The organism is Salinivirga sp. (assembly GCF_055145285.1).
In genome coordinates, this window is sequence record NZ_JBSRDC010000001.1 from 1 (window position 1) to 43,162 (window position 43,162).

General features: G+C 38.7%; 32 protein-coding genes. 6 read left to right on the top strand and 26 right to left on the bottom strand.

The features are described 5' to 3' along the window. From ACTB0Y_RS00005 to pyrE, 5 genes are all read right to left on the bottom strand, one after another. On the bottom strand, positions 1-2,362 hold a 2,362-nt coding region (locus ACTB0Y_RS00005), incomplete at its 3' end, for a C1 family peptidase (protein WP_463204722.1). A gap of 2 nt (positions 2,363-2,364) precedes the next feature. After that, entirely contained in the window at positions 2,365-3,288 is a 924-nt protein-coding gene (locus tag ACTB0Y_RS00010; protein WP_463204723.1) for a T9SS type A sorting domain-containing protein, read from the bottom strand. A 1,817-nt stretch (positions 3,289-5,105) separates the two neighbouring features. Continuing rightward, positions 5,106-5,897, bottom strand: coding sequence for a PhzF family phenazine biosynthesis protein (locus tag ACTB0Y_RS00015; protein WP_463204724.1), 792 nt, complete (start codon positions 5,895-5,897; stop codon positions 5,106-5,108). A 38-nt stretch (positions 5,898-5,935) separates the two neighbouring features. After that, a complete protein-coding gene (locus ACTB0Y_RS00020) occupies positions 5,936-6,343 on the bottom strand; it encodes an SRPBCC family protein (protein ID WP_463204725.1) in 408 nt (135 codons plus the stop codon). A 16-nt stretch (positions 6,344-6,359) separates the two neighbouring features. Continuing rightward, positions 6,360-6,995, bottom strand: a complete 636-nt coding sequence (gene pyrE, locus ACTB0Y_RS00025; RefSeq protein WP_463204726.1) for an orotate phosphoribosyltransferase — start codon at positions 6,993-6,995, stop codon at positions 6,360-6,362. Here pyrE and ACTB0Y_RS00030 point away from each other — a divergent pair. Then, positions 6,994-7,614 (top strand): NUDIX hydrolase, encoded by a 621-nt coding sequence (locus ACTB0Y_RS00030; protein ID WP_463204727.1) that lies wholly within the window; start codon positions 6,994-6,996, stop codon positions 7,612-7,614. The two genes, pyrE and ACTB0Y_RS00030, sit on opposite strands and share 2 nt — an antisense overlap. On the opposite strand, the gene ACTB0Y_RS00035 is transcribed toward ACTB0Y_RS00030, so the two are convergent. The 7 genes from ACTB0Y_RS00035 to ACTB0Y_RS00065 form a co-directional block, all read right to left on the bottom strand. Further along, on the bottom strand, positions 7,611-9,071 hold the full coding sequence (locus ACTB0Y_RS00035) for a TlpA family protein disulfide reductase (RefSeq protein WP_463204728.1): 1,461 nt from the start codon (positions 9,069-9,071) through the stop codon (positions 7,611-7,613). The genes ACTB0Y_RS00030 and ACTB0Y_RS00035 overlap by 4 nt on opposite strands. Beyond that, the gene (gene coaD, locus ACTB0Y_RS00040; protein WP_463204729.1) at positions 9,019-9,483 is read right to left on the bottom strand and encodes a pantetheine-phosphate adenylyltransferase; all 465 of its coding nucleotides are present in this window, start codon (positions 9,481-9,483) and stop codon (positions 9,019-9,021) included. The genes ACTB0Y_RS00035 and coaD overlap by 53 nt, the downstream gene beginning before the upstream one ends. A gap of 60 nt (positions 9,484-9,543) precedes the next feature. After that, complete coding sequence (locus ACTB0Y_RS00045) at positions 9,544-11,766, bottom strand: APC family permease (protein WP_463204730.1); 2,223 nt, start codon at positions 11,764-11,766, stop codon at positions 9,544-9,546. Between the two features lie 66 nt (positions 11,767-11,832). Further along, positions 11,833-12,309 carry a DUF4494 domain-containing protein gene (locus tag ACTB0Y_RS00050; RefSeq protein ID WP_463204731.1) on the bottom strand — a complete coding sequence of 159 codons (477 nt, stop codon included), beginning with the start codon at positions 12,307-12,309 and terminating at the stop codon, positions 11,833-11,835. Positions 12,310-12,385: 76 nt separating this feature from the next. After that, positions 12,386-13,390: a type I glyceraldehyde-3-phosphate dehydrogenase gene (gene gap / locus ACTB0Y_RS00055; RefSeq protein WP_463204732.1), complete on the bottom strand. Its 1,005-nt coding sequence runs from the start codon at positions 13,388-13,390 to the stop codon at positions 12,386-12,388. Between the two features lie 94 nt (positions 13,391-13,484). Then, positions 13,485-16,508 carry a T9SS type A sorting domain-containing protein gene (locus ACTB0Y_RS00060; protein ID WP_463204733.1) on the bottom strand — a complete coding sequence of 1,008 codons (3,024 nt, stop codon included), beginning with the start codon at positions 16,506-16,508 and terminating at the stop codon, positions 13,485-13,487. Positions 16,509-16,599: 91 nt separating this feature from the next. Beyond that, a complete protein-coding gene (locus ACTB0Y_RS00065; protein WP_463204734.1) occupies positions 16,600-17,391 on the bottom strand; it encodes a hypothetical protein in 792 nt (263 codons plus the stop codon). A gap of 151 nt (positions 17,392-17,542) precedes the next feature. On the opposite strand from ACTB0Y_RS00065, the gene ACTB0Y_RS00070 reads away from it, so the two are divergent. Then, positions 17,543-19,207 carry a POTRA domain-containing protein gene (locus ACTB0Y_RS00070; protein WP_463204735.1) on the top strand — a complete coding sequence of 555 codons (1,665 nt, stop codon included), beginning with the start codon at positions 17,543-17,545 and terminating at the stop codon, positions 19,205-19,207. A gap of 246 nt (positions 19,208-19,453) precedes the next feature. On the opposite strand, the gene fumC is transcribed toward ACTB0Y_RS00070, so the two are convergent. From fumC to prmC, 8 genes are all read right to left on the bottom strand, one after another. After that, complete coding sequence (gene fumC / locus ACTB0Y_RS00075) at positions 19,454-20,845, bottom strand: class II fumarate hydratase (RefSeq protein ID WP_463204736.1); 1,392 nt, start codon at positions 20,843-20,845, stop codon at positions 19,454-19,456. 49 nt (positions 20,846-20,894) lie between these two features. Further along, the gene (locus ACTB0Y_RS00080) at positions 20,895-21,362 is read right to left on the bottom strand and encodes a CAP domain-containing protein (protein ID WP_463204737.1); all 468 of its coding nucleotides are present in this window, start codon (positions 21,360-21,362) and stop codon (positions 20,895-20,897) included. After that, positions 21,341-22,120: an enoyl-CoA hydratase/isomerase family protein gene (locus tag ACTB0Y_RS00085; protein WP_463204738.1), complete on the bottom strand. Its 780-nt coding sequence runs from the start codon at positions 22,118-22,120 to the stop codon at positions 21,341-21,343. The genes ACTB0Y_RS00080 and ACTB0Y_RS00085 overlap by 22 nt, the downstream gene beginning before the upstream one ends. A gap of 2 nt (positions 22,121-22,122) precedes the next feature. Beyond that, positions 22,123-22,464, bottom strand: coding sequence for an arsenate reductase (glutaredoxin) (gene arsC / locus ACTB0Y_RS00090; RefSeq protein ID WP_463204739.1), 342 nt, complete (start codon positions 22,462-22,464; stop codon positions 22,123-22,125). Between the two features lie 11 nt (positions 22,465-22,475). Beyond that, positions 22,476-22,916: a hypothetical protein gene (locus ACTB0Y_RS00095; protein ID WP_463204740.1), complete on the bottom strand. Its 441-nt coding sequence runs from the start codon at positions 22,914-22,916 to the stop codon at positions 22,476-22,478. A gap of 32 nt (positions 22,917-22,948) precedes the next feature. Then, a protein-coding gene (gene prfB / locus ACTB0Y_RS00100; RefSeq protein ID WP_463204741.1) for a peptide chain release factor 2 occupies positions 22,949-24,041 on the bottom strand; the annotation gives its coding sequence in 2 pieces (ribosomal slippage) (positions 22,949-23,977 and positions 23,979-24,041; 1,092 coding nt in all). Between the two features lie 89 nt (positions 24,042-24,130). Next, positions 24,131-24,592, bottom strand: a complete 462-nt coding sequence (locus ACTB0Y_RS00105) for a regulatory protein RecX (RefSeq protein WP_463204742.1) — start codon at positions 24,590-24,592, stop codon at positions 24,131-24,133. Between the two features lie 80 nt (positions 24,593-24,672). Next, on the bottom strand, positions 24,673-25,521 hold the full coding sequence (gene prmC / locus ACTB0Y_RS00110; protein ID WP_463204743.1) for a peptide chain release factor N(5)-glutamine methyltransferase: 849 nt from the start codon (positions 25,519-25,521) through the stop codon (positions 24,673-24,675). Between the two features lie 99 nt (positions 25,522-25,620). Between prmC and ribD the strand changes: the two genes are divergently transcribed. Next, positions 25,621-26,703, top strand: coding sequence for a bifunctional diaminohydroxyphosphoribosylaminopyrimidine deaminase/5-amino-6-(5-phosphoribosylamino)uracil reductase RibD (gene ribD, locus ACTB0Y_RS00115; protein WP_463204744.1), 1,083 nt, complete (start codon positions 25,621-25,623; stop codon positions 26,701-26,703). Here ribD and lpxK read toward each other — a convergent pair. From lpxK to ACTB0Y_RS00140, 5 genes are all read right to left on the bottom strand, one after another. Then, the gene (gene lpxK / locus ACTB0Y_RS00120; protein ID WP_463204745.1) at positions 26,686-27,777 is read right to left on the bottom strand and encodes a tetraacyldisaccharide 4'-kinase; all 1,092 of its coding nucleotides are present in this window, start codon (positions 27,775-27,777) and stop codon (positions 26,686-26,688) included. The genes ribD and lpxK overlap by 18 nt on opposite strands. Positions 27,778-27,914: 137 nt before the next feature. Continuing rightward, positions 27,915-29,834 carry a molecular chaperone DnaK gene (dnaK, locus tag ACTB0Y_RS00125; protein WP_463204746.1) on the bottom strand — a complete coding sequence of 640 codons (1,920 nt, stop codon included), beginning with the start codon at positions 29,832-29,834 and terminating at the stop codon, positions 27,915-27,917. Positions 29,835-29,980: 146 nt separating this feature from the next. Further along, on the bottom strand, positions 29,981-33,352 hold the full coding sequence (locus tag ACTB0Y_RS00130; RefSeq protein WP_463204747.1) for a SpoIIE family protein phosphatase: 3,372 nt from the start codon (positions 33,350-33,352) through the stop codon (positions 29,981-29,983). Between the two features lie 163 nt (positions 33,353-33,515). Next, entirely contained in the window at positions 33,516-38,273 is a 4,758-nt protein-coding gene (locus tag ACTB0Y_RS00135) for a beta strand repeat-containing protein (protein WP_463204748.1), read from the bottom strand. An 8-nt stretch (positions 38,274-38,281) separates the two neighbouring features. Further along, positions 38,282-40,540 carry an autotransporter outer membrane beta-barrel domain-containing protein gene (locus tag ACTB0Y_RS00140; protein ID WP_463204749.1) on the bottom strand — a complete coding sequence of 753 codons (2,259 nt, stop codon included), beginning with the start codon at positions 40,538-40,540 and terminating at the stop codon, positions 38,282-38,284. A 416-nt stretch (positions 40,541-40,956) separates the two neighbouring features. On the opposite strand from ACTB0Y_RS00140, the gene xseB reads away from it, so the two are divergent. Further along, the gene (gene xseB, locus ACTB0Y_RS00145; RefSeq protein ID WP_463204750.1) at positions 40,957-41,160 is read left to right on the top strand and encodes an exodeoxyribonuclease VII small subunit; all 204 of its coding nucleotides are present in this window, start codon (positions 40,957-40,959) and stop codon (positions 41,158-41,160) included. On the opposite strand, the gene ACTB0Y_RS00150 is transcribed toward xseB, so the two are convergent. Next, entirely contained in the window at positions 41,157-41,948 is a 792-nt protein-coding gene (locus tag ACTB0Y_RS00150) for a hypothetical protein (protein ID WP_463204751.1), read from the bottom strand. The genes xseB and ACTB0Y_RS00150 overlap by 4 nt on opposite strands. Positions 41,949-42,103: 155 nt before the next feature. Here ACTB0Y_RS00150 and ACTB0Y_RS00155 point away from each other — a divergent pair, with 155 nt between their 5' ends. Together ACTB0Y_RS00155 and ACTB0Y_RS00160 are read left to right on the top strand one after the other, a co-directional pair. Then, positions 42,104-42,751 (top strand): AlbA family DNA-binding domain-containing protein, encoded by a 648-nt coding sequence (locus ACTB0Y_RS00155; RefSeq protein ID WP_463204752.1) that lies wholly within the window; start codon positions 42,104-42,106, stop codon positions 42,749-42,751. Continuing rightward, entirely contained in the window at positions 42,744-42,872 is a 129-nt protein-coding gene (locus ACTB0Y_RS00160) for a hypothetical protein (protein WP_463204753.1), read from the top strand. Before ACTB0Y_RS00155 ends, ACTB0Y_RS00160 begins: the two co-directional genes overlap by 8 nt. Positions 42,873-43,162 lie beyond the last annotated feature (290 nt).

Below are 43,162 nucleotides of genomic sequence, written 5' to 3' on the forward strand. Positions count from 1 at the left end.
AATGTAGTGAGGACCCTGTAAAAGAGCTGTTTCGAATCTCTGCCGGTGCATTCCTTGATTTAATGTGGGTATGGGTATTGATGAAATTCACGTTATCGAAGGTAACCATCTGGCCATTATATATTTCTAAACCGCCCTGATTATTGTGGGTTAGGTTACTGAAGGTCACGTTTTCTAAGTTATTGAGGTTGCCGCGTATGGTGAGGGTGTTGGGGTTCGGACTACCTTCAATATGAACTCCCTGAGCTATTTTTAAAGTATGGAATGCTAAGTCACCATCAATGGATAAATTTTTGTTTAACTGAACCGGAATGTCAAATATGCCATCTTTTAGGGTAATATGATTTCCCATGAATACAATTTCGCCAGAACCTGTAAAATTAAAGTTTTTAACTGTTGCGGAATCCTCAATAATTAATTTAGCATTATCATGTAATACTATTTGCCCGATATCGAAATTAACTAATGAATTTGATCTGATTACTAATTCTGAGTTGTCATAGAAATGCATTGTTCCTTTAATAACAGCATCTCCAATAATATGTAGGTTGCCATTTATTATAATTTCTCCGCCAGTAATTAATTCTCCATTTTGAATTGCTAGCACTGCATCGGAATTAATTGTTAAAGAAGAATTATTTGCGATAAACGATTTGTCTTTAATGAAAAGAGTATCACTCAGTATAGCTGTATTATGTCTTATATATTCATTATACCAGTATGTGTTTTGAGAGTAAGATTCTGTTGTGTTATCTGAATTGAAATTATTCCAATTGACTGTTTTATAATAATTTTCATCAAAAGGCCCAAAAGCTGCATCTGAATCATCACTGTCCGGTTCATCAGGGCATGGGGGACAATTGGCTGGTTTTGGACCAATACCCCAATTATAATAACCATCTCCGTCTGCGTCAAGTATTTGAGGCGTTAAATTTGGGTTAAGTAGGTCTTCGACTAATCCAGGAAAGTATCTAATTCTTTTCATGTTGCCATACTCACTCGATGAGATTAAATAAACATAACCATTATGATTATCTGCTGCTGTTCTTGTGTTTTTAAGAATCCAATAAGTTTCTTCGATATATGGATTGCCTGGTTCAACAACAAATGGAGCATAACCATTGCCGGCATCAATAGTCATCCCTTCTCTAATTATACCATACCCTATTAAACTCATTGCATGGGTTCCAAATACAACACTCATTGGGCCATGAGTAATTAATGTATCTTTTACCCCTTCTTCATCATAAGAGTAGGATTGATAATCTGCTATTTTTACTCTTGATTCAGGAGAGGTGCATTTAACGGAGCAACTACATGTGTCATTAATATAAGGGAAGCAACTTTCATTTACAACTCCAAAGTCTCTAATATATTCTGCTGTATTTGTAGTATAACCACCAGTGTAACATGTATTGTCTGCATATGGAGAACATTCCATTATTTCTTGTTCAGAAAGGTTATAGTCTAAATGTTGATTGTAGTACAAATTCATTTTAGCTTCAACACTGTTGGTTACACTAAATAAAAAGCAACCCTTAAAGCATCTATTCCATGGTGCTCCATAATTGCCTCTCTGACAATGTATTTTTGTCATCCAACCATTTCCTTGATCACAAGTAACCACACCAACGCCATTTTCCCAGTATGTATCAAAATTATTGTCGAAGTATGGTGAACTTTCATTCATCGCACCATGTTGATATCTCCAATCAAACTCAGGTACATTGGTGCTTGTATATGTCTTGTTCTCATAGAAAGCCGGTGGATAAGCTGCAAATATCCCTTTATCATAATAACCAAATCCATAACTTAGTATATCGTCTGTTGGCATTTGATTTCTATCGCTATAATAATAGTTATTTTCGTTAATATTGGCACGCCAGAAATACCCCAGATTTGACAAATTAACATTTAGTTGATTTATTTTGTTCTGGATAACAGTATTTTCAGAAGGAATATTAAAACCTGATGAAGATGCTGCATCTGGAAAAAACTGGACATAATTTAAATGCACAGAAGCATCAACCAAAACAATCTTTAAATCACGTAAACTGACTCCATTTATTTTTGACAGTTCTTCAATGTTATAGACATCGTAATTACCAGGAAGATAAAGTGGGTAAAATAATTCAGTAGCAAGGATCTCATTGTCATATTCGTCAACAAATAAAATGCGCGCTAAGCTGTTCTTTCCATTTAATGTAATTTGTGCCTCCATAGCGGCTGTATATATATTACCAATGTTTTTGTTAGCGAGGTCAATTATCTCTGTACTTGTGAATGTTTGATTTATGACTATCTTTTGACTATATGTATTAATAGTTACAAAAAGAAGCAAAATATGAAATATTTTTCTCATAGCTAATTTGTTATAAATAGTTTAATTGTTTTTGATGTTAAATCAGAAGTTTGTATACTTAAAAGGTATATACCGGTGTTCAGATTATTGTATTGTATTCTACCATCAGCATTAATATTACCCGTTAAGATGGTTTGGCCAAACGCATTTATTATACGATATCTGTTATTGCCAATTGTAGGCAACCCATCTACCTGAATGGCATTGTTTTTAGTTTGATATGCGTTTATTTGTACAAAATTATTTTCATTTATGGAGGTTGTATTAATGTAACAACTCGAAAAGTCACTATTCATATATAAAAGCTCATCATTTTTATAATAGCATACCAACGTCCTTATAACTCCTAACATGCAATAATTTTTTGGTTCAAAAATACCAGATTTGCTGCCAACACCTTCTATATGATATACAGGTTCCGAAAGATTGTCATAATCATCTAGTTCTTGTAAAAATCGATACTTTCCTGCAAACTCTATTGTGTCTGTCTCAGTGACAGTTATTGTGCATATATCTTCAATGGTAAATAAAGTATCGTTAATAGTTAAATTAAAATCATATAATAAAATATGTTCAGAATTGTATGAGTCTTTATAATACACTTTTTTGTCTTTTTCGCATACATATCCAACTTGTTCCCAATTACTGTATAATGAATCTCTGCTTTGCCAGGTTTTATACCATGTAACGGTATCTTCAATTACCTTTTCTTTAATTTTATAAGCATAGGTTTCGCCTATTCCGGGTGGATTAATTGTGGAGTGATAGAAAACCACCCACATTTTTGTGGTATCTACAATAGGCTCATATTCTTGTCCATAAATGAAGTTAGTCGCTAATAATAAACCTAGAAGGGAGACTAAACTTCTAAGTCTTCCAAATTTCGGTTTTTTTTGTACTGCACTTCGTGTTTTTAAATTTTTCATGTTTTTGTAATTTTGATATTAATGGTCATAACTTGTCCCGCCAAATATGGCAGGATAGTCTCCCCCGCTGCAAGCGAGGGAGCTCGCCATGTTAAGTCCTACGTACACCACAGACTGTTTGTAGTTTCGTTACAATTATGCTCGTGCCTTGCTTCGCCGATGCTATGCAAAGGCGCAGCCTTGCTCCGCCATCCGCGTTCGCTGAAGCTATAGCAGAAGCGAAAACTACGCGAAGGCGCAGTGTGTCTTATTTTTAGTCATGGCTTGTTTCATATTTTTAATTTTTTTTGTGGGAATTTTTGATTTGTTCCCGGATCTTTATTGCACATAAGTTTTAACTTTGTGGATTGTACCGGGATGAAAGGGAGGAGCCTGCCGCCTGGCCAGGAAGCTTGCAGGCAGTGCTCTTCCCCCGTCCGGTACTCTCCGGTTCTACTTTTAGTTTATAGCAATAGCTATTATTAAATTTGCCATTCTAATATTTGGGTATTTTCTATTTTCATTTAAAACTTTGCTTTGAAATAATACACATTAAGCAAAAAAAGCATGATATTACGTTTGTGTTTGGTATTAAATTTTGTATTTTACTATAAATTTCCGAATACATTTAAACAAAAACAATTTTTTCAAAGAGTATTTTTCAACAAATTTAGCATCTTTTGTTTGCAAAAATATAGCATTGCACAACAGTGTGTTATAAGTTAAACTATTGTTCTTGTGTTCGACATAATCGAAACCAAAATAAACAATGTTATCGAAGGTTATTTTTTACAAATCATCAAACCTACAAAACATAATAAAAGAGAATTTGAATGAACGGATTTCATTATCTGGATTAAAAATATCTCATGCAGATAAGTCACCGGGTGAATTGTGCATTGCCAATTATACATAGCCATCTTTCCCGAACGGTTATAAGGTATTCACCAGGTGACTTTCAGGCTTTTGGGCTGAGTCACGGTGCGAGGCTTTATTCCGGCCTCACGCATTAATTTTCTTTCACGAGCACTGATCAGGAAACCCGCACCGGGTCACGATATTGGCGGCAAGTCATCTGGTGAATTAGCCAATACCTACTGACCGATTCAAGCTGTTTCGAGAAGGTACAACAAAAGCATTCACCAGATGACTATAACTCCAGCGCAAGGCTTTTTTCCAGCTTCCCGCATTAATTTTCTGTCACGAGCACAGATCAGGAAACCCGCACTGAGTTAGGCGATTTGCGGCAAGTCACCGGGTGAATTGTGCATTGCCATTTATACACAGCCATCTTGCCCGAACGGGTATAAAGAATTCACCCGGTGACTTTCAAGCTTTTGGGCGTGTGAGGGCTTCGCTAAGAGTGAAACCCTCCCTGTTTGGGGGGGGTGTCTGTCGTATGCCGGCAAGGAGCTGGCCTCCAAGTATTTAGATTATTCGCAACAGCCAGCGCTGAAAAATATCTCAGGTACTGCAGACAAGTCACCGGGTGAACTGTGCATTGCCATTTATACACAGCCAACTTGCCCGAACGGTTATAAAGTATTCACCAGGTGACTTTCAGGCTTTTGGGCGTGTGAGGGCTTCGCTAAGATTGAAACCCTCCCTGTTCGGGAAGTGTCTATCGTATGCCGGCAAGGAGTCGGGATTCGATTATTTATTTTCCGTTCCGGCCTGCGCTTAGTCACGGCGCGAGGAATCTGGCTATGTTTTCAAAATCATTTTCTTCCCAAGCAGAGAACCTGGTACTCGCACTGTGACTAGCCTGACACAGGTATGTGCACCCCTGAACTTTACCAATTGGAGGCCGACCACGGGATTCGATTAATTAAAAGAGGCTAAACAAAAACCTCGCCCTTAAGGTAGAGTGTGGCTTTACCGGCGACCTCTGTTCGGTTGCCGAGGTCTTTGCAATACAGCACTCCGCCCCTCGCTGAGAGTTGGTGGGAAACCAGCGATGTTTTGTTCAGTTTTTGGCTCCAGTAAGGCACCAACGAGGTATGGGCAGAACCTGTTACAGGGTCTTCGTCCACACCAATGGCCGGAGCGAAAAACCGGGTTACAAAATCGCTTTCATTACCAGGCGCAGTCACAATTAACCCGCGTGCATCTAGCTGAGCAAGTGCCCCCATGTCGGGTTTCATCTCCTTCAAAACTTGCTGATCATCGAAAACAGCCATCAGATCTGTGCGGCCATGGAACAATTCTGCTGGTTTGTGTCCTAAAATATTGGCCACAGCATCGAATTGGGCTTTTTCGGGCTTGAGTTGGTCGGCGGGTAAGTTTAAAGCATAAAGGTCGTTTTTCAATTCCACTGTAAGCGTACCACTGAGTAAAGTTTCAAATGTAAACTGTCTGGCGTGTTTTTGCACAAACTCTGCCAACACAAAGGCTGAGGCGAGGGTAGCATGCCCACACAAAGCAACTTCTGTTAGGGGTGTAAAATACCTGATTGATGCAAAACCCATCTGCGGAAATACAAATGCGGTCTCGGCAAGATTATTTTCAGCCGCTATTTGCTGCATTAAAGATTCGTCTATTTCCGATTCCAAAATGCAAACCGCAGCCGGGTTACCACCAAAAAGCTTTTCGCTGAATGCATCGACCTGGTATATTGCTATTGACTCCATAGTGCAGCGTGTTTGGGTTATAGTAAAAAGCGCATGACTTAGTTAAAAGATGCCTCAAGTTTATCGACCAATTGATCTACAAATTGTGTAAGCGGTTTTTTGGCCACCATTTTCAGCATAGGGTTCAAATCGGCGTGTAGGGTAACCCGCACGCGTGTATCAGCTTCGTCAACCTCTTTTAATTGAATCCACAGGTAAAATGTAAAAGGTACAGACTCATCGCTGGCAATTTTCACCATATCGTTCTCCGTACGCTCAACAATGCGCATACCAAACTCACCGTTGCTCCCCATAGCAAACTTGCATGAATCAGCATCAGCGTGCACGACCTTCATTTTATCGTCGGGTGGTGTAATATTTTCGAGTCGCGAAAAATCTGATATAGTATGATAAACCCTTGCTGCGGGGGCATTTAACTTGCCTATTCTACTTTCGTGTTTTAACATAAGTTTTTCTCAATTTTTAGTTCGACCAATTTTCAGGATCTTCCTGCCATTCTGCCAAAACAGACATCTCTGTACGGGGCAGCAGTTCTTCCTCCACGGCCATATCAATTAAAGTATTATAATCGGTAAGAACAGACCATTCGCAATTTGCAGCACTAAATGTATCAAATGCCTTTTGGAAACCGTAGGTAAAAATGGCAATCAAACCCTGTACTTTCATACCCTGATCTCTCAGTGCCTCAACAGCTTTTACACTGCTACCGCCGGTGGAAACGAGATCTTCAATTACAACCACTTTTTTGCCCGGTACAACATCGCCTTCTACGAGGTTTTGCATGCCGTGCCCTTTGGTTTTCGATCTCACATACAAGAAAGGCAGGTTAAGCGCATCAGCCACCAACGCACCATGCGCAATTGCTCCTGTAGCCACACCGGCTATATAATCCACATCGGCATAATCGGCCTTAATTTTTTCTACAAAAGCATCGCGTACTATTTTTCTAACCTTCGGATACGATAGAATTTTGCGGTTATCGCAGTATATGGGCGACTTCAGGCCCGATGCCCATACAAATGGATTTGAAGTTTCCAGCTGAATTGCGTTAATTTGCAATAAAGATTGAGCTATTTTTTCATTAATTGGTTGACTCATGAATCAGATTTATAAAATATTTTACGATAAGGTAACCTTACATATTATTCCGGAAACTGAATTCCAGCGCTACAAAAATAGTGGTTTTTATGAATTTAAAGATGTTAAGGGTCATCTTGATAAACTTTTAGAACATAATTTTGCTCAAAGCGAAAAACAATATTTCATAACTGCTAAAGATACTGACGATACTTTTGAAGCATTAAAAAAGCATTTCATTTTTATTGAAGCAGCAGGTGGTTTAGTAAGAAATGAATTTAATGAAATATTGACGATGGTGCGCAGGGGGTTGAACGACTTACCTAAAGGGAAATGCGAAAAAGATGAGCCTATAGAACAAACCGCTTTAAGAGAAGTTGAGGAAGAATGCGGAGTAAAAAAATTAACGATTAATGGCTTTCTAACAGCAACTTACCACATATACCCATACAAAGGGAGTTATGCTTTAAAAAAAACATGGTGGTACAACATGCAAGCGCCAAAACAGGAGTTGTATCCACAAGTTGAAGAAGATATCACCGAAGTAAAGTGGTTGTCTGTTACCAAAATCAATGCGTTTACATCCAATACATTTCCAACCCTGCTCGAAGTACTTCAAAAAGCGAACCTGATACCTTAACGATTGTTTCTATATCGTTCCCGCTCACGGTGTTTGAGTATTTTGAAAAAATAATACTCAAAATTGCCATTAGGTCCGGGGGTAGGATTCATGGCCAGGTTACCTTCAGGGTTTAGTAAAAAATAGGTGGGATATGCCTTAACATTGTACTCCTTCAATATTTCTGTGTTCGTATTACCGTTAAGCAAGCGCCAGTTGTACTGGTGCATGTCGAAATATTTTTTTGCCTTTTTAAATCTACTACCGACGTTGATACTTACGATCTTCAGCACTTCTTCTTGCTTATCGCTAAGTTGCTTAAGCTGCGGAAGGATTTTTTGCACAGCAAAGCTCTCAACGTTAATAAAATTCAGCAATATAAACTTGTCACCTTTTTGCGGAAAAGAGAATGCAAGCGTGTCGCCCATTGTAATACGAAAAGCTGGTGGCGGAAAGCCTTTTTGAAGTTTTTTGCTCTTTTCAATAATGCGTTGCACAATTTTACGATGACGTGGAATTTTAGTTTGTAACCTGACCGAATCGAGTGTTTGATAAAGGCTGCTTTTGGGGAAAGTGTTTTTATACAATGCATCGTTTAGCCCCTTTATGAATACCAGTTCCCGCAATGTATCGTTTCTCAGTGCCAAATTATTGGCCAGCGTGCGCATACTACGCTGATAACTTTTAGCTCTGACAACATTGTATGCGATATCTTCGCCATCGGCTGTTGTAGCATAATACTCAATATAGTTATCAAACATTTTATTGAATAGCTCAAAGTAGGCGGGGTTAGTATACAAAATGGGTTGGTCGAGATAGTAATCGCGTACCACGTAATTGTAATCATTCAAGTAGGCAATATGCAACAGCTCAGCTATTTTGTATTTTTTATATCCCTTAAAAAACCGATTTTGTTCTCCTTTTTTAAACAAGGAGTCCAGAAAAACTACCATTGAATCCACGTCACTGCCTTGACGCTTGCGGCGTATTTGTCTAAAATTATTAACCAGGTAATCGTTGTAAATAAGGTCAAATTCAGTAATAAGATGATTCAACTCAGTTGGATGGCTATTTTCCAATCCAAAAAAGAATTTACTTGGTTGAAAAAATGGGTTTAAACTATCGACCTTGGTCATTTGCCTGTACCCGGGCAGTTTAAGCTGATATGTTTTGCCGGGCATCACAAAAAGGCTGCCTTCCAGGGCACCTGATTCCACATAAATTTGCCTGGGTTCTTTAATGACTATAGGGACATTCAGCTTGCCACTATCGCCAAGTATTACATCTGCTACTTCATGTTTAACGGTAGATATATAATCTGCATAATACCAAACGCGGACAGGTTTATTGGCCCAATCGGTCCTTTGACCAATGAGTCTTGTAGTATCCTGTGCATTTGCAAACCCGGGCAGAATAAACCATAAACTAAAAATCGCCGTGAATAGCTTCCGGAATAAAAGATTTGATATCTCCTCCATGTTTATAAATATCTCTTAGAATAGTTGATGAAATAGGTGTCAATTCTGGGGTAGTGAGAATAAAAACAGTTTCAATTTCGTTCATGAGCGCCTTATTCATTTGCGCTATACTGCGTTCATACTCAAAATCAGCTCCTGTTCTTATACCCCTCAATAAAAATTTAGCGCCTATTTCACGACAAAAATCTATTGTTAACCCTTCAAAACTCTGAACTTCAATGCTTTCGTACTGCTTAAAAGTTCTTTTTATCCAGTCTATGCGTTTTTCTAACGGAAAAAAGCCTGGTTTATTGGCATTGGTTCCTACGGCCACAATAATTTTATCGAACAAATCAATTGATCTTTTTACAACAGATTCGTGTCCACGGGTTATTGGGTCAAAAGACCCCGGGAAAACTGCAACTTTTTCCATATTTTATTTAATCAATGTGTCAAAATTATAAAATATAAGCTTGGCAACAAGCAGAATTTATCAGGAAATAGCTTTCTGAGAATTTGAGCTCACAAATAATATGTTACCGAGATTTTCATATCCCTGGAAAACGTCAAATTCCCCAACCTGATCGGCCAATTCATGGTTATTGAATCCGATAATGGTTAAATCTGCGTCTGCCGAATAATGACTTATAATCTCTTTTCGGTTGGTTTCTTCATTTTCATTGACCAACTCAATATTTTTTAATGAAATAGGTAAACGACCGGTTTTTACACGGTTAGCCAATTCAGTCCAGCGTTTTTGTCGATTCTCCGGGTCGGTTAATACAAAAATACGAATTACGCCCCGCTTCCAATCCGGATGCCCGAGAATTACATACGCCATTAATATCATCAGATTAGCATTGGCATAATCCTCTGTTTTGATCCAGAGATGAATCTCACGATGATCGCCAAAACCTTTGTAGGTTGTATTGAGCACACACACGTCAAATCCGGTTGTATTCAAAAGCTTGTAATTACTCATGGTATCGGTAAGCCGCTCCGGGTCGGTACGCGAAAACTCAAATATAATCATGTTGTTATGCTTACCGGAAACGGTTCTTAACTGAATTACCTGTGCTATTGCAGATGTAAATGAAGGGCTAATGATGGTATCGAGATAGATACGGTTTTTATTTCCGGAAGCCAGTTTAATTAGCCGCTCCATGACCTTATCGGCCTGTTTACTGGTATTGTCGTTTAAGTATCCCTTAATAAAATGAATGTAGGTGCCGAAACCATATTTATGAGAAATCCATCTCATCAGGTCAAAGGCACTTCTACGATCAAATGTATCTTTTGAAATAGATACAGCGAAGGGTCGCCAGCTATTATCATCCTCTTCTCTGTTGGCACGTTGTGCAAAAATTTGCAAGTTACGACTTAACTGGAATACGACCCCTTTAAAAAGCTTTGCCAGGCCGCGTTTGTCAGGATTTCCGCGGGTAATTATTACATAAATACCGGCCATTAAGACTAATGAAAGAGCTGCATAAGGCAGGTTCATTCTAAACATAAGCCAGATAGACATCAGAGCACCAATAAAGGATAAATACCAGCGGGAACGGAATGTTGGTCTGTAGGATGGGTCTGCCGCAAAATGCTCCAAAAATGAAATTAAACAAATAGCGCCATAAGTAACCATAAAAAACATGGAGATGATTTCCGCTACAAAATTCACATCTCCAATAAATACGAAAAAGAATGCAATAAATATAGTTATTAGAGAGCCATTGAAAGGTTCGTTATCTTTAACTTTCCCTCTGGCCAGCCAGCGACTAATGCCTTTTCCAGGAAATATATCGTCTAATCCTATAGCTTGCAATGTGCGTGGAGCCACCATTATTGAACCCAATGCAGATGACAATGCGGCCGCTGCCAGACCAATAGGAATGATAGGACCCCAAACAGATATCTGCTCCATTATGAATTGGTCTTCGCTGAGCTGTTCTGGGGTTGCCGATATTGCAAACTTATATCCGACAATTAAATAAACAACCAGACCTACTACAGTGGCCCACATTGTACCAGCAGGGATTGATTTACGTGGGTCTTTCAAATCGCCCGATAACCCAAGTCCTGCTGCCAAACCGGTGAAAGCCGGGAAAATAATGGTAAAAACATAAAAAAATGGCGCTGGATTATCCACTGTTTCGTTCAAATTGAACTTTTCAATGCCTTCTACCGGCTCTCCAAACAAAAACATTCCAATGGCTGTAAATAAAATTGCAACCACGACGTAAAGTGCTTTCACGCCTAAATTTGCGCCCCGACGAAGAATTAATACGGACAATATGGCCATGGTTGCCAATGCCACAACCCGTTTAGGAATCAATATCCCATAGTTGTTGTGCACAGTCTGCAAAACGGGTTCAAAAGCTTCACCAAAAGCAATCACATAAAATGCCACACTCACTGCCTGAGATGCAAAAAGCGTTAAGCCAATTGCGCCTCCAATATTAAAACCAAAAGAGCGCGAAATAATGTAATAAGCACCTCCTCCCAGCACTCGCTGATTTGTTGCAATTTCTGCCACAGCCAGCGCAGTGGGGATTGTAACTAAATGGCTGATTAAAACAATGGCTATCACTCCCACCAATCCAACCTGACCCACTGCCCAGCCAAACCGCAAAAACAGAATTGCACCCAATATAGTACTTATGGCCGTTAAAAAAACCGGCAAGGTGCCAAATCCGGCATTGTTGCGAGGTTGCTGCATAAGATTGCTCTAAAATAAGGGATGCAAACTACAAAAAAAATACTGAAAAGAGCTATGTTCTCAGAACTACTCTTCGTCAGCGGTGTATTCTTTATCTGCTTCTGAAAGATTGGCGTTAGCATCATAAGGCATCACATCAACAACCTTTGTAAGCGCAACTTGCTGTATTTCCCAGGGGACAAGTACCTGCTCCAGACTTTTCTCTGCATTTTCCAGGGCCCCACGAAAATCGTCTGCTGCAACTAAAATCTGATTTTGTATTTTTTTCTCTTTACCGGACTTTTCATCTACATCTTTGAGTATAACTTTGCATTTATACCAGTAATCAGCATCGTCGTCAGGCACTATTTCATCCAATTTAGCCTTTGTTATTCCGGTTACTATAAATTCGTCAGGTATTTCACCCTCGAGCATTTTAATCAATCTACTTTCTGCCTCAGTAAAAGACAAGGCATCAACAACGTATGATTCTGATACGGGTTTTTCTTTCCCGTATTCGTCCCTTTTTTCATACTTAATTTTACATTCAAACCAATTGTGCATAATGAAATTATGTTTTTATAAGACAAAAAAAAGAGGACATCCTAAGCGATGCCCCCTTGTATAGAATAATAGTTTTCTAGAAAAGTTTTTCACCAAGGTCTACAACACGTGCAGAATATCCCCACTCGTTGTCATACCATGAAATAACCTTCACCATATTACCATTGGCCATAGTCAGGTCTGAATCAAAAATTGATGAATGTGTATTATGAATCACATCGCATGAAACAATTGGGTCTTCAGTGTACTGAAGTATACCTTTCATGGGTCCTTCAGCTGCCGCTTTCATGGCTTTATTTACTTCCTCTTTAGTTACTTCTTTTTTGAGTACGGCAGTAAAATCTACCATTGAGCCTGTTGGGGTTGGAACACGTACGGCCATACCATCCATTTTGCCTTTTAACGAAGGTATAACTTTACCCACAGCTTTGGCTGCCCCTGTAGTTGTAGGTATTTGTGAAACAGCTGCAGAGCGGGCTCTGCGCAGATCTTTATGCGGTGCATCAAGAATCTGCTGGTCATTTGTGTAGCTGTGAATGGTGTTCATATATCCTTTCTCAATACCAAAAGCGTCTTCAAGGACTTTAGCTACAGGAGCAAGGCAGTTTGTTGTACAAGATGCATTTGAAACACAAGCATCAGCTTCTTTCAAGTCATCATCATTCACGCCAAGTACAATCATTCTGTCTATTTCATCTGAAGCAGGTACAGTTAAGATTACTTTTTTGGCTCCATTTTTCAAGTGATCGCCATAGCCGCCTTTATCACTTTCTTTTACGCGGAAAATACCGGTCGATTCAATAACCAAATCAGGAGTTTGGCTCCATGGTATATTAGCGGGGCTTTTCTCTGCTGACACAGTAACCTCCATACCATTTACAATGATTGCATTATCGTTGTAACTAACATCACCGCTGAATATGCCCTGTGTAGAGTCATATTTTAACAAGTGTGCAAGTGTTTTAGTGTCTGTTAAGTCATTGATGCCAACAACTTCAAACCTATCGCGATCCAACATTAATTTGAATGCGTTCCTTCCGATACGGCCGAAACCGTTAATTCCTACTTTAATTTTTGCCATAGTAATTATTTTTTGTCAAAGTTAGACATATTTATTATCTAAACACAAAAAAAGGGAGGTGTGTTTACCTCCCTTTGGATATTCTATAACATACCTATTTTTTGATAATCTTAATCACTTCTGCGTCTCGTCCATCATTAATTTCAAAGAGATAGATTCCCATTTCAAGATTGTCGGTATTAATACTGTATGTATGGCTACCTTTATCGTACGCTCCAAGGTTTTCTGAGTGAAGTACTCTACCAGACAGGTCAATTATACGGGCGTTTACAACACTATTATCACTGAACACCCCGAATTTAACCGTTAGTTGATTTCCAACCGGATTTGGATACACATTGGCATTGAAGTCGGAAACTGTCTGTGCACCTGTTTCAGGAGTATCCTGGCCGTCATCAGCAGGTCTTTCTACATAATAAGTAGAATCAATAAAGACACCCTTACCATATGTTGCCATGTAAAGTATACCAAAATTATTAACTTTTTCGAACAGGTCGTAAGAGTTAGTTTGCTGTGTTATAGAAACTACAGGAGCCGAACCAACACCCTCACTATCCCATGTCCACATTGGGCTGGGTAGACGGTAATCATTGGTTGACCATACTCCCATTTCTGTGCCCAGTATTAACTGATAGAGATTAAACCCATTATCAGGATTTGTTTGAGCTACATTCACAACAGCATCGAATATAGGTACTTTAGGTAAATTACCTTGTATCGGTCTAAAGTTTGAATTAAAACTCTCACTCGTAGTTGTTGAGGCATTATCACTAACAAAAACTTTAGGTTCATCATCATAATTTGAGAAAGTGATAACCAGCCTGCTTTTATTATTTGGATCTATTGCAACAGAGGTTATTTCCTGTGTATAAGTCTGACCCAATTTTTGTGTATACTCACGTATTCTGCTATCGGTTAATGTATCCTGTGCGTCGATAAATGACCATCCGTAAGTTTTATCTTTCACAACTGTATGTAAACTATCAATCCTGAAGATTTCACTCTTCCGCGCAGTATCGGTATTCACATTAACAGCGATATACATATGATGTCCCTCGGGCGAGAATGCGATATCATTGATTGTAGCATCCATATTTGGGGTTTGAGCGCTTGGAATATTATAATAATCGTAGATATTAAAAATATCAAACCAATCATTATTAAGGAAAGACAGGTTACTTGCAGCCTTGTGCGTCATCCACAACTGTCCTCTAATACCTATTGTGAAAATTGATTTATAAGGATCCTGGAAGGTTACATATTGATTCCTGGGAATGGTATCTTCAATATTCACAATAATTGGCATATTAGCAACATTGCGACTTTCGGTGGTGTCAATATCACCCGGGAATAAAGAATCGAAAGTTTTGTAGGTATAGGTGTCATATCCATAAGGATAATCTTCTGATTCCCACATGGCCATAGGTGCATTACTAACATCCCAGGAAACATTATTAATATCTGTCATCAAGCTATCATAAATAGCTTTGATACTTTGACCAAAATCAAGTGTTCTTCTTAAACGTGCCTGACTATGTGCATATAAGAAAATATTAGGATTAATTTGTGAAATTACCCCCTGATAACCACTTCTGGCACCATCTGAAAAATCATACTCTTCAATAACCTCAGTACCGAATAATCTTTGAGAACCGGGGCCGTTGAATCTGTTATGGTACATTCCGGTTGCTTCTGCTCCTGCAATAATAGCACCCTGTGGGCCAAAGGAAACATCATAAAACTGCCCAGTAATAAGATAATTATTCAATCTGACTGTACCATCTTCCGGATGATACCTAAAGACTCCTCCATCGGTACTAATATAATAGAGATCATTTTCTGGATGAGCAATCATAGCATGCATATTGGCAGTAATATATTGTGGATGATATTTGGGGAAAGTATTATATGTTTTCTGTATCCACTGGAAGGGTTCAATTTCGTCGTTCACTTTATAACCAGCCCAAAGGTTTTGACCACCAACATAAACATAGTTTGGATCTTCATCCGAAACAGCAATCATCATTGCAGTTTTACCGGTAAATTCTTCCTGGGCAACCTCACGAATAATGTAGCTTCTTCTGAAAAGCTGGAATTCTTCGCTACCACCGGCAGCAATAGTTTGCCATGTTCCGGAAGCACCTGCAGATTCTGAACGATAAATACCTAATAAAGCTCCGGCTGAATCAGCAGCAATTGCATATAAATAATCCTGATTTGTTGGGGCAAAAGCAAATTCGTAACGTGTGCCGCCTGAATCGATCATATTATCTTCAGTTCCGGAAACTATTTCAAAGCCATTTCCACTATTTACATAAACCTGGCCAGCCATTGAAGTAACAACAACACCATTCTCGTTAATTTTAATATCCGAGGCATGCATGCTTGGTAAATCATTTACTTTGGTCCATGAATCGCCAGCGTCAACTGACTTGTAAACACCTTCCCATGTAGTAATGTATAAATGGCTTTCATTAGTAGGATCAGCAGCTATTCTGGTAATGCCAAAAAAATCTGCATTATCGATTGGCTCTGTTGCTTCTAATTGTTCAAAAACCTGCGAATCAGGGTTTTTCTTAAAAACACCAGCACCTGCAAAAGCAGCAACTCCTTGTTTGGTAACATTCACGGAGTCATAGGTCTCGCCTGTAGCAGCGTAAATAGTTCCATCTGAGGTCTGTACCATAGAAGTAACTGAAATTACACTTGCCTGGTAGTTTACTTCAACCGGCTCCCAGTATTGGCCATTTGTAGAGGACTTATAGATTCCACCAGCCACACCACCTGCATAAAGCACATTGTGTTCATCTTTATCCATTAGGATGGTTCTAATTCTACCTGCAACATTATTCGGTCCAACAAAATTCCAACTGAGGCTTCCACCGCTTTGATTACCCAGCACTGTTTTCAAATTACTTCGTATATTTTGAAGGTCTGAGGTATCAAAGAAAAAGCCGGTGTCACTTTTCGCTGTTTGTATCGACCCTAAGTCCTTTTTAACTTCGAACTTTTCCATCGACCCGTTTGACTGGTACCGGTCAAAAGAAACAGTATTCACTGCTGTGAAACCGCCGGCAACCAAAACCGCAAAAAACAATAGTAAATGTTTGCTTCTCATAAACTTTATTATTTTATTACTTTAGACATACACAAATAAAGTGGCAAGATAGGAATAATTTTAGCTTTATGAAAAAAAAGAAAAAAAAAGGTTAATATTTTTTTAACATATTCCATCCGCTATGATTTCTCCCAGATTTACCAGTATCACTATAATCCAGGATTTTTCCCCAAACATAAGATAACCTAAAACCAAAGTAAAATCTGCGTGTTGGTTCTCCGGCTAAAATTTCTACAGGTAATATAAAAACCTGCATTTGACTACTTATTCCAACACCATGAATTCGGCCTTCTTTTCCCGAAAAATCAACCATCGCACCAACTTCTATTATTCCACCAGGTGCGATGCTGGTTTCACCAAGTCCTTCGAACCAGGATGAACGTTCTTTTATATTGTTTACATTATGCTTCTCCGGATCAAATTGTGCTGTAAGCACTCTGCTGCTGTCCTGTGAATACACAAGCTCAATTTGATAATAAGCTGGCTTCAAAAAAGCTGTCTCAATGCCTGCTCCATAATAATAACGAATCCCAATGGCGCGGCTATTATTCTTCAATATAACTTTTTTATGCATGCCTATTAAAAATGCTAAAGGATAGGCGTGGTTATATTTGCCAAATATAAATTGGTTTTGATTGGGATAATTAGGGTTTACGCCTTTAATCTCTTTCCTGTGCTTTAGCTCACTAAAAGCTACCTTCCAAAAAAAATATTTATCGATGGTTCTTTTTTTGGCTGAAGTAAAACTTATACCATATCCGTTTGTACTTATATGAGGCTCAATGATGTGTTCTTGTCTATAAAAAACACTTCTGTCATCCTGTGCAAACAGGAAACCTACATTAAAAAGTACTAATAGTAGTATTAATAGTATCCGGAACATTGCAATTATATTTTTGCCATTCTTTTACCTGTCAAAAATTATGTAAATTAATGATAATAAGAAATATTTTTAGCATTTTTCGGTTAACACATTATCGACTAATTTGCATCCATTGAAAAATAACCATAAAAATATTTGTAGCATTAGCCCAATGGCAATATTATTTATAATTGCATCAATAGCATTTGTCAATAATTCATTTGGGCAAAACAGATTTTTAATTAAAATCAAAGACCAAAACAATACGATTTTAATAAATGTAAATGACAGCGCTGAATTTCAGAAACAGCTGCAGCAAAAAACAGATAACTTTCATGCTAATGGATATATAAACAGCAATATTGACTCGCTTTATAAAAAAAATGACACATTAACAGGTATTATTTACAAAGGAGAACAGCATTTTTGGGATTCACTACAAGTAGAAAGCGAGTTAAAATTTACACACGGACTTCCAGATTACAAAATTAAGCAACACAATCCCGTCAACCTGCTAAAGCTGGAGAAATATAAAAAAGAAATACTTCAATACCTGGAGAATAATGGATATCCTTTCGCACGCCTACACACTAAGTTTACTGTCAAAAACAAAAAAGTAAAATTAAGCATCAGCGTTATTCCAGGCGATCATTTTGTGTATGACACCATTGTTTTTAATGATATAAAAATTTCAGAATCCTTTTTGTGGCGATATCTCAACATTAAGCCCGGTGAGGGGTATAATGAAAGCACATTATCAGAAATACCCACAAAAATTGACCAACTGAGTTTTCTATCCTTATCTGGTGAGCCCTTAATAAGCTTCGCTAATAAAAAAGCCCGTACAGACTTGAATTTAAAAAAGATTAATGCGAATTATTTTGATGGATTGTTAGGCATTGTGCCAGATGAAGGTAACAATAATAAATATATGCTCACGGGTGAATTGGAACTATCCTTATTAAATACGCTGGGATATGGAGAGCAACTGAATTTACAATGGAAAAAAAATGAACAGCTCAGCCAGCAACTGAATGCCGCCATACAATGGCCTTATCTGCTCCGATCTCCTCTTGGAATAAATGGTAAGGTAAATATGCTCAAAGAAGATACTTCTTTTGTGCACCTGACATTGCGAGGAGGTATTTTTGTATATTTTGGCGGAACAAACTCTGCTACAGGATATTATAAAAATAAACAAACCATTGTACTGTCGCCGGAAGATACGGCAAACATTTTAGCAACAAATGCCTACGGAAGTGGGCTGGAGATAATTTACCAAAAAACAGACAGCAAACTCAACCCTTCTCAGGGATTTATGGTCTATACAGATGTTGGAGCAGGCCGAAGAATTGTTAACAACCCGGGAAATTCACCAGATTACATTAAATCAAACTATTTGGAAGGTAATATATTACTGCGGGGCATTGTGCCGCTTTATAAACGTTGGTCAGTATTGTTGCAAAACAAGCTGGAAGGCCTCTATAGTGATAAAAAAATATATAAAAATGAACTTTTACGAATTGGCGGATTAAAAACATTGAGAGGGTTCGATGAAAATGCATTCTTTTCAAAATCTCATAATATTTCAACTTTAGAAATTCGATGGCTGTTTGAACCTCTAAGCCATTTTAAGTTATTCGCTGATGCCGGTTATATAAACGCCCGAACTACTACGGGAAAAAACCTGGTTAAAGTCTTAGGTTTGGGTACAGGCATTAACCTCCACACCAATGCCGGAATATTCTCAATATCTTATGCATTAGGTCGCACCAATAACACTCCCTTAAAATTAAATAATGCCAAAATTCATTTCGGTTATATAAACAAATTTTGAAGCATCCTCAGCTATTATTATTCCCCAGGAACTAACCCACTATCAACAATAAAGTTTCTAAGAAACAGATGGATTGAAAGTTTGTGCTCTTGAAAGAAATTTAAGTGCAGGCTATTGAAGCCAATATGCTTTTGCAAAAAAGGTTCTTCCGTATTGTAGAGGCGCGATTATTGGTTTCTAAACTGAACCAAAAAGCGCTATAAATTGGCTTCAACTTATAGCGCTTTTAATTGATTTTATGTTTCGTTAGCGGCCAATCATTTTCGACGGGTCGACCCACTCATCGAATTCTTCCTCAGTTAAAAAACCAAGTTTTAATGCTGCTTCTTTTAATTTAGTGCCTTCGGCAAAAGCAGTTTTAGCAATTTTGGCTGCCTTTTCATACCCTATTTTTGTATTTAGAGCAGTAACCAACATCAAAGAATTGTCCAGCAACTCCTGAATGCGCTCATTATTGGGTTTAATGCCCACAACAAGTCTTTCTGTGAAAGAGTTTGCAGCATCAGCGAGTAATCTTGCAGATTGAAGGAAGTTGGCTATCATCATTGGTTTAAACACATTCAATTCGAAATGGCCATTTGAACCACCTACGCCAATTGCTACGTCATTTCCCATAACCTGGGCAGCAACCATAGTAATGGCCTCTATTTGTGTTGGATTTACCTTTCCGGGCATAATAGACGAGCCGGGTTCATTGGCAGGTATAATAATCTCTCCAATCCCTGAGCGTGGTCCGGATGCCAACATTCTTAAATCATTCGCAATTTTCATTATACTTACGGCTACTTGCTTTAAGGCATTGTGACCTTCCACAATGGCATCGTGCGCAGCAAGCGATTCGAACTTATTCTCAGCTGTTACAAAATCATAACCTGTAAGTTCGGCAATACTTGACGCTACATCTTCGGCATAACCTTTCGGTGTATTAAGTCCGGTGCCGACTGCTGTGCCGCCCAGGGCCAATTCAGAAAGATGACTGAGTGAATTATTAATTGCATTGAGTCCATGATCGAGCTGCGAGACGTAGCCGGAAAATTCCTGTCCGAGTGTCAGCGGTGTGGCATCCATCCAGTGTGTACGACCAATTTTCACAACGTTGTCTAACTCGTTTGCTTTTTCGTCTAATGCATTTCGTAATGTTTCGAAGGCTGGAATTGTATTTTCAACCAATATTTTATATGCTGCAATATGCATAGCTGTTGGAAATGTATCGTTGGAGGACTGCGACTTATTTACATCATCGTTGGGATGTACAGTACGTTCTCCTTCTCCCAGTTTGTTGCCTTCAATGACATGGGCTCTATTGGCTACAACTTCATTGACATTCATATTGCTTTGCGTTCCTGAGCCGGTTTGCCATATTACGAGTGGGAACTGCTCGTCGAGCTCATGATTGATAATTTCATCACAAACTTTAGCAATTAGTTCTTTTTTATCGCCGGAGAGCACACCCAGTTTATGGTTAGTAATGGCAGCAGCTTTCTTCAGATATCCAAAAGCTTCTATTATTTCCTTTGGCATTGAAGCAGGCTCACCAATCGGAAAATTGTTCCTGGAACGTTCTGTTTGAGCCCCCCAGTACATATCTGCAGGAACTTTCACATCACCTAAAGTATCTTTTTCTATACGGTAATTCATATGGCAATAATTTTAGATTAATACATATAAAATCGAAGCTGAAGTAAACTTATTGTGCAAAAATAACAGTGACATACTGCTCATCGTTGGCCTCAGAAATACCTATTCCAATATTTGCATAATTCCCGAGTATGGTTTCATTGCTCTCCTTGTCGTCAGTCCATTGTTCGATAAGGTCCCTTCCATTAATACTACCACTTGCGACCAACTCAGCAAATAAGTTGCTGTTAAGTTCTGTAATTACCTGCTCGTAACGGTAGCCTTGATTGGCATGGCTTAATGAATTGCTTGTGCTCATTGTATTGGAATGCGACCGGGCTAATTCATCCAAAAAAGTATTGCGGTCCAGCGCGGGATACCCATTTAAAAGCCTGTAATGGTTGATATGGTCAAAAATATTATCTTCCACATCAGCAGGTGGGGCAAACAGACTATCATCATCCTGACAGCCACTCATGGTTATGAGTATAGCCAGCATAATGAGCTTAATTATTGCTATAGGTTTTTTTCGGGCCATTGTGGTTTAGTCTTTGTTTGAAACGATTTCAACCCATGCCTGGCGTTCGGGTGCATTGCCAGACGGGTAAAAATATCGGTTGACAAATCGATTCCCTGATGGTAGGGCATTTCTGAAGCGCGATAAACAACTTCTTTTATTGCAGCCAAAGCATACGGGTTTTTGGCAATTAATTCATCTGCGATTTCAAATGCTTTTTTCCGCAATTCGCCAGGTTCCACTAACCAATTAACCAGCCCCATATCATATGCTTCTACAGCAGAAATATGCTGCCCGGTCATAAGCATCTGCATAAGTCTTTTTCGGCCTACATGGCGTGATAAAGGCATTGCAGGGCCTAAGCAAGCCAACCCGACTCGAATAGCCGTAGTGCCAAACACGGCATCTGCAGCAGCCACAACAAGGTCTGATGCAAAAGCCAGACCTGAACCATTGGCAATTCCATAGCCTTTTACAGCTGATATCACCGGTTTTTGCATATTAGCTATGGTGTGATTATGCAAATCCATCAGGGTAAGCAGGGCCTTTTGTTTATGAGCATCGGCCTCATCGAACTGATCGAGTGCTATACCGGTACTAAAATGTTTTCCTTCTGCTTCAATAATAACAACCCTAATGTCGTCGTCATCATCAAATTTCATGAGGCTGCTATTCAGCTCCTGGGCAAATTCCTTATTGAAGGTGTTTTTGCTTTCTGGCCTGTTGAGCTGGATCACCCCTTTTTGGTTTTCTTTATAGGATATAATTGGATTTTCCACTGCTATAAAATTTTATCAATTTCTTCGGGTGGTTGCGCCAGAACGGCTTTGTCTTCCTTAATTACAATGGGGCGTTTAATAATTTTGGGGTTGGCCACCATTTCTTCAATTATTTGCTTATCGGTGAGGGTTTTGTCCCTCATGTTTTTCTTGTAATAATCTTCTTGCTTCCGCAATAATTCACCGGGTTTCTTACCTGTTTTACCTATAATATCTTGTAATTCTTTTACAGAAGGTGTATCGTTGAGATATTTAACTATTTCAATATTTTCAACTTTCGATTGCAGGTAGTTCAATCCTGCCCTGCTCTTTTTACATCTCGGGTTGTGGTAAATTTTAATCATAAATAATGTGTTTAGAATTTGCCCATGTTACCCAGCATTATTATTGCGCATCCTTTGTCGCCATCTTTAAAATGGCCGGAAAGATAATATGCCTGAGTTTTTTGACAGAAGAATTCAAAAATATTGTGGTGTGTGGCAGAAGCTTCGTCGTAGGAAGAGGCATATATTTTAAAATCGTCATAAAGTTTAATGATGGCTTCACCATCTTTGGCTTTGTCATTTTTAACAACGAACCTGTAGCGCACGCCTTTATATAGCATTATGGTGAACTCTTCGCTCTCTGGTTTTCTTTTTGACGACTCTTCAAAGCGAATACGAAAATCTTTAAGGTAGGTACCACCTTTGATTTTCTGATAGGCTTCACGTTTTAGTTCATTTCCACATTGCGCATGGACATCGCTCAAACTAAAGAAACCCATAAATAATATGAATAATGCCAATTTATTAAGCATACAATACAAATTTAATATTTTTTTTTACTTTATTAAAGCACGCTTCCATACTCCATTAAATAGGCTTTAATAAATATATTTATATCTCCATCCAAAACAGCATTTACATGCGATGTTTCTGTATTGGTTCGCACATCTTTCACCAATTTATATGGATGTAAGACATAATTTCTGATTTGTGAGCCCCACTCAATTTTCTTTTTTTGTCCTTCTACTTTTGTTTGCTCTTCTCTGCGCGTTTGCAATTCATTTTCGTACAAATGTGATTTTAGCAAACGTAAAGCATTTTCTTTATTCTTGTGTTGTGAACGTGTTTCTGTATTTTCAATAGCTATGCCTGTTGGCTCATGTCGTAATCTTACACCGGTTTCAACCTTGTTCACGTTCTGGCCCCCTGCTCCGCCGGAACGAAATGTATCCCAAGATATATCTGCAGGGTTAATATCAATTTCAATCGTATCATCGATGATGGGTGCAACAAAAACCGACGCAAAAGAAGTTTGCCGTTTGTGATTGGCATTAAAAGGCGATAGTCGAACCAACCTGTGCACACCAGATTCAGATTTCAGGTAACCATATCCGTATTCGCCTATAATTTCGAGTGTGACGGATTTAACTCCGGCTTCGTCGCCGGGTAACAAACTGATCTCCTTAACCTTATATCCATTTGTCTCTGCCCAGCGCAAATACATGCGCATAAGCATCTCAGCCCAGTCATTACTTTCTGTTCCGCCAGCGCCGGCATTTATTTTAAGTATTGCTCCAAGCTCATCCTCCTCCTTACGAAGCATGTTCCGAAATTCCAGATTTTCAATGGCCCTGATCAAATCATTGTAATGCGATTCAATTTCTTTCTCGTTTCCTTCTCCTTCATTGTAAAAATCGATCAGCACTTTTAAATCGTCTACCTTTGATTTTGCCTGATCGTATTCCTTTACCCATTCTTTTAATCTTGTAATGCTTTTGAGCTGTTTTTCAGCTGCTTTGGGGTCATCCCAAAAATCTTCTGCCTGGGTTTTTTCTTCTTGTTCTTCTATTTCTATTCTTTTGTGGTCGATGTCAAAGATGCCTCCTCAACGCATCCAGGCGTTTTTCAACTTCTTTTATTTGGTCATTTTGAATCATTATTCTATGTTTTTTCTAACAAATATAACAATCATGTCAGGAAACATGCAAGTTATACACACATTTAAAAATATTACTATTTATAATTTCTATTCCTGCATCTTATCCCAAAGGTCAAATATTATTCCAGTTTCGAAACCCCTTGAAGCCATGAAGCGAAACACTTTTTGTTTGCGCTTCTGATATTCGTCATTGATTTGCTGATTTTTTTGTTCCATCAAACTTCTGGCTGTTTCAAGATATTCATCTTCTCCAATTTGTTGCAGAGCTTCTGATATGTACAATTCCGGAATTGACTTTTGTTTTAATGCATGTTGTATTTTTATCATTCCCCACTTGTTAAATCTAAATTTATCGCTAACAAAAGCGTTTGCATAGCGTCTTTCATCAATAAATTTTTCTGTTTCAAGTTCTTCTAAAATCTTATTGTGCAATTGTTGTGGGGTATTCCATTGCCTGAACTTTTGTAAAACGTCTGTTTTGCAGCGTTCTGTATGGCTACACCAACGCATGGCTTTAGAAAGGTGCTTTTTGTAATCTTGATTATTCACAAATATTTATTTAGTTTATTGTCTAATATTTTGCAATTTACAATTCAAAAATAATCAGTCTGTTGTGTAAAGAGGTAATTTTAAAGAGCCTTATTATTTGTGGCTATTACAAATCTTTCTTTATTATGGATATCCTTTACCGATTCCACTTTTTGAAAGCTATGCCCGAACAAGGTTTTTGTTTCGGTTGAAAGCGATTCGTTGATTTCTAAAACAATGGTTCCTTTAGCTGATAAATAATTTTGTGCATACAGAAGTATTGCTTTATAATAAATTAGAGGGTCATTGTCTGTTACAAAAAGCGCATTTCCCGGTTCAAAATCCAATACATTTTTTTGCATCCTATTTTTTTCAGACATTTTTACGTAAGGCGGGTTACTGACTATTACGTCGAAGGGTTGTTCCCACTTTCTTGCTGGGTTTAGTATATCGTCTTTAAAAAAACATACATCAGCGTCATTTATCTTTGCATTTTTGCGGGCTACATCCAATACCTGATCATTGTAATCCATAGCCCAAACAGTGGCATCAAGTACCCGGTTTAGTGAAATTGCAATACAACCGGACCCTGTGCCGATATCAATCACACTTTTGGCTTTGGGAGCCCTGTTTTTAATAATACCAATTATTTCCTCTGTTTCTGATCTTGGAATTAGCACATTATGGTCGACATAAAATTTTCTTTCCAGAAACCAGGCTTCATGTAGAATATACTGAATGGGCTCACCTTTTTTAAGCCGGGACATTATTTTATAAAAATTCTGTTCAAGACTGTCAGGCACTTGCTGTTGATTATTCATATAAAATTGGGTGCGCGACATACCTGTAAAATGCTCAATAACGATAAAAAAAATGCTGTGTGCTTCTGTTTCTTCAAGCACACTACTAAGGGCTTCTCTAAAGGAATTAAATAAGGTTTGGTAGGTCATTGAAAAATATAAATTAACTTTGGTCAGGATTAAAAATACTAAAAGCGGGCAAGATAGTCACCCCCTATAAAACATAAAAGTAATAGGAAAAGATTTACGATGGGTCAGAACATAACAAATTTTGACATACGAATGATGCACAGGTGCTTTGAGTTGGCTAAAAATGGTGCTGGCCATGTAGCTCCAAACCCTTTGGTTGGAAGTGTAATAACATACGATAATAAAATTATAGGTGAAGGATTTCACAGAGCCTGTGGAAAACCACATGCTGAAGTCAATGCTATACATTCGGTAAAAAATCCTGATCTTCTTAAACACGCCACCTTGTATGTGAATTTGGAGCCGTGTGCACACCACGGAAAAACACCTCCTTGCAGCGATTTAATTATTGCCCATAAAATACCCCGTATCGTTATAAGCAATGTAGACCCATATGCCAAAGTGGCAGGGAAAGGGATAGAAAAACTCAAAGCTGCCGGGAGAAAGGTAATACACGGTGTAGAGAAAAAGCAAGGATGGTTTCTTAACCGCCGTTTTTTTACTTTCCATACAGAAAAGCGACCATGGATTATACTTAAATGGGCAGAAAGTGCTGATGGCTTTATTGACATCTACCGAGAGAATGCCGAAAATATACGGCCCAAATGGCTAACCAACCAAATGGCAAAACATTTAGTGCATCGGTGGCGTGCTGAAGAAGACGGCATTTTGGTAGGCCAGAATACGGCCTTGCTGGATAATCCAAGATTAAACACAAGGGAGTGGAAAGGGAAAAACCCGGTGCGTATTCTTATTGACCCGGAACTAAAGGTTCCTTCAAGCTTTCATATATTTGACAACAGCCAATCGACGCTGGTATTTAATTATATCAAAAATGGGAAAAAAGGCCATGTAGAATACATAAAAACAGTGCCTGATTCCTCAATGCCGGAAACTATAATTAATGAATTGTTTCAGCGCTCAATTCATTCGGTAATGGTGGAAGGTGGGGCATACGTTTTACAAGCATTTATAAATGCGGGCTTGTGGGATGAAACTCGCAGGTTTATTGGGGAAATACACCTTGGCAGTGGTGTTAAAGCACCTTATTTCACAGGCATTCCATCGACAAAGATGCTGATGGGAAATTCCATTCTTTATAAATATTACCGGGATTCAGGACTTTTAGATGGTACGATTTAAGCTTGAAGGTTTTTTGTTGTTGGATATATAGGAAAAAACCCGCTTTTTAAAATCCTCCTTGTCATCATCGAGGAACTCGACTTCTACAGGTACATAGTAAACCGGAAGGCTCGATTCTCTGAAACTTTGTGAATCATTGATGCGGATTGCATCTTTTTCGGTGGTTATAATTAATTTATAGTCACTGTCGATTTTATCAAAAGCTTTAATAACCCGTTTAACATCTTTAGGGCCATAGTTATGATGATCGCTGAAGCTAATGTGGCTGATATTATTGAAATACTCTGCGAGATATTCTTTCAGGGGCACTGGATTGGCTATGCCGGTGACCAGTAATACATTAAAATCTTTTTCCTTGGCCTGGTCAAAACTTAATTCTTTATCATGACTAAAAACACGTGTTAGGCTTCCATATTTTAAATAAGTAAAATAGAGACTTTGATAAGGAAAAAGCTTCATTTCTTTTGCTATTATACGACGGTCGATGGGCTTTAGCTCTCTGGGGGTTTTGGTTACAATTACAATATTGGCCCTTTTTTTCTCGTACATACTTTCGCGCAATCGGCCGTAGGGCAAAATATAATCTTTCTCCAATGGCCTGTTATAATCTACAAGTAAGATAGAAAGCCCGGGTTTAACGAAGCGGTGCTGAAAGGCGTCATCAAGCACAATGACATCTGGATCAAGGCCTGCTGCTCCTTTCATCAGTTTTTCGATACCCTTAACGCGGTTGGCATCTACGGCCAAAGCAATATCCGGATATTTTCTTTTAATTTGCTTGGGTTCATCTCCTATTTCAGATGAAGTGGATTCTTTGCCTGCTACAATAAAACCTTTTTTTTGTCTTTTGTATCCGCGACTAAGTACGGCTAATTTTTGCTCTTCGCCCAATAACCTTACGATATATTCTACATGAGGGGTTTTTCCTGTTCCGCCTACAGTAATGTTGCCTACTGAAATTATGGGTATATTAAACTCTTTGGATGGCAAGAGGTTAAGATCGAACATCTTGTTGCGTATCCAGACAATCATGCTGTATAAAAAAGTAAATGGTAGCAATAGCCAACGGAACATATTATGCCTTTTTGAGTTTGCCGAATGTAAATAAAAAAATGGTAAAAACACAATTTTTTTCGCACGTACAACTTGGATTGAAGAAAAAAAGGGGTGCGCAACACACCCCTTTTTGATTTATAATAATTAGAATCTAATTATTTTACTTCTTCAAAATCTACGTCAGTAACCTCATCGTCTCCACCTTTTTTCTTTTTGGAGTCGTCCTGGGCCTGGCCTTCGGCTTGTTGTTCTTGCTGGCCACCACCCTGCTGTTGCTGCGCGTTATAGATTTCTTGTGAAGCTGCCTGGAATACAGTGTTGAGTTCATTGATTGCTTTATCGATTTCCTCAACATCTTCTTTTTTGTGCGCTTCTTTCAGTTTTTCCAGTGCTTCTTCAATTGGCTTCTTCTTATCGGCCGGAATTTTATCACCAATTTCTTTCAGTTGCTTTTCAGTTTGGAAGATTGTTGCATCAGCCTGATTGATTTTGTCAATTCTTTCTTTGGCTTTTTTATCTTCCTCAGCATTGGCATCGGCTTCATTCTTCATTTTCTTGATTTCATCTTCGCTCAAGCCTGAAGAAGCCTCAATTCTAATGCTTTGCTCTTTTCCAGTACCTTTATCTTTGGCCGAAACATTCATAATACCGTTGGCATCAATATCGAATGCTACTTCGATTTGCGGCACTCCGCGTGGTGCTGGTGGTATATTATCAAGGTGGAAGCGTCCGATGGACTTATTATCTTTGGCCATTGAGCGTTCGCCCTGAAGCACGTGGATTTCTACCGATGGCTGATTGTCAGCTGCTGTAGTAAAAGTTTCTGATTTTTTGGTTGGTATGGTTGTATTGGCTTCTATAAGTTTGGTCATCACACCACCCATGGTTTCGATACCAAGAGACAGTGGGGTAACGTCGAGTAGCAATACATCTTTTACATCTCCGGTTAGCACACCACCTTGAATTGCAGCACCAACGGCTACAACTTCGTCAGGGTTTACACCTTTAGAAGGTTCTTTTCCAAAGAAATCTTTTACCACTTTTTGTATGGCTGGTATACGAGTTGAACCACCGACAAGGATTACCTCATTTATATCAGAGTTACTAATATTGGCATCGCTCATTGCTTTTTTGCAAGGTTCCAGGGTTGCCTGAATCAATTGGTCGGCAAGTTGCTCAAATTTAGAGCGGCTAAAAGAACGAACAAGGTGCTTGGGTACTCCGTCAACCGGCATAATGTAGGGAAGGTTGATTTCTGTATTTGTTGAGCTTGACAGTTCGATCTTGGCTTTTTCTGCAGCTTCTTTGAGGCGTTGCATAGCCATAGGGTCTTTTGTCAGGTCGGCACCTTCATCTTTTTTAAATTCTTCTACCAACCAGTCAATAATAACTTCATCAAAGTCGTCACCACCGAGGTGGGTATCACCATTGGTTGATTTTACTTCGAATACACCATCGCCTAATTCGAGTATAGAGATATCGAATGTACCACCACCAAGGTCAAATACAGCAATTTTCATGTCTTTGTCTCGCTTGTCAAGACCATAGGCCAATGAAGCGGCGGTAGGTTCGTTAATGATTCGCTCGACTTTAAGTCCTGCAATTTCGCCGGCCTCTTTGGTTGCCTGGCGCTGCGAGTCGTTAAAATATGCTGGTACTGTTACCACTGCACGTGTTACATCTTGTCCAAGGTAATCTTCAGCGGTTTTCTTCATTTTTTGAAGTACCATTGCTGATATTTCCTGTGGGGTATATTTTCTATCGTCAATTTTAACGCGTGGTGTATTGTTGTCCCCTTTTAAAACTTCGTATGAAGTTCTTCTTACTTCTTTGCTTACATTATCATAAGTTTCACCCATAAAGCGTTTGATGGATGAAATGGTTTTTTGTGAATTTGTAATTGCCTGACGTTTGGCCGGGTCCCCGACTTTACGTTCGCCATTTTCCACAAAAGCCACCATTGAGGGTGTTGTGCGTTTTCCTTCACTGTTAGGAATTACTACGGGTTCATTCCCTTCCATTACGGCAACACACGAGTTAGTTGTTCCTAAGTCAATTCCTATTACTTTACTCATATTGTATGTTTTTAATTTATATTCTAAATTTCATACAATATGAGTCAATGTTTATGCCACAGGCGGAAAGATGAAAATATGCGCAAAAATGACATTTTTAGCCCATAATTGCGTATTTTTTCATGTCATACTGTCAATTTAACCTGTTAACTAATTTTCACGCCGAGTACAACAATATCATCTACCTGGGTTTCATCTCCTTCTTCAATCCATGATTCTATACGATCGTCGAGGATTTGTTTTTGCTCTTGCATAGGTTTGTCGTGTATCTTAAAGAGTAGCTTTTTGAATGATTTGGACATAAATTTTCGTCGTTCGGGGCCTCCAAACTGATCGACGTAACCGTCGGAAAAAGTATATATTTTCATTCCTTCCCTGATAGGAACTTCTTTTGTTTCAAATGGTCTTTTCTTAATATGAATACCAATAGGCATTTTGTCAGCTTTGATTTCCTCCAAAATGTAGGTTTCATCAAAAAGGGCTCTCCTGGGTAGTTTAGAGTTGTCGTCTTCTGCAATTGCCTTTTGCTCCTCTTCTGTTTGTTTTCTGATAATATAAAGTGGATTATTGGCACCGGCATAGTGAATCTTGCGATCATCCTTATCAATCACGTAAAGCGCCAGGTCCATACCATCTTTTGATTTAGCATCATCACCTTCCTGCTTAAGGGCATCAATTACATGTGCTCTTAATTGGTTAAGGATTTCTCCGGCGTCTGTCACCACATTTTTATTAACGATTTCATTGAAAAAAGACATGCCCAGCATACTCATAAACGCACCAGGTACACCGTGTCCAGTGCAGTCTGCCGCTACAAGAATCGTTTTATTTTTAATTTGTGTCATCCAGTAATAGTCCCCGCTTACGATATCGCGTGGTTTAAAAAGCACAAAGTGTTCAGGTACTGCTTTTGACAACATTTTCTCTGAGGGCAATAGTGCCTGTTGTATTCTGCTGGCATAATGTATACTATCGGTAATGCTCTGGTTTTTTTCTGCAATTTCGTCGCGCTGTTTTTCAATTTCTTCTTTTTTCTCCATTATCTCGGCAGTACGCTCTTGCACAATTTCTTCAAGTCTTTCCTTTTCTTGCTTGAGTTTACGAGTGCGCCATTGAACAATTATTCTTATAATAAAGACCAACACGATCAGATATCCGATGATTGCCCAAATAGTTTGATACCAGGGAGGCAAAATACGGAAACTGAAAATACTGTAAGCAGATCCATGAGAAATGTCCATTTTATCGGTTTCGCTTTCAAAACCATAAATATTTCGTGCCCTGACTTTAAATGTATAATTACCGGAAGGTAAATTATTATAATCTTCAAATGTTTTAGTATCCCATGAAGACCAGGCGTCATCATATCCTTCCAGTTTATAAGAATACAGTATTTTGTTTTCCTCTTCAAAATACGGAGCTGAAAAGAAGAACTCTATATCATTGCTTTTATATCTAAATGCAATGGGTTCTTCCTGATTACTACCATCCGGTACTTTTGTTTGTGTGGTACTATATCCTCCATAAATTAAAGAATCGTTACCCAGTAGGACTTTGCGAATTAACGTGTTAAAGGATTTGTTGGCAAATGCTTTTTCTAGATTTTTCACATAGGCAAAAAGTCCTTTGGAACAACCAAACCAAACCACCTCATCTTCGGGATATATGGCATCAAACTGCACATTAGGGAGCCTGTTAAAAATTGCAGTATCATATGTCGACCATGTTCCATCTTTTTCCACTCTGCGAATTCTTTGTTTTCCCTCACTAATCATATTAAAGTAGTAGTATTGGTCATCCCAATTTAAACTTGATACACCCATGTTAGTTTGAGCAGCTAACTTTCCAAGTTCTTTGTCTTTTGTAAAAAGGTCTTTTGCTTTATCATATTTAAACACTCCGCTGGGATTAAGCGCATAAAGATTATCATCAAGAACTATAATTTTGTTTCCTGCCGGGGTTTCTAACCCATTTTCTGTTGTATACCGTTTAATCTTGTCATTTTCTCTTTCATATTTCACAAGGCCCTTAAAGCTGGTACCTAACCAGTATGCACCATCGTAGTAACCTATTCCTCTAACTTTAGAATCCACATTTTTTTTCAGTTCCTGCCTCCACAAATTACCTTCATTTTTAAGAATTATAAGGTTTACATTTGTTCCGATGGCTATTTCATTTGGTTTATCAGGGTTGGGAACACTGATTTTGTAAATATAGAAGTTACGTTCCTCCTCAATTCCTTTTGTTCTTCTCTCAATAATACCATTATATCCGTTTTTGGTTATTTCATGTAAGCCTCTCACAGAGCCAACCAATAATACTTCTTCATTGTTGTGAGGGTATGTGTAAGTATGCAGGTCCCAAACAGAGTGTTCAATAATTTTCTCAAATTTAGGGTTAAAGCCTTCGTAAGTTAATTTGAAGAGCCCGGAACTGGTACCAACATAAAGATCGCCATTAAAGCGGATTATATCCAGCAAATGGCCGCTGAGCCCGTTTCTCTGATCCATAACCCTAAAGGGCAAATGCCAGTCAATGCGTATAATACCATTATTCAAAGTAGCCCAAAGGGGCGTATAGATACCGCTGTCTGAATAAACTGACGAAACTCTTTCATCACTGGGTAACCCTGTATTTTTGCCGTATACTTCGTATGGTTCAAATTTTTGCGAAACTAATATGCCTCCCTGCAAGGTTGCAAAGGCTTTATACCCTGTAGAAACATCGGCACTGTAAAGTTGATTTTCCTTGAGATATTTGTTGATTTCTATATGCGGTATTCGGGCAACTTTAAGGTCCGGAAGTGTCATTGTAAATAGCCCTGAATCGAGTGTTCCAATCAGTGCACTGGTATGGTTAATTTTCTCAAGCACAAACGCGTTTTTATTATTTAGAATCCGATTGTTTATGGACGTAAAACTTGTATCTTTTTTAATTTTAATGTCAGGGTTATACTTTAATAGCCCCTCATAATACTGACCAACAAAAATCAGGCTATCAACAACATGCGTAAAATTACTGAATTGCGGTAAGTTTATTACATCTATGCGGTTATCGTAATACTTAAATATTTTATTAAAAGAAGCAAACAAAACAGTGTCTGCGATAATATATGTTTTCCAAATATCTCTGAAATTCTTAGCGTCTGATGAATCAACTAAACTAAGTAATGACTGATAATAAAGTTTGCCGCGCTCATCAGGCACAAGTTTACCAAACTCATTTACTGCACCAACATATACAGTTCCATGCTTGTCGACAGCTAATGACCTGACAATTGAATTGTTACTTATAGGTATTTGCCTCCAGCTATTACCATCGTACTCTAAAACGCCTTCATCATTATTACCTACATAAACAACACCTCTGTGATCTTTGACCAAAGCCCAATTTTGCTCTGTTCCGCCATATTCGGCCATTCCATAATAGCGGTAAAATGGATAACCATATTGGTTTACCTGGGCATAATTAGTCATCGAAATTATTAAAAAAACGAGAATGTAAAATATTCTTTGCATTATTTATTTATTGAATACATATATCTTGATAAATAACAGGAACCGCAATTTGTTCTGAAAAAGTACCATTAATTTAGTTGACATTCAAAATGCAATTAAAAATACAACCAATAAAAAAAGGAGGCAAATAAAAAAGCCCCCTTTTTTTATAATTATTTAATTATTAGTTTCTAACAACACCCTTGACTTGATAAATTTTCCCTTGTTCTGTTAAAAACTGTATTAAATACATACCATCTTTTAAAACTGGAATAAAATGGTTCGTACTTTTTGCTTCAACATTGTATTCTTCAATTCTACGTCCATTTAACTCAAAAATGATTAAACTGCCTTTTCTCGCATATTCATGCTGTTTGAGATAAATTTCATTCCCGGCTACATATAATTCTACAGTACCTTTGTTTCCTGCAATGCCCACATCGTTGGCAATAATTATATCCTGAGAATTAAGGGCTTCCACTCCAAACAAAACACTGTCGGCAACCGCAAGGCTAAATGCATGATTCTGTATGATACCGGAACCGCTGTACTCAAAATCAATTGTAAAATGAGCAGAATCAATTATTGTGAGATTTTCAATTGTGAGCCCTTCAGGCGCTGCTTGCAAAACAATATCGCTACTTGTAAAGCTATTCGTGATTATCCAATCGTCTATCATTTCAAAGTCAATTGCAGCATTATTTAGATTACTTTCATAAACGGTATCTGTAAGAGCAAATATTTGCTCAAGCAGTGGTTCAAAAGTTATGGAATTATCTGTGGTTAATGAACTCCCTGCTGCATCGTTATACTCAGATGGTTCAATCTCAAGGCTAACTGTGTGGTTTACATCGTAATCTTCTACCCTGTTGCCACTGATGTGAATTTCTGCATTTATTTCGCTGAGGTAAACCACTTCGTTGACCATCACGCCGGCTGGGAGCCAGACAAATGACCAGGCATTTGAGTTAAGCACCGGATTAAAGGTGCCTCCTGATAATTCCACTTCAAAAATATATCCATCTTCACGGCCTTCGGTTATTGTTGCCGGATTTACAATGGTTAATACTTCTGAATCGTTGATGGCTGAAATGGTTAATGTGTTGGATGTATAACTATTATTAGAAACCACTTCTGCACCAGCCATACCGATAGCAAAGTCTAAATAATCGACATCGAAGTCAGTACCATCGAATGCCAGGTTTAATGTTGCGACTGTAGGAGAAAGATAATTCACGCTGAAAATTTCACACCCGGTCGGTGCGTTCAGCAAACTAAAGTTAGCCTGATCGAGTGAATTATCGGCAAAACTATCATCGATTAAGGTCAGATCGATTACGGCTCCATTTAAATTTTCTTCATTTAGCCCTGCGTGAGATGCCTGAAGTTCTCCGGATTCCAGTATAGCAGTAATTGAAAGGGTGTTGGAGCTCACCTGCTCTCCAGTAGAACTACCAGCTGCCAAAAGCGTTACATTAAAGTTAGCATAATCTGTATCAAAGTCGGTCCCGTTAAAAGCCAGCTCAATATAAACAGAATCGGATGTTTCGAGCACAACGTTACCTTTAGTTAAGCCCGGAGGATGATTGTTTAACACAAAGTTGGAGGCATTGATGGGTGTCGCAAAAGTACCTCCACTAAATTTCAAACCAATAATTGCACCGTTAAGATTATCTTCATTGAGTGAGGTGAGGCTACTTAGTTGCAGGTTTTGTGCTTCAATAACTGCACTGAAAATAATAGATCCCGAAGCCGCAATTTCTGCTCCATCAAAGTCATCGACCTGAGAACCTCCAATGATTAATTCATCTACGATGATATCGTTGTCGTAATCAGCAGAGGCATTTCCGGCAAGAATTACAGTTGCCTCAGTTGGTGCAACTTTATTGATAGCACCTATACTAACACCTGGGGGAAGACCAGAAAAAACCCATGCATCGGGACTTAAACCATCGGCGAATGTACCTCCTGAAATTACAATATTAACCTCGGCCCCATCTTCAAAGCCCTCCGTAATCAAGCCTGCTGTAAAAGACAGGTTTTCAGTATCATCAGTGGCAATAAAGGTCCACCCTGCGAAAGCACTAAGTGCACTGGAACTTAATTCAAATTGAGAGGCTTCAATTGTTACACCTGCATCCAGAATATTGGAGTCGTAGTCCTGTGTCCGGTTTCCTGATAATGTAACCTCCACGACGGTATCATTCAGCCGTGCAATATTTCCCGGTGTGACCCCTTCCGGTAAATTGCCAAATGTAAATGCTCCGGGATCAATGGTTGAAATCAATGTGTCTTCTCTAACTGTGATAAACAACATTTTGCCATCTTCTTCCGATTCATACAAATCGCCGTTGTCAGTTAGCACCAGTTCGGCAGGTTCAATTGTAGCGACAAATGTAACACCTGTGCCGGAAATATCAGATGTGGTCTCGTCTACTACTGCAGCATTTATGGAAGCGGTAGTGTTGGTGATATCAATATCATAATCAATTGTTGAGTTCCCGCTCAGGGTAATGCTTAATTCATGCATATTTTCACGCACAACATTTCCAACTGACACACCCGGGGGTAAATTTGTCATTACCAAATCACCTGATGTAAAAGCCGGAGAAATGGTTCCGCCGGATAATATCGCTGTTATTAAAGCACCGTCTTCCTCACCTTCGGTGAAGGGTCCTCCAGATAAAGCAAGGGTTTCATCATCATCTATAGCGGTTATAGAAAGGTTATTATCAGATTCCAGGGCAGTACTTCGGTCATCAACATCTTCAGCAGACACCGTAAGAGCCAAATCTGTGATATGGGAGTCGAAATCGGTTTGTCTGTTGCCGGAGAGAGTGATGTCTACTTCGAGCATACTGTTGCGGGTTAAATTTCCAATTTGAACACCTTCAGGCAAATTGGCAAAAGTCCACCTTGAAAGCTGTGGCGGATTCCTGAAAGTACCTCCTGCAAGAGTAGCAGTAATTACTTCTCCATCCTCCGCACTTTCGGTTATGCCATCAGCATCAGTAGCAATGGCAATATGTTCCGGGTCGTTGTAGGCATTAAAAGTTACCCCTGAAGTAACTGTAACAGGGTTAGAAACGCCACTAATCTGGCTACTGCCAATGGTTAATTGTACATTTGTAATGTCGGTATCATAATCAACATTTCGGTTGCCTGCAAGAAAAATATAAACCGCAGTATCGTTTTGTCGATTAACACTTCCAATACCAACACCTCCAGGTAAATTATACATGGTCCATTCCCCTGCTGTCAACGGATCGACAAAGTTACGCTCATCGATAAAAACTGTAATTTGGTGACCATTTTCAGCACCCTCATTTATACCGGATCCACCGTCGGACATGCTAATAATCAAATCTTCATCTACCGCTTTAAAGGTTACACCTGTTGTAAGTACAAAATTACTCCCTGAATATTCATTTACGTCGGAAGCGGGCACAGTTAACTCAAAGTCTGTAATATCCGTATCGTAATCTGATGTACTGTTCCCGGCAAGTTCCACAGTAACCTCTGTAGCTGATTGCCTTGTAATGGGGCCCAAAGAAACACCAATTGGCATATTAATGGCAGACCAACTTCCGGTATTAAGGGACTGAGCAAAGGTACCCCCCGAAAGGGTTACAATTATAATTTCGCCATCCTCATTAGCTTCAATTATACTACCATCATCTGTCATTGAGAGGTTTTCAGCGTCATTATCAGCATTTATCGATAAGGTGTTTTCAGCGTTCAGGCTGCCGGTAGATGTATGTACAAATTGACTTTGGTTTACACTCAAGTTGAGCGTTTTATCAGAATCATAGTCATCCAGGCGGTTTCCTTCCAGGGTAATTTCAACAGTATCAGCATATGTTCTGCTCAAAGCTCCAATACTCACCCCAGTAGGTAACCCACTGATATTCCATCGACCTTCGTCGAGCGCTAATTGAAACTCTTCATTTAAAACCGATGCCTTTATCATGTGTCCATCTTCCATATTCTCCTGAATATTACTCTCAACGTTCCAATAAAGTTGGGGAGTAACAGCTTCTGCTCCGCCACCCGTAAATTCACCGAACTCACTAACAGTGGCTGTCAACTGGTTGTTGACAGTATTGGCAGCATCGAAAACATTCCAGAAATTACCATCATATTTCAGTGTGCTGAAGTTCGATTCTGTACCAAAAATATCTGTGTTAGCATAATTGAGTGATACATCTGCATCAAAACCTGAAATTCCTGAAGAAGTGATTATCCAATAACGATTGAGGTAATCTGTTGAATTACTGTTTTCAGGATGCTTTACATCCGACATCTGCAAATCTGCATAGCCGTTTGTAAATGTTCCGGAGGAAAAATTAATAGTTGCAGGCAAATACACTGCTGTTGCTGAATTATCGCCAACCGGAAACGTAAATGACTGAATGCCATCAAAATACTTTCGAATTAAACCATTATTCCCGGGAATAATCATAGCTGTTGCATCGGGGCTGCCGGAAACATTATTTGATGCTCCTAAAGTCAACATATTATCATTTAAGACCATGGAGCCCAAACTAAGCTGCAAATCACCTGATATAGTAATATCTGTATTCAAACTGGTTCCGGCCCCATTCAAAATAATATCCTCAAATAAAATGGGTTGTACCCCACCAATTGTTTGTATTGATGTTCCATTGAAAACGACCTCTCCTATTCCATTCAGATTTATGAATACTTCATCGGCCGATGCAATATTGTTAAAGAAACCACTGATCTGAATTTGTCCATCCAGATCAATGCTCCCATGCTGTGAACCAAAAGATTTATTAGTATATCCAGTTGTATTATCGCCCTGAACCTTAATATAAGCTCCATTTTGCACGATAATCGTGGCACCATTGTTTACGATCCCTTTTTGGCCATAAAATACAAGTGCAGAACACATTAGGAGAACTATAAATATATTCTTCATAAGTACTATTATTTCAGGTCTTCAATAAGATCTCTCAGCTCCTTATTTGCTTGTTTCAACTCTTCAATTTCCTGAGAATTTGTTTTTATCTCTTCAGCTTGCTGTTGAATAGTTTTCTGCTGTTGCTGCATCAAGCCCACAACAACAGGTACCATTGCATCATAATTAATTCCCGGATTTTCTGTTTTAGTGGTTACATATTCATTTCGTTCCGGGTCAAAATCAGTATCAGTAGTAACTACTGCAGCTGGCGCTACTTTAAGTAGCGATTCAATAGTAAAACCATATTTTAACTGACCTCCCCGAAGCTCATCTGTATAATAATGAACAGGCTCAAGCTCTTCAAGTAAATCAATATCAATATTTATCTTTTCGGCAGATTTGCGTTGTTGACTTTTTACATAAGTTACATATTCCAGAGCTACAACGTCATCCCAATGCTCAGTAGATGTGTTATTTCCCAGGTCATACGCCTGAATACTTCCACCATATGGGACAATATCATTGTCTATACCTGTTCCGCCAGCTAATCTTCCTATTCTATATCCGTTTAATGAAATTGTGGCATTTGCATCACTAATATCCAAATTATAGGCAGGGTTATCGTTGTTTATTCCAACATTTCCATTAAATGTGATGGTTTCTACTGAAAAATCGCCATAAACCAGTTTGCTGGTAGAATTGTTTCCAATAATAAGCTTATCAGAACCTGTTTCATTGTAACCTGCCCGGTAACCGATAAACACATTCCTTTGGCCTGTAATATTGTTGTAACCAGATTGATTACCTATCAATACACTGTTAGTTATTGTAGAAACCGTAGCGTAACTGCCGCCATTACCGCCGGCATTTTCTCCCAGAAATACGTTATTGCTACCATCGTTGGCATATCCGGCCCTGTTACCGAGATATACATTTCGGGAACCGGTGGTCCCGTGAGAACCTGAAGTTGTTCCTATAATTACATTACTACTGCCGTCTTCATTGCCTGAACCTGCAAAAGCTCCGATATAAATATTATCCAGTCCTTCAGAATTTTCATAGCCGGCCTCTCTACCAATAAACACATTACGGTAACCACCTCCGGATAATCCTTGATTATTAAATCCGCTTCTGTTACCTATAAAAACATTAGACCATCCATCCACGTTGTTTTTACCGGCATAAGTACCAATAAAAACATTGGAAGCACTATTATTTAAGCGGCCAGCCTGATAACCAATGGCCACATTGTAGAAACCGTCTTTGTTGCCCATACCTGCCTCGTATCCGGCGTAAAAGTTTTTGGTTCCGGAGGTGATAGAGTCTCCGGCCCGATGACCGATAAGATAATTCTCTACAGTAAGATTCAAAAACTGAGAGCTGCCTTTGCCTGAGGTTAATCCGCCTACAGCAAACCCACCTTTTTGTGCTTTTGCTGAGTTATTTACATATATCCGTGCACTATCGCGCTCCACCGTAAGATAGTTCTCAGGAAGTGCTTTCCCCGATGTCAATCCGCCTACGGCAAAACCACCTTTTTGGGCTTTAGCCCCTGCTTTATGGTAAATTCGTGTGCTATCGGGATTTAGTATAAAATACTTATTAGCCACGGCCTTCCCTGAGGTTAGTCCACCCACAGCAAAACCGCCTTTAAGCGCTTTGGTTGAACTGTCATCTATATAAAACCGTACACTGTCAGGCGTAATGCGCATATAATCGGTAGCAGTAGCTTTGCCTGAAGTTAGTCCTCCAACTGCAAAGCCACCCTTCTGCGCTTTAACGCTATCCTCAACAAAATTTACTCTTACCTCATTTTCATAAACAGCAAATATCACATCGCCTTTGCTATTTTTAACGTCGAAAAGCGGATCATCAGGAGATGAAGATGACCCCTGCACACTAAGCCGGCTCATCGGGGTTGCCGTACCAATGCCCATTTTGGTATTTTCACCTGAAAGGTAAAAAACAGAGTCACCAATATTCTGGAACAATTGCCCGCCACTCACAGGTAACCAACTGGAGCCTGAATAAAAGTAATAAGCATCGTTATCTATATTGTATATCAACAAGCCGGCAGCCGGAGCATTGATATTACTCATTTGTACATTTGTCAATCGTGGTATTAGCAACCCTTTGTTGGTAGAATATACGTCTAACACTGCACTATTGTCGGCGGTGTACGTATTGACATCTGTAATCGCTGTGTTCTGTGCAAATAAGAAATTAGCTGACAAAAACTGCAAAACAACGATTAAAAAAACTAAAACTTTACTTATTTTTTTCATGGCTAAAAGGTTTATTTTTATCTAATTCAATTACTGACACAAAAAGTAGTTTCATGAAGCCAAACTTTTATCTTTTTGTATATGAATAATTTATTGTTATAAATTTAATTGTCCCAAAAGAAAAAACATCCATCCTTATTCGGTCGAAACCGATTTTGGATTATAATAAATGTTTACCAACGCATTACTAAGTCCCTGATAATTCTTTTCGCCTGACAAAGCAACGTTCTGGTGAAAAGAAAAACCAGCGAGTTGCACAATCGCCAAAAACACCACACATGCAGATTTAGCTGCATCCTTGAAGCAAATTACTACATGAAATGCATTTAACCAAGCAAAAAGAACCCAATAACATTTACTTAACCTCACGATTTCATAATGGTGAAAATTAAAAATTGTTATATTTGCCTAAAAAAATGGCAAAAAAATTTTCATACAGCGAAGCCACGCAAGAAATTGAAGGTATTATAGAACAACTCGAAGCCGGCGACCTTGAGATTGATGAGTTAAGCACAAAAGTTAAACGTGCCTCGCAACTGATAAAGAAGTGTAAAGATCACCTAAAATCAACGGAAGATAAGGTGAACGAAATTCTGGATGAGGAACAGGAAGATGATTAAACATTTTTCTCTAAATAGAAGTGAACCAACTTGTGCAAAGGCTCTTTAACAATGGCCTGAATTGGAATGTTTAAAGAATTTGCCACCTGAAAGAGCAGGTTTTCACCAAGAAAGGCTATTGATCCACCAAACGCAATTGGATATGGGTGCTTCTGTAAATGGTAGCTATAGAAATCAAAATATTTGAAAAATGCCTGTCGGCAAATATCAGCAAGGAATTGATTATTAAGGTTTCGCATCAAATACCTGGTAAATAGTTGCTGTACATTTTCCTCTGCTATGCTTTGGGCTTTTATCTTTTGCAAATCGCTAAGGATATCGGCAGGTAAATTACCGGACTGGTACAAACCAAATAGCTGAGCACCTAAGTGCGTACCACTGCCGGGATCTTTCTCTTTGCCGGGCGAATCCACTTCAAAACTCAGGCTATTACCATCGAAGTAGGCCATTGAAGAGCCTGTGCCTAAAACAGCCACATTTCCGGGCGTAGATCTCCAAACACCATGAGCCACTGCCATTAAATCTGAATACACGTGAACATTGGCCCCGGGGAACCAGCCCAATAAAAAATGCTTAACTTTCTCAGCCTCCTGAGCTTTTGCACAGCCAGTGCCATAAAAATACAGATCGGTAATATTATTTTGATTCTCTTGCAGCTGCAACGGGCACACTAAATTGTCACTTAAAACAAAGGGGTGCATACCTGCCGATGACAGATATATTACCTTTTCACCCTGAAGAAGTGCCCACATAGTATTTGACCCTCCGCTATCTGCAATTAAAATCATATAACCGTGTTTTTAGTACAGTCAAATAAACCGTCAATTAGAATTATACGAAATTATTTCTGTTACAAAAGTACAGATCCAAAACAATAAAGGAAGATAAGAATCTTTTATTTATTGAATAGTAACTATTTTTGTAAACATAAAACGGAATAAAGGTGAGTAAAAGTTATATACAGCAATTAATAAGAGCAGGGGAGCATCAGAGACAAGATTTTAAGTTTGCGGTAAATGACGCCAGAAAAATTGCCCGGTCCCTTGTTGCTTTTGCCAATACAGATGGAGGGAAGCTTCTTATCGGAATCAAGGACAATGGAGCAATAGCGGGTGTGCGTTCGGAGGAAGAAGTTCATATGCTTGAGGCTGCCTCACAACTTTATTCCAAACCCAATGTACCTTATACTGTAACCGAATGGAATATTGGCGGAAAAATAATTTTGGAAGTTGATGTAGCCCCGGGCAACCAAAAACCTTACTACGCGCCAAATGAAGAAAAAAAATGGCTTGTGTATTTACGTGTTAATGATCAAAACCGACTGGCCAATAAAGTTATTTTAAAAGTTTGGCAAAAAAAACGCGATAAATCTGGTATATACTTCGCCTATAGCAATAACGAAAGATTCCTGCTAAACTACCTTGAAGAGCACCCGACAATTACTTTTTCGAAGCTTTGCCGGTTAACAAAAATGCGCCGGTTTGAAGCAGAAGAATTATTAGCAAACCTGATAGTGCTTAATGTAATTGAGCCCGATTTTTCGTCAACCAAAACCATCATGTACCGGTTAAAAGTAATTCCAGATGCATAATAGAATACTTGCAGAAAACCCTGCCGGGTTATGCGAGGAGGATATTAGTAGAAATTTAATCATTGTAAAAACCGTAGGTGGATTTTTACTCAGAAAAGGCGCCCAAAACTTTCAAACTTAATCCGGAATGCTGCAAAGCCTAAATAAGGTTTTACACTTGCGAAACTTGATTGGCTTACCAATTCTGAAAAAGATAAGCCCTCTGAAAACATAAAATTACCAAACAGGAAGAAAAATAGAGAAGTGCTGGAGTTTATTAAAGCCTTTTATACCAATATACCGACAATTAACCCAACTTGAAAATTTTGGTCTAAAAATCAGGAAAGTAGAAAAAATATTGGATTTCTTAAACACACATAACCAAGCAATTATAAAGAGCACATTTTTCGACCATATTCTTAATCAGCTGAA

Bases quoted from the DNA above. Each gene is read 5' to 3' on its own strand.
- ACTB0Y_RS00135 (WP_463204748.1), bottom strand. From the start codon at position 38,273: ATGAAGAATATATTTATAGTTCTCCTAATGTGTTCTGCACTTGTATTT.
- ACTB0Y_RS00030 (WP_463204727.1), top strand. From the start codon at position 6,994: ATGAATCAGATTTATAAAATATTTTACGATAAGGTAACCTTACATATT.
- ACTB0Y_RS00060 (WP_463204733.1), bottom strand. From the start codon at position 16,508: ATGAGAAGCAAACATTTACTATTGTTTTTTGCGGTTTTGGTTGCCGGC.
- gap (WP_463204732.1), bottom strand. From the start codon at position 13,390: ATGGCAAAAATTAAAGTAGGAATTAACGGTTTCGGCCGTATCGGAAGG.
- ACTB0Y_RS00045 (WP_463204730.1), bottom strand. From the start codon at position 11,766: ATGCAGCAACCTCGCAACAATGCCGGATTTGGCACCTTGCCGGTTTTT.
- ACTB0Y_RS00150 (WP_463204751.1), bottom strand. From the start codon at position 41,948: ATGATTTTAATTGCAGATAGCGGAGGGTCAAATACTATGTGGGCACTT.
- pyrE (WP_463204726.1), bottom strand. From the start codon at position 6,995: ATGAGTCAACCAATTAATGAAAAAATAGCTCAATCTTTATTGCAAATT.
- arsC (WP_463204739.1), bottom strand. From the start codon at position 22,464: ATGATTAAAATTTACCACAACCCGAGATGTAAAAAGAGCAGGGCAGGA.
- ACTB0Y_RS00010 (WP_463204723.1), bottom strand. From the start codon at position 3,288: ATGAAAAATTTAAAAACACGAAGTGCAGTACAAAAAAAACCGAAATTT.
- xseB (WP_463204750.1), top strand. From the start codon at position 40,957: ATGGCAAAAAAATTTTCATACAGCGAAGCCACGCAAGAAATTGAAGGT.
- ACTB0Y_RS00160 (WP_463204753.1), top strand. From the start codon at position 42,744: ATGCATAATAGAATACTTGCAGAAAACCCTGCCGGGTTATGCGAGGAG.
- ACTB0Y_RS00080 (WP_463204737.1), bottom strand. From the start codon at position 21,362: ATGGCCCGAAAAAAACCTATAGCAATAATTAAGCTCATTATGCTGGCT.
- ACTB0Y_RS00130 (WP_463204747.1), bottom strand. From the start codon at position 33,352: ATGCAAAGAATATTTTACATTCTCGTTTTTTTAATAATTTCGATGACT.
- ACTB0Y_RS00015 (WP_463204724.1), bottom strand. From the start codon at position 5,897: ATGGAGTCAATAGCAATATACCAGGTCGATGCATTCAGCGAAAAGCTT.
- ACTB0Y_RS00035 (WP_463204728.1), bottom strand. From the start codon at position 9,071: ATGGAGGAGATATCAAATCTTTTATTCCGGAAGCTATTCACGGCGATT.
- ACTB0Y_RS00020 (WP_463204725.1), bottom strand. From the start codon at position 6,343: ATGTTAAAACACGAAAGTAGAATAGGCAAGTTAAATGCCCCCGCAGCA.
- coaD (WP_463204729.1), bottom strand. From the start codon at position 9,483: ATGGAAAAAGTTGCAGTTTTCCCGGGGTCTTTTGACCCAATAACCCGT.
- ACTB0Y_RS00070 (WP_463204735.1), top strand. From the start codon at position 17,543: ATGGCAATATTATTTATAATTGCATCAATAGCATTTGTCAATAATTCA.
- dnaK (WP_463204746.1), bottom strand. From the start codon at position 29,834: ATGAGTAAAGTAATAGGAATTGACTTAGGAACAACTAACTCGTGTGTT.
- ACTB0Y_RS00140 (WP_463204749.1), bottom strand. From the start codon at position 40,540: ATGAAAAAAATAAGTAAAGTTTTAGTTTTTTTAATCGTTGTTTTGCAG.
- prmC (WP_463204743.1), bottom strand. From the start codon at position 25,521: ATGACCTACCAAACCTTATTTAATTCCTTTAGAGAAGCCCTTAGTAGT.
- lpxK (WP_463204745.1), bottom strand. From the start codon at position 27,777: ATGTTCCGTTGGCTATTGCTACCATTTACTTTTTTATACAGCATGATT.
- ACTB0Y_RS00065 (WP_463204734.1), bottom strand. From the start codon at position 17,391: ATGTTCCGGATACTATTAATACTACTATTAGTACTTTTTAATGTAGGT.
- fumC (WP_463204736.1), bottom strand. From the start codon at position 20,845: ATGAATTACCGTATAGAAAAAGATACTTTAGGTGATGTGAAAGTTCCT.
- ACTB0Y_RS00095 (WP_463204740.1), bottom strand. From the start codon at position 22,916: ATGCTTAATAAATTGGCATTATTCATATTATTTATGGGTTTCTTTAGT.
- ACTB0Y_RS00050 (WP_463204731.1), bottom strand. From the start codon at position 12,309: ATGCACAATTGGTTTGAATGTAAAATTAAGTATGAAAAAAGGGACGAA.
- ribD (WP_463204744.1), top strand. From the start codon at position 25,621: ATGGGTCAGAACATAACAAATTTTGACATACGAATGATGCACAGGTGC.